The sequence below is a fragment of the Nonomuraea sp. CX421 genome, assembly GCF_059358955.1.
The window spans coordinates 1-55,601 of record NZ_JCADBK010000001.1 but is presented as its reverse complement, the minus strand read 5'-3'; the positions used below and the strand labels follow the sequence as shown (position 1 = coordinate 55,601).

At 70.5% G+C, this 55,601-nt stretch carries 54 protein-coding genes and 1 riboswitch (1 of these 55 running past the window's edge); of the genes, 23 read left to right on the top strand and 31 right to left on the bottom strand.

The window, feature by feature from the left end:
- The 7 genes from AC5L3X_RS00270 to AC5L3X_RS00240 form a co-directional block, all read right to left on the bottom strand.
- On the bottom strand, window positions 1–545 hold the 5' portion of the coding sequence (locus AC5L3X_RS00270; RefSeq protein ID WP_494854234.1) for an ABC transporter ATP-binding protein. The gene continues 106 nt to the left of window position 1, outside the view; only the first 545 of its 651 coding nucleotides appear in the window; its start codon is at window positions 543–545; its stop codon lies off the left edge, out of view.
- Window positions 538–1,569: a peptidoglycan-binding protein gene (locus AC5L3X_RS00265; RefSeq protein ID WP_494854233.1), complete on the bottom strand. Its 1,032-nt coding sequence runs from the start codon at window positions 1,567–1,569 to the stop codon at window positions 538–540. Before AC5L3X_RS00265 ends, AC5L3X_RS00270 begins: the two co-directional genes overlap by 8 nt.
- Window positions 1,566–2,078: a hypothetical protein gene (locus tag AC5L3X_RS00260; RefSeq protein WP_494854231.1), complete on the bottom strand. Its 513-nt coding sequence runs from the start codon at window positions 2,076–2,078 to the stop codon at window positions 1,566–1,568. Before AC5L3X_RS00260 ends, AC5L3X_RS00265 begins: the two co-directional genes overlap by 4 nt.
- 109 nt (window positions 2,079–2,187) lie before the next feature.
- Complete coding sequence (locus tag AC5L3X_RS00255; protein ID WP_494854230.1) at window positions 2,188–3,786, bottom strand: beta-N-acetylhexosaminidase; 1,599 nt, start codon at window positions 3,784–3,786, stop codon at window positions 2,188–2,190.
- Window positions 3,783–4,595, bottom strand: a complete 813-nt coding sequence (locus AC5L3X_RS00250) for an N-acetylmuramoyl-L-alanine amidase (RefSeq protein ID WP_494854229.1) — start codon at window positions 4,593–4,595, stop codon at window positions 3,783–3,785. The genes AC5L3X_RS00255 and AC5L3X_RS00250 overlap by 4 nt, the downstream gene beginning before the upstream one ends.
- A 28-nt stretch (window positions 4,596–4,623) precedes the next feature.
- Entirely contained in the window at window positions 4,624–4,866 is a 243-nt protein-coding gene (locus tag AC5L3X_RS00245) for a hypothetical protein (protein WP_189121885.1), read from the bottom strand.
- Between the two features lie 120 nt (window positions 4,867–4,986).
- Complete coding sequence (locus tag AC5L3X_RS00240) at window positions 4,987–6,036, bottom strand: LacI family DNA-binding transcriptional regulator (protein ID WP_494854228.1); 1,050 nt, start codon at window positions 6,034–6,036, stop codon at window positions 4,987–4,989.
- 146 nt (window positions 6,037–6,182) lie between these two features.
- On the opposite strand from AC5L3X_RS00240, the gene AC5L3X_RS00235 reads away from it, so the two are divergent.
- Window positions 6,183–6,848 (top strand): TetR/AcrR family transcriptional regulator, encoded by a 666-nt coding sequence (locus AC5L3X_RS00235; protein WP_494854227.1) that lies wholly within the window; start codon window positions 6,183–6,185, stop codon window positions 6,846–6,848.
- A 148-nt stretch (window positions 6,849–6,996) separates the two neighbouring features.
- Here AC5L3X_RS00235 and bldC read toward each other — a convergent pair whose 3' ends face one another.
- Entirely contained in the window at window positions 6,997–7,200 is a 204-nt protein-coding gene (gene bldC, locus AC5L3X_RS00230; protein WP_013133571.1) for a developmental transcriptional regulator BldC, read from the bottom strand.
- 322 nt (window positions 7,201–7,522) lie between these two features.
- Window positions 7,523–8,389: a DUF8083 family protein gene (locus AC5L3X_RS00225; protein ID WP_189121884.1), complete on the bottom strand. Its 867-nt coding sequence runs from the start codon at window positions 8,387–8,389 to the stop codon at window positions 7,523–7,525.
- Between the two features lie 106 nt (window positions 8,390–8,495).
- Between AC5L3X_RS00225 and AC5L3X_RS00220 the strand changes: the two genes are divergently transcribed.
- Together AC5L3X_RS00220 and AC5L3X_RS00215 are read left to right on the top strand one after the other, a co-directional pair.
- Complete coding sequence (locus tag AC5L3X_RS00220; protein WP_189121883.1) at window positions 8,496–9,575, top strand: Glu/Leu/Phe/Val family dehydrogenase; 1,080 nt, start codon at window positions 8,496–8,498, stop codon at window positions 9,573–9,575.
- 151 nt (window positions 9,576–9,726) lie between these two features.
- Window positions 9,727–9,960: a DUF3073 domain-containing protein gene (locus AC5L3X_RS00215; RefSeq protein WP_189121882.1), complete on the top strand. Its 234-nt coding sequence runs from the start codon at window positions 9,727–9,729 to the stop codon at window positions 9,958–9,960.
- Window positions 9,961–10,153: 193 nt separating this feature from the next.
- Here AC5L3X_RS00215 and purM read toward each other — a convergent pair whose 3' ends face one another.
- From purM to AC5L3X_RS00195, 4 genes are all read right to left on the bottom strand, one after another.
- Window positions 10,154–11,188: a phosphoribosylformylglycinamidine cyclo-ligase gene (gene purM / locus AC5L3X_RS00210; protein ID WP_494854221.1), complete on the bottom strand. Its 1,035-nt coding sequence runs from the start codon at window positions 11,186–11,188 to the stop codon at window positions 10,154–10,156.
- Entirely contained in the window at window positions 11,185–12,621 is a 1,437-nt protein-coding gene (gene purF, locus AC5L3X_RS00205; RefSeq protein ID WP_494854219.1) for an amidophosphoribosyltransferase, read from the bottom strand. Before purF ends, purM begins: the two co-directional genes overlap by 4 nt.
- Before the next feature lie 49 nt (window positions 12,622–12,670).
- Window positions 12,671–13,417, bottom strand: coding sequence for an SDR family NAD(P)-dependent oxidoreductase (locus AC5L3X_RS00200; protein WP_494854218.1), 747 nt, complete (start codon window positions 13,415–13,417; stop codon window positions 12,671–12,673).
- Window positions 13,418–13,502: 85 nt separating this feature from the next.
- Window positions 13,503–13,910 (bottom strand): MarR family winged helix-turn-helix transcriptional regulator, encoded by a 408-nt coding sequence (locus AC5L3X_RS00195; RefSeq protein WP_189121879.1) that lies wholly within the window; start codon window positions 13,908–13,910, stop codon window positions 13,503–13,505.
- 142 nt (window positions 13,911–14,052) lie between these two features.
- Here AC5L3X_RS00195 and AC5L3X_RS00190 point away from each other — a divergent pair, with 142 nt between their 5' ends.
- A complete protein-coding gene (locus AC5L3X_RS00190) occupies window positions 14,053–15,066 on the top strand; it encodes a DUF4190 domain-containing protein (protein WP_494854216.1) in 1,014 nt (337 codons plus the stop codon).
- Here AC5L3X_RS00190 and AC5L3X_RS00185 read toward each other — a convergent pair.
- On the bottom strand, window positions 15,063–15,500 hold the full coding sequence (locus AC5L3X_RS00185; RefSeq protein WP_494854214.1) for a sterol carrier family protein: 438 nt from the start codon (window positions 15,498–15,500) through the stop codon (window positions 15,063–15,065). The genes AC5L3X_RS00190 and AC5L3X_RS00185 overlap by 4 nt on opposite strands.
- 98 nt (window positions 15,501–15,598) lie before the next feature.
- Here AC5L3X_RS00185 and AC5L3X_RS00180 point away from each other — a divergent pair, with 98 nt between their 5' ends.
- The 6 genes from AC5L3X_RS00180 to AC5L3X_RS00155 all read left to right on the top strand — a co-directional run bounded on the left by AC5L3X_RS00180 (window position 15,599) and on the right by AC5L3X_RS00155 (window position 22,522).
- On the top strand, window positions 15,599–16,087 hold the full coding sequence (locus tag AC5L3X_RS00180) for a MarR family winged helix-turn-helix transcriptional regulator (protein WP_494854212.1): 489 nt from the start codon (window positions 15,599–15,601) through the stop codon (window positions 16,085–16,087).
- 74 nt (window positions 16,088–16,161) lie between these two features.
- Complete coding sequence (locus AC5L3X_RS00175; protein WP_494854211.1) at window positions 16,162–17,598, top strand: MFS transporter; 1,437 nt, start codon at window positions 16,162–16,164, stop codon at window positions 17,596–17,598.
- A gap of 131 nt (window positions 17,599–17,729) precedes the next feature.
- Window positions 17,730–18,248 carry a sigma-70 family RNA polymerase sigma factor gene (locus tag AC5L3X_RS00170; RefSeq protein WP_494854210.1) on the top strand — a complete coding sequence of 173 codons (519 nt, stop codon included), beginning with the start codon at window positions 17,730–17,732 and terminating at the stop codon, window positions 18,246–18,248.
- Complete coding sequence (locus AC5L3X_RS00165; RefSeq protein ID WP_494854209.1) at window positions 18,248–18,445, top strand: anti-sigma factor family protein; 198 nt, start codon at window positions 18,248–18,250, stop codon at window positions 18,443–18,445. Before AC5L3X_RS00170 ends, AC5L3X_RS00165 begins: the two co-directional genes overlap by 1 nt.
- A gap of 170 nt (window positions 18,446–18,615) precedes the next feature.
- Window positions 18,616–20,610: a PhoX family protein gene (locus AC5L3X_RS00160; RefSeq protein ID WP_494854207.1), complete on the top strand. Its 1,995-nt coding sequence runs from the start codon at window positions 18,616–18,618 to the stop codon at window positions 20,608–20,610.
- Between the two features lie 34 nt (window positions 20,611–20,644).
- A complete protein-coding gene (locus tag AC5L3X_RS00155) occupies window positions 20,645–22,522 on the top strand; it encodes an ABC transporter ATP-binding protein (RefSeq protein ID WP_494854206.1) in 1,878 nt (625 codons plus the stop codon).
- On the opposite strand, the gene AC5L3X_RS00150 is transcribed toward AC5L3X_RS00155, so the two are convergent.
- The gene (locus AC5L3X_RS00150) at window positions 22,486–23,904 is read right to left on the bottom strand and encodes an MFS transporter (RefSeq protein WP_494854204.1); all 1,419 of its coding nucleotides are present in this window, start codon (window positions 23,902–23,904) and stop codon (window positions 22,486–22,488) included. The genes AC5L3X_RS00155 and AC5L3X_RS00150 overlap by 37 nt on opposite strands.
- 69 nt (window positions 23,905–23,973) lie before the next feature.
- Here AC5L3X_RS00150 and AC5L3X_RS00145 point away from each other — a divergent pair, with 69 nt between their 5' ends.
- Window positions 23,974–24,627, top strand: coding sequence for a TetR/AcrR family transcriptional regulator (locus AC5L3X_RS00145; protein ID WP_494854944.1), 654 nt, complete (start codon window positions 23,974–23,976; stop codon window positions 24,625–24,627).
- Here AC5L3X_RS00145 and AC5L3X_RS00140 read toward each other — a convergent pair.
- On the bottom strand, window positions 24,624–25,271 hold the full coding sequence (locus AC5L3X_RS00140) for a TetR/AcrR family transcriptional regulator (protein WP_189121870.1): 648 nt from the start codon (window positions 25,269–25,271) through the stop codon (window positions 24,624–24,626). The two genes, AC5L3X_RS00145 and AC5L3X_RS00140, sit on opposite strands and share 4 nt — an antisense overlap.
- A 61-nt stretch (window positions 25,272–25,332) precedes the next feature.
- Between AC5L3X_RS00140 and AC5L3X_RS00135 the strand changes: the two genes are divergently transcribed.
- Window positions 25,333–26,895 (top strand): FAD-dependent monooxygenase, encoded by a 1,563-nt coding sequence (locus AC5L3X_RS00135; RefSeq protein ID WP_494854202.1) that lies wholly within the window; start codon window positions 25,333–25,335, stop codon window positions 26,893–26,895.
- On the opposite strand, the gene AC5L3X_RS00130 is transcribed toward AC5L3X_RS00135, so the two are convergent.
- Genes AC5L3X_RS00130 through AC5L3X_RS00120 form a run of 3 tightly spaced genes read right to left on the bottom strand, consistent with a single transcriptional unit; the run spans window position 26,892 to window position 31,091 of the window.
- Entirely contained in the window at window positions 26,892–28,334 is a 1,443-nt protein-coding gene (locus tag AC5L3X_RS00130; RefSeq protein ID WP_494854201.1) for an MFS transporter, read from the bottom strand. The genes AC5L3X_RS00135 and AC5L3X_RS00130 overlap by 4 nt on opposite strands.
- A 43-nt stretch (window positions 28,335–28,377) precedes the next feature.
- On the bottom strand, window positions 28,378–29,040 hold the full coding sequence (locus AC5L3X_RS00125; RefSeq protein WP_494854199.1) for a Crp/Fnr family transcriptional regulator: 663 nt from the start codon (window positions 29,038–29,040) through the stop codon (window positions 28,378–28,380).
- 32 nt (window positions 29,041–29,072) lie between these two features.
- The gene (locus AC5L3X_RS00120; protein WP_494854198.1) at window positions 29,073–31,091 is read right to left on the bottom strand and encodes an adenylate/guanylate cyclase domain-containing protein; all 2,019 of its coding nucleotides are present in this window, start codon (window positions 31,089–31,091) and stop codon (window positions 29,073–29,075) included.
- Window positions 31,092–31,332: 241 nt separating this feature from the next.
- Between AC5L3X_RS00120 and AC5L3X_RS00115 the strand changes: the two genes are divergently transcribed.
- Complete coding sequence (locus AC5L3X_RS00115) at window positions 31,333–32,142, top strand: hypothetical protein (protein WP_494854196.1); 810 nt, start codon at window positions 31,333–31,335, stop codon at window positions 32,140–32,142.
- A gap of 56 nt (window positions 32,143–32,198) precedes the next feature.
- Here the strand turns inward: AC5L3X_RS00115 and purL are convergent, their stop codons facing one another.
- The 4 genes from purL to purS form a co-directional block, all read right to left on the bottom strand.
- Entirely contained in the window at window positions 32,199–34,403 is a 2,205-nt protein-coding gene (gene purL, locus AC5L3X_RS00110; RefSeq protein ID WP_494854942.1) for a phosphoribosylformylglycinamidine synthase subunit PurL, read from the bottom strand.
- Window positions 34,404–34,465: 62 nt separating this feature from the next.
- Window positions 34,466–35,149 (bottom strand): phosphoribosylformylglycinamidine synthase subunit PurQ, encoded by a 684-nt coding sequence (gene purQ, locus AC5L3X_RS00105; protein ID WP_494854195.1) that lies wholly within the window; start codon window positions 35,147–35,149, stop codon window positions 34,466–34,468.
- Window positions 35,150–35,316: 167 nt separating this feature from the next.
- Entirely contained in the window at window positions 35,317–35,754 is a 438-nt protein-coding gene (locus tag AC5L3X_RS00100; protein WP_225261871.1) for an ATP-binding protein, read from the bottom strand.
- A gap of 170 nt (window positions 35,755–35,924) precedes the next feature.
- Complete coding sequence (gene purS / locus AC5L3X_RS00095; RefSeq protein ID WP_189121864.1) at window positions 35,925–36,170, bottom strand: phosphoribosylformylglycinamidine synthase subunit PurS; 246 nt, start codon at window positions 36,168–36,170, stop codon at window positions 35,925–35,927.
- A 224-nt stretch (window positions 36,171–36,394) separates the two neighbouring features.
- On the opposite strand from purS, the gene pdhA reads away from it, so the two are divergent.
- The 4 genes from pdhA (at window position 36,395) to AC5L3X_RS00075 (ending at window position 40,501) form a co-directional block, all read left to right on the top strand.
- Window positions 36,395–37,486 (top strand): pyruvate dehydrogenase (acetyl-transferring) E1 component subunit alpha, encoded by a 1,092-nt coding sequence (gene pdhA, locus AC5L3X_RS00090; protein WP_189121863.1) that lies wholly within the window; start codon window positions 36,395–36,397, stop codon window positions 37,484–37,486.
- 61 nt (window positions 37,487–37,547) lie between these two features.
- The gene (locus AC5L3X_RS00085; RefSeq protein ID WP_189121862.1) at window positions 37,548–38,528 is read left to right on the top strand and encodes an alpha-ketoacid dehydrogenase subunit beta; all 981 of its coding nucleotides are present in this window, start codon (window positions 37,548–37,550) and stop codon (window positions 38,526–38,528) included.
- A gap of 17 nt (window positions 38,529–38,545) precedes the next feature.
- The gene (locus tag AC5L3X_RS00080) at window positions 38,546–40,009 is read left to right on the top strand and encodes a dihydrolipoamide acetyltransferase family protein (protein WP_494854192.1); all 1,464 of its coding nucleotides are present in this window, start codon (window positions 38,546–38,548) and stop codon (window positions 40,007–40,009) included.
- Window positions 40,010–40,207: 198 nt separating this feature from the next.
- Complete coding sequence (locus tag AC5L3X_RS00075; RefSeq protein WP_189121860.1) at window positions 40,208–40,501, top strand: Dabb family protein; 294 nt, start codon at window positions 40,208–40,210, stop codon at window positions 40,499–40,501.
- 1 nt (window position 40,502) lies between these two features.
- On the opposite strand, the gene AC5L3X_RS00070 is transcribed toward AC5L3X_RS00075, so the two are convergent.
- Window positions 40,503–40,727: a DUF6458 family protein gene (locus tag AC5L3X_RS00070; RefSeq protein ID WP_189121859.1), complete on the bottom strand. Its 225-nt coding sequence runs from the start codon at window positions 40,725–40,727 to the stop codon at window positions 40,503–40,505.
- A 170-nt stretch (window positions 40,728–40,897) separates the two neighbouring features.
- The gene (locus AC5L3X_RS00065) at window positions 40,898–42,703 is read right to left on the bottom strand and encodes an acyl-CoA dehydrogenase (RefSeq protein ID WP_494854190.1); all 1,806 of its coding nucleotides are present in this window, start codon (window positions 42,701–42,703) and stop codon (window positions 40,898–40,900) included.
- Window positions 42,704–42,806: 103 nt separating this feature from the next.
- Between AC5L3X_RS00065 and AC5L3X_RS00060 the strand changes: the two genes are divergently transcribed.
- The 3 genes from AC5L3X_RS00060 (at window position 42,807) to AC5L3X_RS00050 (ending at window position 44,566) form a co-directional block, all read left to right on the top strand.
- Complete coding sequence (locus tag AC5L3X_RS00060; RefSeq protein ID WP_494854189.1) at window positions 42,807–43,604, top strand: class I SAM-dependent methyltransferase; 798 nt, start codon at window positions 42,807–42,809, stop codon at window positions 43,602–43,604.
- 25 nt (window positions 43,605–43,629) lie between these two features.
- A riboswitch (guanidine-III (ykkC-III) riboswitch) is annotated at window positions 43,630–43,686 on the top strand.
- 32 nt (window positions 43,687–43,718) lie between these two features.
- On the top strand, window positions 43,719–44,039 hold the full coding sequence (locus AC5L3X_RS00055) for a DMT family transporter (RefSeq protein WP_494854188.1): 321 nt from the start codon (window positions 43,719–43,721) through the stop codon (window positions 44,037–44,039).
- A 77-nt stretch (window positions 44,040–44,116) separates the two neighbouring features.
- A complete protein-coding gene (locus AC5L3X_RS00050) occupies window positions 44,117–44,566 on the top strand; it encodes a hypothetical protein (protein WP_494854187.1) in 450 nt (149 codons plus the stop codon).
- A 5-nt stretch (window positions 44,567–44,571) separates the two neighbouring features.
- Here the strand turns inward: AC5L3X_RS00050 and AC5L3X_RS00045 are convergent, their stop codons facing one another.
- On the bottom strand, window positions 44,572–45,039 hold the full coding sequence (locus tag AC5L3X_RS00045; RefSeq protein ID WP_189121854.1) for an SRPBCC family protein: 468 nt from the start codon (window positions 45,037–45,039) through the stop codon (window positions 44,572–44,574).
- A gap of 24 nt (window positions 45,040–45,063) precedes the next feature.
- On the bottom strand, window positions 45,064–45,447 hold the full coding sequence (locus tag AC5L3X_RS00040) for a VOC family protein (RefSeq protein ID WP_494854186.1): 384 nt from the start codon (window positions 45,445–45,447) through the stop codon (window positions 45,064–45,066).
- 59 nt (window positions 45,448–45,506) lie between these two features.
- Here AC5L3X_RS00040 and AC5L3X_RS00035 point away from each other — a divergent pair, with 59 nt between their 5' ends.
- Window positions 45,507–45,974 carry a GNAT family N-acetyltransferase gene (locus tag AC5L3X_RS00035; protein ID WP_494854184.1) on the top strand — a complete coding sequence of 156 codons (468 nt, stop codon included), beginning with the start codon at window positions 45,507–45,509 and terminating at the stop codon, window positions 45,972–45,974.
- Here the strand turns inward: AC5L3X_RS00035 and AC5L3X_RS00030 are convergent.
- Window positions 45,953–46,519, bottom strand: a complete 567-nt coding sequence (locus tag AC5L3X_RS00030) for a PadR family transcriptional regulator (RefSeq protein WP_494854183.1) — start codon at window positions 46,517–46,519, stop codon at window positions 45,953–45,955. The genes AC5L3X_RS00035 and AC5L3X_RS00030 overlap by 22 nt on opposite strands.
- A gap of 64 nt (window positions 46,520–46,583) precedes the next feature.
- Between AC5L3X_RS00030 and AC5L3X_RS00025 the strand changes: the two genes are divergently transcribed.
- The gene (locus AC5L3X_RS00025; RefSeq protein ID WP_494854181.1) at window positions 46,584–47,348 is read left to right on the top strand and encodes an alpha/beta hydrolase; all 765 of its coding nucleotides are present in this window, start codon (window positions 46,584–46,586) and stop codon (window positions 47,346–47,348) included.
- Here AC5L3X_RS00025 and AC5L3X_RS00020 read toward each other — a convergent pair.
- Window positions 47,326–49,341: a molybdopterin-containing oxidoreductase family protein gene (locus tag AC5L3X_RS00020; protein ID WP_494854179.1), complete on the bottom strand. Its 2,016-nt coding sequence runs from the start codon at window positions 49,339–49,341 to the stop codon at window positions 47,326–47,328. The genes AC5L3X_RS00025 and AC5L3X_RS00020 overlap by 23 nt on opposite strands.
- A gap of 323 nt (window positions 49,342–49,664) precedes the next feature.
- Here AC5L3X_RS00020 and AC5L3X_RS00015 point away from each other — a divergent pair, with 323 nt between their 5' ends.
- On the top strand, window positions 49,665–52,043 hold the full coding sequence (locus tag AC5L3X_RS00015) for a flippase-like domain-containing protein (RefSeq protein WP_494854178.1): 2,379 nt from the start codon (window positions 49,665–49,667) through the stop codon (window positions 52,041–52,043).
- Window positions 52,044–52,046: 3 nt separating this feature from the next.
- On the opposite strand, the gene mgrA is transcribed toward AC5L3X_RS00015, so the two are convergent.
- Together mgrA and AC5L3X_RS00005 are read right to left on the bottom strand one after the other, a co-directional pair.
- Window positions 52,047–53,033 (bottom strand): L-glyceraldehyde 3-phosphate reductase, encoded by a 987-nt coding sequence (gene mgrA, locus AC5L3X_RS00010; protein ID WP_494854177.1) that lies wholly within the window; start codon window positions 53,031–53,033, stop codon window positions 52,047–52,049.
- Window positions 53,030–55,129, bottom strand: coding sequence for a S9 family peptidase (locus AC5L3X_RS00005; protein WP_494854175.1), 2,100 nt, complete (start codon window positions 55,127–55,129; stop codon window positions 53,030–53,032). Before AC5L3X_RS00005 ends, mgrA begins: the two co-directional genes overlap by 4 nt.
- Window positions 55,130–55,601 lie beyond the last annotated feature (472 nt).

Here is a 55,601-nt window from a genome sequence, read left to right as displayed (position 1 = left end):
CGAAGGATCGACAGCACCTCGGCTCCCGAGACGCTGTCCAGATTTCCGGTGGGCTCGTCGGCGAGCAGCAGCACGGGCTCGCCCACGACCGCTCTGGCCACGGCGACCCGCTGCTTCTCGCCACCGGACAACTGGTTCGGCCGGTGATCCAGCCGGTGACCGAGCCCCACCCGCCGCAGCGCCTCAGCCGCCCGCTCGGTGCGCTCGCTCCGCCGTACTCCCGCGTACAGCAGGCCGTCGGCCACGTTGTCCAGCGCGCTCAGGCCGTCGGACAGGTGAAAGGACTGGAAGACGAAGCCGATGTGCCGGGCGCGCAGCTCCGACAGGCCGTCGTCGTCGAGTTCGGCGACCTCGTGGCCCGCGATGCGCACGGTCCCGGCCGACGGCCGGTCCAGGGTGCCGATGAGGTGCAGCATCGTGGACTTGCCGGAGCCGGAGGGGCCGACGATTGCCACCAGCTCTCCCGCCTCCACCTTCAGATCCACGCCGCACAGCGCGCGAACCCCGCCAGGGTAGGTCTTCTCGGCGCCGATCAGCTCAATCACCGGGCACCTCGACCTTCATCCCGGGCTGCAGCCGGTCGCCGGTGATCTCCACTCGTCCGGAGGTGAACATGCCGGTCCGCACCTTGGCGATGCGCCTGCCCGCGCTCTCGACGACGCGGACGCCGTACCCTCCCTCGCGCAGCGCGAGGAGCGCCTCGACCGGGACGGACAGGACGCCGGGACGCACCTCGCTCCGCATGGACACGGACACCGGCGCCTGGTCGAACCCCTTGAGCTCGTCGTCCAGGCTCACGTCGACGTCGATGGTCGGCTCACCGCCCGGCCGCTCCGGCTGCCGGGCGACGCTGCCGATCGACGTGACACGCCCGGTGGCCTTGTCGCCTGTCGGGCTCTCCAGGTCGACCTTCGCCTCCAGTCTGGCCAGGTGCTGGCTGGTGGCCGCCAGATCGATGTGGACGATCAGCTTCGTGCCGGTCGCCGTGACGGCCGACCGGCCGGCCGGCTCGCCTTTCGCGCCGGTCACCTCGGCGATGCGGATGGGACCCGTTGTTACGATCACCTGGGACCCGTCCACGCGGCCGGTCTTGCCCAGGCCGTTCTTGCCCTGCCAGGCCTTGACCGCCTTCGCCGTCTCCCCGGTGAAGGTGTTGTCGATCTTCCCCGGATCGTGACCGAGGGCCTTGAGGTTGGTTTCGAGCTGCTTGACGTCCTTGCCTGTGGTTCCTTGCGCCATCTGCCGATAAATGGGCGTCTCGCCGTACATGAGCAGTACGGGCTTGCCGGCGACCTCGTAGATCCAGCCGCCCCGGCGGATCACCGCGCCCTCCGGCCTGGTCCCTGTGATCACGCCACGCGCCTGGTTGGGCAGGGCGCGGCGCTCGGCGTAGCGGAGGGTCCCCGGGACGGTTTTGTGGTCCACGAGGTCGGATCGGGTGATGTCGGCTGTCCCGGCGGGCGCGGCGGTCGAGGCGGACACGGGCGCGGCGTCGTCGCGGGTGGCGGCCAGCGCCACGACCGCGCACCCCGCCACGACCGCACCCAGGAGGGCTAGGCGACGCTTCACTGGTCACCGGGTTTGGGAAGCAGCGGCTGGCAGGCCTTGTCGGCGTTCTTCATCACCGGCGACTCGGGGGAGACTCCCGCCTCCGCGGGCACGCCCATCCGGGCGTTGCCGCCGTCGAATTTCGGGTCCGGCATATTGACGCCGTGTTCCCGCATGCATTTCGCGTAGGCGATGAATTTCGCCTGATCCGCGGCGGGGACTTCAGCGGCGCCTTTTCCGGTCATGACCGGGGCGTACTGCTTGCATGTCTCCTGAGCCTCTTTCAGCGCCCCCTCGCCGCCCGAGGGCATCTTTATTTTGATCTTTCCGTCGGTGCCGGGATCGTCCATTTCGACGCCGTGCTCCCGCATGCACTGGGCGTACTTCACCGCGTCCCCCTGCGCTTTCGCGGGGCTCGCGGACGCCGTGCCGCCACCGGCCGACGCAACCCCGGTGGACGACGGCTGCGCGCCGCAGGCCGCCGCGCACACCAGGGGAACAGCGGCAAACAATAACCTGAATTTCGCCATGCCGGCTTTCTAGCGGAACCCGGTTAAGCATGCGATAAGCGAATATGTTTATGTGATGTTTATGCGCTGCGGAAACGGGATCATCCGCCGACGTAAATGGCACGTCCGGCTAAACGCTGGGGCGGGTCGACTCCGCGTCGTGGGTCATCTGGTCGAGGCGCTCCATGAGCTCGGTCATCGTGTACGAGCTGGGCCGGTGTGGCCTGCGCCGCTGCCACGGCCGGGGCCCGTCGAGAGGGCGATACCGCACGCCGAGGGCGTCGAGCCGGCCCAGGTGCGCCTTCAGCCGTTCCGTGAAGCCCTCGCCCGCCGAGCCGCGCCAGGCCACCTCGGCCAGCGCGCACGCCCGGGGCCAGGCGCGATAGTCGAGCGTGCCGGCGTCGGGGATGTACTCGCTCCACAACTGCGCCTGGACCCCGACGACGTGCGAGCGCTCGTCGTCCGTCCAGTGGTCCGGAGCGGGGGCGAAGGCGGCCACGTCGGCCACCGTGATCACGTCGCCGAGGGCCCTGGGCTCGTCCTCGGAGGTCGACTCCGCGTAGTCGAAGTAGAGCGGGAACACCGGCGTCGCCACCACGTCGTGGCCGGCCGAGGCGGCACGCCGGCCGACCTCCATGCCGCGCCACGGCATGACCAGGGTGTCCTGGCGCAGCCCGCCGCTGACGAACGCCTCGTCCCAGACGACCGCGCGCGAGCCCCGCTCGGCCAGCAGGTCGGCGAGCCGCCGCAGGAACCACGACTGCAGCGCGGGCATGGAGCCCAGCCCCAGCGAGTCGCGGTAGGCGGTGATCTCGGACGAGGCCGCCCACTGGTCGAGCACCACCTCGTCGCCGCCGATGTGCACGTAGGGGGTCTCGCCGAGGGCGCCGACCAGCTCGTCGAAGATCGTGGCCAGGAACTCGACCGTGGGCGGCAGCGGCGAGAGGATCGCGGGGGAGATGCCCCAGTGGTCGAGCACCTCGTGGCGCTCGCCGGTGGCTCCCAGCGCGGGGTAGGCGGCCAGGATGGCCGAGGCGTGACCCGGCACGTCGATCTCGGGCACGATCACGACCCCGCGAGCCCGCGCGTACGCGGCCAGCTCGGTCAGGTCGTCGAGCGAGTAGAAGCCGCCGTGCGGCAGGTCGTCGTAGGTCCGCGGGTCGCCGCGCAGGCTGGTCACGGTGCGCGGCCGGTGCGAGGAGACCTCGGTCAGCAGCGGATAGGCCCTGCTCTCCACCCGCCACCCCTGGTCGTCGGCCAGATGCAGGTGCAGCCGGTTGAGCTTGTGCACGGCCATCAGGTCGATCAGCCGCAGAACCTCCCGTTTGGCGAAGAAGTGCCGGGCCACGTCGAGGTGCAGCCCCCGCCAGGCGAACCGGGGGGAGTCCTCGATGCGCACCCCGGGCACAGTCCAGGAGCCGTCCGCCGAGAACCGGTAGGACGCGTCGGGCAGCAGCTGGTGCAGCGACTGCCCGGCGTAGAACGCCCCGGCCCGCCCACCGGCGGTTATATCCACCCCGCGCGACCCCACGACCAGCTTGTACGCCTCGGCCCCGAGCGCCGGGTCGTGCCGCAGGTCGACCGCCCCGGAGTCGCCGGGCAGCAGGTCGAGCCCGGGAAGCGCCACACGTACGGCGTCGGCCAGCTCGACCGGCCCCGACACGGTGGCGCCTCGGGCGTGCTCGTAGGAGGCGGACAGGGACCGGAGCAGGCGTGGCTCGGGGATCACGAGGTGAAGTATCGCTGCAGGCCGTTCGCCAACGCCAGAGCGATCCGCTCCCGGAACTTCGCATCGCCGAACTTCGCCGCCTCGGCGGGGTTCTTCATGTTGCCGGTCTCGATGAAGACCTTCGGCACCGCCGACAGGTTGAGCCCGCCGAGGTCGTTGCGGAAGTCGAGCGCCTTGCTGCCGATGTAGGTCGAGTAGGGCAGACCGGTGCCCTTGCGGTAGGCGTCACGGATGTCGATGCCCAGCCTGCGGGAGTCGGCCACGACCGGGTCGACCGGCCCGTTGATCTTCTTGGGCATGATCACGTGGAACCCGCGGTTGCCCGGGGCGCTCCCGTCGGCGTGGATGGAGATGACGGCGTTGGCCTTGGCCTTGTTGCCGATCGCGGCCCGCTCGGTGATGCACGGCCCCACGCTGTTGTTGCCGGACCTGGTCAGCTTGACCTTGGCGCCCCGGTTCTTGAGGATCTTGGCCGTCCGGTTGGCGACGTCCCAGGTGAAGGCGGCCTCGGTGTAGCCGCCGGTGGTCTGGGTGCCGGTGGTGTCGCAGGCCTTCCACTGGGTCAACACGTTGACCTTGCGGTTGACGGCCGCGGGATCGCGGTAGTTGCCCCCGTTGTGACCGGGATCGAGGACGATCACCTTGCCGTCGAGCGGGTTGGCCACGGCGGCCGCCGCCGGCGCGGGCGCTGCGGTGACCGGGGCCGGCGCGTCGGCCTGACCTGCCGCGGAGCCGCCGGTGGCGGCGGCGCCGCACGCGGAGGCGATCAGGCCGCAGGCGGCGAGGACGCTGGCTGGAAGTGGACGCATACGTCCCAACTTACGCCAGGGCCGGTTCTCACCAGACGTGTTCGCCGACCTCCTGCCGCTGGAGCAGCGCGGCCAGCTCCCGCGCGTCCTCGGCGTCGAGGCCGAGCACGACGCGGGGGCGGCCCCACGGGTGGTCGAGGGAGTGGGCGACGTAGCTGGCCACGGACTCGGCGTCGGCGCCGAGTCCCCTGCCCGCCCGCCAGTAACCCCAGGCCCGCTCGAGCTCGGCCGCCGCTCGTTGGGCGCAGGACACCAGTTCTGGATCACGCATGACCGTTCCCCCGGATCAGATCGTGACCGAACCATATTCGGCCACACTTTGCATGACCCTGGCGAGTAAACCGCCGTACGTGGAGGACGCCAGGCGGGTTGACCGAGCCTTTGGCTGTTCTTAGACGGGTCCCGTGCTGCGCCGTACGATCAGCTCGGGTGTCACCTGACGTAGCCGCGCGACCTTGGCGGGATCTCCGATCCGGTCGCTGAGCAGGGCCGCCGCCGACCGGCCCATGGTGCGGCGCGGCTGGTCGACGGACGTGAGCGAGATGTGGTGCGACGCCGACAGGTGGGTGTTGTCGTAGCCGACCACCGACAGGTCGTCGGGCACCCGCAGGCCAAGGTCACCGGCGGCCGACAGCACGCCGAGCGCCAGCATGTCGTTGGCGGCGAAGATCGCCGAGGGGCGTGGGTCCCGGGTCAGCAGGGCGTGCGCCGCCTCCCTGCCGCCCTCCTCGGACGAGGCCGCGGCCTCGACCATGATGTACGGGGCGAGGGCGTGCCGGCGCATCGCCACGAGGTAGCCCTCACAACGTGAGGGGCGCGGGCCCTCGATGTGCGCGATGCGCTTGTGGCCCAGCTCGACCAGGTGGTCGATGGCCAGGCGGGCGCCCAGTTGGTCGTCGTCGACGACGATGTCGACGCCTTCGAGCTCGATGTCACGTTCCCCTACGACGACCGTCGGCGTGTAGGAGGTCGCCTCGATCAGCGTCTCGCTGGTCGGGGCGATGCCTAACAGCACCAGCCCGTCGACCCTGAGCTCCAGGAAGGCCTCCACGGCCTCGTCCTCGAACGCGGGGTCCCACTGGCTGTTGCCGATCAGCATGCGCAGCCCGTCGCCGTGCAGACTCTCCTGCAGGCCGTCGAGGAACTCGGCGTAGAACGGGTTGTGCAGGTCGGCGACGAGCGCGCCGACGAGGTGGGTGCGGCCCTCGACGAGACTGCGCGCGACCGCGTTGGGCCGGTAGCCGAGCTCGCGGGCCGCCTGGAGCACGGCCTGCCGCCGATGCTCGCTCACATGCGGGGAGCCGCGTAACACGAGCGAGACCAGCGATTTCGAGACGCCGGCACGCTCGGCGACGTTGCGGATGGTGGGTCTTGGACGAGGCAGCGCGTCTACCTCTCGTAGCTCGGCGATAGTTGAAGACTTGACCGGTGGTCCTGACATGTGTCTCCCCCGCGATGCGAAGTTGGGCACCTGTCTCACCAAACGATCGAGTCAGCCGCAGGGTACGGCCTGAGGTAAGGGAAGGCTGATATTGACCGGTTCGCCACACGTCCGCTATTGGGGAAGGCGTCGGATAGTGTGCAAGGGTGACACCCGGTAAGTCGGCCGAGACCGCACGACCCGCGCGGCGCAGGCTGAGCGTCGACCGCCGCCGCGAGGAGCTCATGGCCGCGGCGCTGGAGCTCTTCAGCAAGCGCGACGCGGAGGACGTCTCGATCGACGACGTAGCCTCGGCCGCGGGCGCCTCACGGGCGCTGGTCTACCACTACTTCGGCGGCAAGCAGGAGCTCTACGTGGCGGCGCTGAGGAGCGCGGCCGAGCAGTTGGAGTCGCGGCTGCGCCCGCAGGGGGGCGGCCGCCCGCTCGACGAGCTGTCCGCGGGGCTCACCCGCTACTTCGACTTCGTCGAGGAGCACGCGGCCGGCTTCGCCGCGCTGCTGCGCGGCGGGCCCGCCAACCGCGCGGGGGAGGTCGGCGAGATCGTCGACGGAGTCCGGCAGCGCCTCTTCCGGCTCATCCAGAGGCAGATGCGGGTCGAGCAGCCGAGCCCGGTGCTCCGCACCACGCTGCGATCGTGGATCGCCTCGGTCGAGACCGCGGGTCTCGACTGGCTCGAACATCGCGACATCGAACGCCCGACGCTCGAGAAGATGCTCGTCGACCACATGGTGTCACTGCTCAGCGTGGCCGCCGGCTACGACCCCGACGTCAACCGGCTGCTGATCCTCCTGACGCGGGAGCAGTTGACGTAGCGGCCAGGAGAACGTAGCGGCCAGGAGAAATGGCGCCGGGCGGGCGGCGCCAACTCCCGTTTGCGACGCTTCGTCGTCACAGAGGTGGACCAGGCCGTCCAGCCAGGCCCACCGTTCAACCCCCCTGAGGTTCGTGACGACCTCGGCATTACTCCGAGCGCTGCTGCGGAATCCCCGCCAGCAGTGCCCGAACCTCGGTCTCGCGGTAACGCCGGTGACCTCCGAGGGTACGAATCGACGTCAACTTGCCCGCCTTGGCCCACCGCGTAACGGTCTTGGGGTCGACCCTGAACATGGTCGCGACCTCGGCGGGCGTGAGCAGTGGCTCGGCCTCGGGTGTACGAGCTGACATTTGTGCGGCCTCTCCTCCGTGTGGACCGGCTTAGCGATCCTGTGACTGCTTGTGCGCGGGTCACGGATGTCCCCCTATGTGCCAGAGCGTGCGGCTTTTCTGGCTCATATGCGGCATCACCCGAAGTGACCATACAGCCACGCTGAGCGATTGGCGAGCCCTTCTTTGACCCAACTGCCCGCCCCCGTGGCGATGTCACGCTCGGTGATTCTAGCGACACGGTTCGTGGTATCGCAGTGAAAACGGCAAACTACTCAGTTCGCAGAAGTGAGTGGTCGGGAGTCATGACCGACTCATGCAGGTCAGAGGGTTGTTATGGGGCTCAGTTGGCAGATTCCAGAAGTTGCATTGACTTCCAACGCAGGATGACCCTCTGATACATGGCGAAGGCAAGTTCTTCTTGACCCGTGTCCAGACCTGTGAGGGCCGCCGAGAGCTCGGCCACCGACTGGTCGGCCTGGAGCGCGTCGTCGTCCATGAGGTGCACGAGGCCGCCGTAGTCGAGCTCGACCAGCGAGTGCGGGTGGAACTCCTCCAGCCAGCGGGCGACGTCCTCCACGTCGAAGTTGGCCGACACGTCGTCGCCGAGGTGCCTGCGCAGCACCTGCAGCGCCCGCGCCGACCGCCTGCGGGCCTGGGCCATGGAGGTGACGTAGATGAGGTTGCGTCCCGTCGCCGTCGTCACGTCCTGTCCCGGTGTCGAGGAGCCGAGCACCAGCCAGCGCTCGTTTCCATCAAACGGCACGAACCACGAGGGCGGCACGTGCCACGCCGTGGTGCGGATGTGGGTGCGGAGCGCCGACGAGCCGCCCGTGCGCTTGTAGCGGTCGAAGTCGTCGGCGGTCTGGTCGGCGATGGCCTTGGGGACGAGACGTTCCATCAGCTTCACGGAAGTGCTGCCGCGCAGCCGTGAGAACGCCAGCCACGAACGCAACCGGGTCTGCCAAGGGCAGACGTAGAGGCGGTCCTCCACGCGCCGCAGGTAGGCGTTGGGGCTCTCCTGCGCGGGCACCGGCTGCGGGGGCGTGCCGAGCAGGCGCAGCACGGCCTCGCCGTGCTCGGCGTTGAGCGCGTTGGCGCGGCGGGGGCGGTCACGCGACTCGGCGTAGTCGGCCCACACCTTCCGCTCAGTCTCGGCAAAGGCGCTCAACGGCTCGTAGACACGGAGGTACGCGGCATAGGGCAGCACGGAGGCATCGTGTCATGAAGACCACCGGTCCGCACCGTGGTGGCCATTACGCTGGGAGGCGATCTCCGCCGCGAAGAGGCGGCGGACCGGACCAGGAGTCACTACAGTGACCGACGTCTTCAGTCCGTCCCACAAGGACACGCACGAGCAGGTCGTCTTCTGCGCCGACGCGCACAGCGGCCTGCGAGCCATCATCGCCATCCACAACACCGCGCTCGGCCCCGCCCTCGGCGGCACCAGGTTCTACCCGTACGCGAGCGAGCAGGCGGCACTCACCGACGTGCTCAACCTCGCCAGAGGGATGGCCTACAAGAACGCGCTGGCCGGGCTCGACCTCGGCGGCGGCAAGGCCGTCATCATCGGCGACCCGGCCCGAGACAAGAGCGAGGCGCTGCTGCGCGCCTACGGCAGGTTCGTCGAGTCGCTCGGCGGGCGCTACATCACCGCCTGCGACGTCGGCACCTTCAGCGAGGACATGGACATCGTCGCCCGCGAGTCACGCTTCGTCACCGGCCGCACGACGGCCCATGGCGGCGCCGGCGACTCCTCCATCCTGACCGCCTACGGCGTCTTCCAGGGCATGCGGGCCTCGGCCGAGCAGGTCTACGGCACGCCGTCGCTGCTCGGCCGCCGGGTCGGCGTCGAGGGCGTCGGCAAGGTCGGCCACCGGCTGGTCGAGCTGCTCCGCGAGGACGGCGCCGACGTGGTGATCTGCGACGTCAGCGAGCAGGCCGTCGAGCGGGTGCGCCGGCTGCGTCCCGAGGTGGACGTGGTGGCCGACGCCGAGGCGCTCACCTCGGCCGACCTCGACATCTTCGCGCCCTGCGCGCTGGGCGGAGCGCTCGACGACGACACGGTCGGCCGGCTGCGCGCGAAGATCGTCTGCGGCGCGGCCAACAACCAGCTGGCCCACCCCGGCGTCGAGAAGCAGCTGGCCGAGCGCGGCATCCTCTACGCGCCCGACTACGTGGTCAACTCCGGCGGCGTGATCCAGGTCGCCGACGAGATCGAGGGCTTCAGCATGGAACGGGCCAGGGCCAAGGCGGAGCGGATCTACGACACCACGCTGAAGATCTTCGCTATCGCGGCCGAGGAGGACGTCCCCCCGGCGGTCGCAGCGGATAGGCTGGCTGAGCGCAGAATGTCGGAAGTCGGGCGCGTTAGGGGCATTTGGCTGGGCCGCTGACGCCCCGCGCCCATACGGCGTACCGAGCTGGGCACAAAACAGGTACGGTAATAGGCGAACGATAGGCTGACGCCCATAGTCAGGCGGCGTCAGTGTGTGGTGCGTTAGCGACGAGGGGTCGGGGACGACCCCACACGAGGGGGTCGAGCCAATGGGGCGCGGCCGAGCAAAGGCCAAGCAGGTCAAGGTTGCTCGCCAGCTGAAGTACAACAGCGGTGGCACGGACCTTGACCGTCTTCGCGATGAACTCGGGGTCGGAGACCCCGACCGCAATGACGACACCGACGACCTCAACGACGAGCTGGCGGATCGCTATGCCGATTACGCCGACGACTACGGCACCGGAAACGACGATCGTCCTTCCGGCAACCGGTCTTCTAGTTGACGCATCCGCGCACCCGGCGTGAGATCACGCCGGGTGCGCGTGCGCGTGTCGCCGGTTCGGCCAGTTGTTTCTCACGGCGCATCCTGGAGGCCCGAAGTCGCCCACGCGGCTTCGGGCCTCCAGGCTGACCGCCGACTGCTGCTGACCGACGACCCGACCCGCGCCGCCCGCGCGGCGGGCCGTCGAGGTGGCTTCAGCGGGCCCGGCGGTATCTGGCCTGCCCGGTGCCCAGAGTGATCTCACCGAGCACCCACGCGTCCACGTAGCGCTCCTGGAGCACCCTGAGGGCCTCGTCCACCGCCTCGGCGGCGACGATGGCGGCCATCCCCACGCCGAGGTTGAACGTGCGGTCCATGTCGGCCTGGGCGATGCGGCCGTGCCCGGCCAGCACCGAGAAGATCGCCGGAGGGGTCCACGACGCCCGGTCCAGCACCGCGTCGAGGTGATCGGGCAGCGAGCGTGACAGGTTGCCCTCGATGCCGCCGCCGGTGATGTGCGCGTAGGCGTGCACGTCGACCTCGCGGGCCAGGGCCAGGCAGTCGAGGGAGTAGATGCGCGTGGGCTCCAGCAGCTCCTCGCCCAGCGGGCGGTCGAGCTCCGGCAGGTCGGCGTCGAGCGACAGCGACGCCTCGCGCAGCACGTGGCGCACCAGGGAGTAGCCGTTGGAGTGCACCCCCGACGAGGCCAGGGCCAGCACCACGTCGCCCTCGCGCACCCGGGACGGCCCGAGCATGGCCGAGGCCTCCACGACGCCCGTGCCGGCGCCGGCCAGGTCGTACTCGTCGGGCCCCATGGCGCCCGGGTGCTCGGCCGTCTCGCCGCCCACCAGAGCCGCGCCGGCCAGGCGGCAGCCCTCGGCGACGCCGCCGACGATCTCGGCGATGCGCTCGGGCACCACCTTGCCGCAGGCGATGTAGTCGGTCATGAACAGCGGCTCGGCTCCGCAGACCACCAGGTCGTCGAGGACCATGCCGACGAGGTCGATGCCGATCGTGTCGTGCCGGCCGTACTGCTGGGCGAGCATGACCTTGGTGCCCACGCCGTCGGTGGAGGTCGCCAGCAACGGCCGCTGGTAGCGCAGCAGCGCCGAGGCGTCGAACAGGCCGGCGAACCCGCTGGCGTCGTCGACCACCTCGGGGCGGCGGGAGCGCGCCACCTTGTCGCGCATCAGTGTGACGGCCCGCTCGCCGGCCTCGATGTCGACCCCGGCTGCCTCGTAGCTCGTCACGCCTTGCTCTCCAACACGAACTTGCCGACGTTGTCCTGGTCGATCGGGATCGGATACGAACCGTCGAAGCACGCCCGGCAGAGGCGTCCGGCGGGGATCGTGGTCGCCTTGGTCAGGCCCTCGAGGGAGATGTAGCCGAGGGAGTCGGCGCCGAGGGAGGCCCGGATCTCGTCGACGGTCAGCGAGCCCGCGATGAGCTCGGCCCTGGTCGCGAAGTCGATGCCGTAGAAGCACGGCCACGCGACGGGCGGCGAGGAGATGCGTACGTGCACCTCGCGCGCCCCGGCCTCGCGCAGCATCCTGACGATCGCGCGCTGGGTGTTGCCGCGCACGATCGAGTCGTCGACCACGACCAGCCGCTTGCCCTCGACGACCTCGCGCAGCGGGTTGAGCTTGAGCCGGATGCCGAGCTGGCGGATGGTCTGCGACGGCTCGATGAACGTGCGGCCGACGTAGGAGTTCTTCACCAGGCCCTGGCCGTAGGGGATGCCGCTCTCCTCGGCGTAGCCAACGGCGGCGGGGGTGCCGGACTCGGGGGTGGGGATGACCAGGTCGGCCTCGACGGGGTGCTCGCGGGCCAGCACCCGGCCGACCTCGACCCGGGTGACCTGGACGCCGCGCCCGGCGATCGTGGTGTCGGGACGGGCGAGGTAGACGTACTCGAACAGGCAGCCCTTGGGCTCGGCCAGGGCGAACCGGCGCGACCGGACGCCGCGCTCGTCGATGGTGAGCAGCTCGCCCGGCTCGATCTCGCGGGTGAACGTGGCGCCCACGATGTCGAGGGCGGCCGTCTCGGAGGCGACCACCCAGCCGCGCTCCAGCCGGCCGAGGACCAGCGGGCGGATGCCCTGCGGATCGCGGGCGGCGTAGAGCGTCTTCTCGTCCATGAACACCAGGGAGTAGGCGCCCTTGACCTGCGGCAGCAGCTCGGCCGCGGAGTCCTCGATGGACCGGCTGCGGTCCTGGGCCAGCAGGGTGGTGAGCACCTCGGTGTCGGTGGTCGCCCGGGTCGCCCCCGGAGCCAGCCGCTGGGCCAGCTCGGGGGTGTTGATCAGGTTGCCGTTGTGGGCGAGCGCGAGGCCGCCCACATCGGTGGAGCTCAGCGTGGGCTGCGCGTTCTCCCACACGCTGGAGCCCGTGGTGGAGTAGCGGCAGTGACCGATCGCCAGGTGACCGCGGAGCGTGCCCAGCACCGACTCGTCGAAGACCTGGGCGACGAGGCCCATGTCCTTGTAGACGAGGATGCGGCTGCCCTCGCTGACCGCGATGCCCGCGGACTCCTGGCCGCGGTGCTGCAACGCGTACAGCCCGTAGTAGGTGAGTTTGGAAACTTCCTCGCCTGGAGCCCATACGCCGAAGACCCCGCAGGCGTCTTGGGGTGCGCGGTCTTGGGGGTCCAGGTCATGGCCGAGCCGGCCGTCGCCCTTCAGCACATGCTTCAGTCTAGGTCGGACTCTTCCCTGCTCGCACACCCGGGGCGGATCAGAGAGCGTGAGCCGATCTTCCGGCGTTCGATCCGTCGCGGACGATCTCCCCGGTGAGGTTGCGGTTGGCGGCCGAGCCGAGGAACAGGATGAGCGCCGCGACGTCGTCGGCCGTCGACAGGCGGCGGCTCGGCGTGCGGGCGGCGACCGCCTCCAGGACCTGGGGTGGGAGGGGGCGATCATTCTCGGTGATGGTGAGGCCGGCGGCGGCCACGTTCACCAGGATGCCGTCGCGGCCGGCCTCCCAGGCCAGCGCGCGGGCCATGCCGTGCAGCGCCATCTTCGCGGTGCCGTAGGGGCCGGGGCCGGGCACGCCCTCCTCGCCCACGCCCGAGGAGACGAACACGATCCGGCCGAATCCCGCGCGCCGCATCGCCGGGAGTACGGCCCGCACGAGCAGGGCGTTGGCCACCACGTTGGCGTGCAGGCCGGCCGACCACTCGGCGGCGGGCACGTCCTCGAACGCGACGCCGCCGGGCGGGATCGTGCCCCAGCGGACGGCGTTGAGGATCAGCGCGTCGACCGGCCCGGCCGAGGCGGCGGCGGGCGCGATGGTCGCGTGGTCATCCAGGTTCAGGTGTACGGCCGAGCCCGAGCCGCCCGCCTGCTCGATCCGCTTGACGACCTCGGCGGCCCGGTCGGCGCCGGAGGTGTAGGTGATGGTGACCTTGGCGCCCGTCCTGGCGTAGGCGACGGCGGTGGCCGCTCCGATGCCGGACGACCCGCCGGTGATGAGCACGCGCATGCTGACTCCCCTTGGTGATTAGCTGACTAATTAGCCAGCTAATCCTATTCGCGTGAGAGTCGCAAGCCGATTGCGCCGGAAGGGCTCAGCGGGGCATGGTTCGCACCAGGCGGGCCAGCAACTCGCGCTCGTCGGGGGAGAAGCCGGCCTGCAGCTCCTCGTCGGTCCTGAGCCAGATCTCCTCCACCGGACCCCGCAGCGCGCTGCCGGTCTCGGTCAGGTGGACGCGGATCAGCCGGGACCGGTCGGAATCAGGGCTCCGGCGTACGAAACCGGCGCGCTCCAGGCGCTGGAGCGTCTTGGTGACGGTCGGCGGCTCGACGCCCAGGCGGGTGATGAGCTCGGCCTGGGTCAGGCCGTCCTCGCGCCACAGCTGGTTGAGCAGCAACTCCTGGCCGACGTGCAGGCCCAGCGGGAGCAGCGCCGCCGCCATCTGGTTGCGGTGCGACTTCACGACCTTGATCAGCGCGTAGGTCAGAGTCTCGTCCAGCATGCCCCCATCTTGCCTGCTGCCTGCCGCTTTGGCGCATGGTGACGGAAGGTTGGAGCGATCCTGACCGTGTCGGGCGGTTTCGACGGCGCTCTACGCGCAAGGGTGAAGTATCCGGTATGTAGACACCTCGGGAGACGCAGACGTGAAGACACCTGAGGATCCGAACCACCCTCGCCCGTCCGGGGACGAGCCCGGGCGAGGACCCGGCCCGGACGAGCCGCCGTTCACCTCCAGGTGGGACGAGGACCTGCCCGACGACTATCTGGGCTCCGGCGCGCCCGGGGCGCGCAGCGAGTCCGAGGAGCCCGGTGAGCCGGGCGAGCCCATCGAACCCCTGCCGCCGGTGGTGCCGCACCCCGACGAGCCGCCGCGGGAGGGCGAGCCGACGCCGAGGCGGCTGCATCCGCCCGCCAGGGAGCCCGGCGAGGAGCCGCCCGTCCCCCCGAGCCCCGACCTGCCCACCTCGCCCGAGGTGCCGGAGCCGACCGAGGTGCCCGAGGGCGGTGGGGCCGACGCCGAGCGCACGGTCGCCTTCGGCACGCCTGGCCGGCCCCGCCCCGAGGCACAGCCGTACCAGGGGCCCGGCGGCACGCCGACCTATCCGGGCTGGGAGGGCGCTCAGGGACACGAGGAGGGGCCGCCGCCCACGTCGGCGCCCTCCAGGTACGAGCCGTCGCCCGGTGTGCCCGGCCGGCCCGGTGAGACGGCCGGGTACGGCACAGCAGAGCCCGCGGTGCCGGGCACCACGCCCTCCAGCCCGTACGGTGGCCCGCCCGGTGGCGGGCCGCCCGGTTACGCCCAGCCGGGCGGCGGCTACGCGCCGGGCCCCTACGGCTACCAGCCGAGCGGGCCGGGCAGCGGCCTGGCCACGGCGTCGCTGGTGCTCGGCGTGGCCAGCCCGTTTCTCGTCTTCGTCTGTTTCACCGGCCTGCTCACCGCCATTCTGTCGATCGTGTTCGGGACCGTGGCGCTCACGAAGGGGGTCGGCAAGGGCCGGGCGATCACCGGCATCGTGCTGAGCGTGCTGGCGCTGATCCTCTTCACCGTCGTGGCCGTCTGGTTCTACAGCGTGGTGCAGGAGTGCGCGCAACTGCCCGGCGAGCTCGCCGACCAGTGCTTCCGGAACAAGTTTCCGTGGATGACGCCGCCGAGCTAGAGCGGCAGGTGCTCGGACAGGTCGGCGCGGGCGCCGCTCGCCGAGACGGCCCCGTTGGCCATGGCGTCGGCCCAGCTGAGGCGGCCCATGGCGAGCTCGATCCAGGTGCGGCCGTCCATCTCGACCACGTTGGGGGGAGTGCCGCGCGTGTGGCGGGGACCCGCGATGGCCTGCACGGCGGCGTAGGGCGGCACCCGCACCTCGACGGTGCGGCCGGGAGCGGCCGCCACGAGCCGGTCGAGCAGGTGGCGCACGGCATGCCGGGCGGCGTCGCGTTCGGGCGTGCGGCCCCGGTCGTAGGCGGCGAGCACGGCCGCGACGAGCGCGCCGGGCAGCGCGGCGGCGGGCCCGTCGTAGGGCGGCTCGTCGAGCGCGACCAGCTGGGCGTCGAGGGCGGCCCGCAGCTTCTCGGGGTCGGGTCTGCGTGGTGGCACCCCGCCATTGTCCTCCCGGCCGGGCGTGCCCTCCGCATCTCCGCGAATGCGTCGATGCCTAGATAATCCAGAACGGAACCAATCGGTAGACTGGCGGCATGATCGCCTTGGCACCCACTCGCGCGGAGCCCGACCTGTCGTTCCTGCTGGACCACGCCGGTCATGTCCTGCGCACCCGGATAGCGGCGGCGCTCGCCGAGATCGGCCTGACCGCGCGGATGCACTGCGTCCTGGTCCACGCGCTGGAGGAGGAGCGCACCCAGATCCAGCTCGCCGAGCTCGGCGACATGGACAAGACCACCATGGTGGTCACGGTCGACGCCCTGGAGAAGGCCGGGCTGGCCGAGCGCCGCCCGTCCAGCACCGACCGCAGGGCGCGGATCGTCGCGGTCACCGAGAAGGGCGGGCAGGTCGCGAGACGGAGCCAGGAGGTCGTCGACGGCGTCCACCGGGAGGCTCTGGCCGCGCTGCCGGCGGACGAGGCCGAGGTGCTCGTACGAGCGATGAACCGCCTGGTCACGGGCCATCTGGCCACTCCGGTCGAGGCGCCGCCGGGAGCCCGCCGGGCACGGCAGCGCACAAAGTAGGTCCGCAAGGGATCGTCTATAACAAAACTATCTGTTACGGTCTCTTCTGTTCCTCTCGGATACAGGAGACGGCTTTGTCGCATACCGAAATTTCCTCCCGGCGCCCCCGCACCGCCTCGCGGTGGACCGCGCTCGGCGTGCTGTCCACCGCATCGCTGATGACGATCCTCGACGGGAGCATCGTGACCGTCGCGCTGCCCGCCATGCAGAGAGACCTGGGCTTCTCGCCGGCCGGCCTGAGCTGGACCGTCAACGCCTATCTGATCGCCTTCGGCGGGCTGCTGCTCCTCGCCGGGCGGCTCGGCGACCTCCTCGGCCGCAAGATCATGTTCCTGGCCGGCAACGCGGTCTTCACCGCCGCGTCGCTGCTCGCCGGCCTGTCCACCGGCCCCGGCCTGCTGATCGCCGCCCGGTTCGCGCAAGGTGTCGGCAGCGCCATGGCCGCCGCCGTCGTGCTCGGCATCCTGGTGACCCTGTTCGCCGAGCCCGGTGAGCGGGCCAAGGCGATCGGCGTCTTCAGCTTCACCGGGGCCGCCGGCGCCTCAATCGGTCAGGTCCTGGGCGGTGTCCTCACCGACGCGTTCAGCTGGAACTGGATCTTCTTCATCAACCTGCCGATCGGCCTGGCGACGATCGCGCTGGCGATCCGGGTGCTGCCGGACGAGCGCGGGGCCGGGCTCGCCGCCGGGGCGGACGTCGTCGGCGCCGTCCTGGTCACCAGCGGTCTGATGCTGGGCATCTACACCGTGGTCAAGATCGAGGAGTACGGCTGGCTCGCGGCGCACACCCTCGGCCTGGGCGCGGTGTCACTCGCCCTGCTGGCCGGATTCGTCGCCCGCCAGATGACCGCCCGAACCCCGCTGATGCCGCTGCGGATCCTCCGCTCGCGCAACGTGTCAGGCGCCAACCTGGTCCAGATGCTGACGGTGTCGGCCATGTTCGCCTTCCAGATCATCGTCGCGATCTTCATGCAGAAGGTGCTCGGTTACGGCGCGCTCGGCGCCGGCCTGGCCATGCTGCCCGCGGCGGTCGCCATCGGCGGCGTGTCCCTGTTCGTCTCGGCCCGGCTCAACACCCGCTTCGGCGAGCGAGCCGTCCTGCTGGCCGGACTGTTGCTCCTGCTCGGTGCGATGAGCTGGCTCAGCCGGGTCCCGGTGAACGCCGACTACGTCACCGACCTGCTGCCGGTGATGGTGCTCATCGCGGGCGGCGGTCTGGTGCTCCCGGCGCTGGCCGCGCTCGGCATGTCCGGCGCCAGGGCCGACGACGCGGGCCTGGCCTCCGGGCTGTTCAACACGACCCAGCAGATCGGGATGGCCGTGGGCGTGGCGGTGCTGTCCACGCTGGCCGCCTCGCGCACCTCGGACCTGCTGTCCGCCGGCACCGCCGAGGCCGCCGCGCTGACCGGCGGTTATCGCCTGGCGTTCGGTTGCGCCACGGCGCTGCTCGCGGCCGCCTTCGTCGTCGCCCTCGTGGTGCTGAGGCAGCCTCGGCCGGAACGCCAGGACTGATCGGGAATTCGCGTCGGAGGAGGAGACGTGATGTCGGCCGGATCGGTTCCCTCTTCGGCGGAAATAGTCAGAAATGACTGGAGTTATCCGAGTACCTATCGGACTGATAACGAAGATGTAAAGATACGCCCGTGCTGACACATGTCGACGACAGGTTCGAGAGTGCGGATGCCGAGGCCGAGCACCGCACCGCGTCCCTCCACCGGGAGTTCGGCGGTCCCCTCCGGCGGCATGTGCGCGGCCTGACCGGAAACGACCTCCGGTGGACCGAGGACGTCGTACGGGAGGCGATCGGCAAGGCCGGGCGCGACCCGGCGAGGCGGCACTGGGAGCCGGGGCTGTTGTGGGCCTGGCTCGTCACCGAGGCCCGCCGCCTGGTGAGAGACGGGCGCCGGCGCGACGGGGTCCATTCTCACGAGACGGCTGCGGATGGCGCAGACCGCGCGTCATCCGCCATCGTCGTTTTAGCCGCTCTTCGTGATCTTTCGGAAGAACACCGTGAAGTCATTGAGCAGACGTACCTACGGGACCGTACGATAAGTGAGGCGGCGGAGATTCTGGGGATCCCGCCGGGCACGGTGAAGTCCAGGCTCTACTACGGGATCAAGGCTCTCCGTGCGCTGCTGGCGGACAAGGGGGTAGCCGGGTAATGCACGAAGAGGTGGCCGCCTACGTTCTCGGCGTCCTCGACGAAGACGAACACGAGGCGTTCGAGCGCCACCTCGACACGTGCGCGTCGTGCCAGGCCGAGCTCAAGGAGCTGGCCCAGACTCCCGACCTGCTCGACGAGCTGAAGTTCCTCCCCGCCGCCTCGGAGGACGACCCACCGATGCCCATGCCGCGCTGACGCGCGCGGCGCCCCGCCGGGAGAGCGTTCATCGCACCGGGGGTCGCCGTTCACCCGGGGTTTCGCCGGTGACCGTAACGTCCCAGCCGGACTATCGCGCACCCTTAATTGGAGTTCCTGTGGCGAACCGGCTTCTTCCGTTGCTCTCACACAAATCCGGCCGATCGGCGATGACCTGCCAGTTCCGCTGCGGCAACGCCTGCGCGCACGCGGACGGCAACGACAGCGGCAACGCCTACTTCGGCGACGTCGTCGAGCAGGCATTGTCCCGGCGGGGCGTCATCCGAGCCGGCGCCCTGGGCGCCCTCGTGGCCGGGACCGGGGCCGCCCTCGCCACCCCCGCCTTCGCCACCCCCGGGCACGGCACCCCGACCCCGAGGGGGGCCGGTGCCCAGGGCGGGCCGCTCCGCTTCACGCCGGTGCCGCCGAACCGGGAGGACGCGCTGCGGGTGCCGGCCGGCTACACCTCGTCCGTGGTGGCGCGGTGGGGCGACCCCGTGCTGCCGGACGCGCCGGCGTTCGACTACGAGCACCAGACCGCCGAGGCCCAGGCCAGGCAGTTCGGCTACAACTGCGACTTCGTGACGCTGTTCCCGATGGGTCGCGACCGCGGCCTGATGTGGGTCAACCACGAATACACCAACGAGGCGATGATGTTCCGCGGCTACACCGGTGGAGCGGCGGCGACCGAGGAGCAGATCAGGATCGCGATGGCCGCCCACGGCGGCTCGGTGGTCGAGGTCGAGCGGGTGCGCGGCACCGGCCAGTGGAAGCTGGTGACCAGCGGCCGCAGGCGCTACAACCGGCGCGTCACCGTGGGCACCGCGATGCGGTTCAGCGGCCCCGCGGCGGGCAGCGAGTTGCTCAGGACGGCCGCCGACCCCGCCGGCACCACCCCGGTCGGCATGCTGAACAACTGCGCGGGCGGCACCACCCCGTGGAACACCGTGCTGACCGCCGAGGAGAACTTCGACCAGTACTTCGTCAACGCCGACCAGGTGCCCGAGGCGCAGCGGCCGTACACCGCCCGCTACACGCTGCCGTCCGGCGTCTCGTCGAGCAGCCGCCGCTTCGACCGGGTGGAGGAGCGCTTCGACCTGGCCAAGCACCCGAACGAGGCCAACCGGTTCGGATGGATCGTGGAGATCGACCCGTTCGACCCCGGCTCGACGCCGGTCAAGCGCACCGCGCTCGGCCGCTTCAAGCACGAGGCCGCCACCACCACGCTGGCCCGCGACGGCCGCCTCGTCGTCTACATGGGCGACGACTCCCGCTTCGAGTACATCTACAAGTTCGTGTCCAAGAACCGCTACCGGCACGGCCACGACCGCCACAACCGCGGGCTGCTCGACGAGGGCACGTTGTACGTGGCGAGATTCACCGGCGACAGCCCCGCGGCCGAGTTCGACGGCACCGGCAAGCCGCCCTCCGACGGCGCGTTCGACGGCTCGGGCGAATGGATCCCGCTGGTCAGCGGCGACACCTCCCATGTGGCGGGCATGACCGCCGCCGAGGTGCTGGTCTACACGCGTACGGCGGCCGACAAGGTGGGCGCGACCAAGATGGACCGCCCGGAGGACGTCGAGCGCAACCCGGTCACCGGCGCCGTCTACGTCGCGCTGACCAACAACTCCAACCGCACCCCGGCTCAGGCGGACGAGGCCAACCCGCGCGCCTCGAACAAGCACGGCCACGTCCTGGAGATCGTCGAGCGGCGCGACGACGCGGCCGAGAGGACGTTCGCCTGGTCGCTGCCGCTGGTCTGCGGCGACCCCGGCGACGCCGCGACCTACTTCGCCGGCTACGACAAGGCCAAGGTCTCGCCGATCTCGTGCCCGGACAACGTCGCCTTCGACGGCGACGGCAACCTGTGGATCTCCACCGACGGCAACGCGCTCGGCACCAACGACGGCCTGTTCGTGATGCCCGTACGCGGCAGGGAACGCGGCCACCTCCGTCAGTTCCTCACGGTGCCGATCGGGGCCGAGACCTGCGGCCCGCTGATCAGCGAGGACCAGCGCAGCGTCTTCGTCGCGGTGCAGCACCCGGGCGAGGTGGACGGCTCTACCCCGGACAATCCCGGCAGCCGGTGGCCCGACGGCGGCCAGCCGCTGCCGTCGGTCGCGGTCGTGTGGCACGCCCAGGGCAAGCGGATCGGGAGTTGACCTCAAGTAAAGTTCAGGTCTTAGTCTCCATGCCATGAGCATGGAGATGACCGCGTGGCACCAGTTGTATTCGATGAACGACCAGCGGGAGCGTCGTCCTGTCTCCAGGGCGACGCTCCGCCGCGTCTGGGGATTCGCCTACCCGCATCGCCGGAAGGTGGCCTTGTTCCTGCTGCTCAGCGTGGTGATGGCGGCCCTGGCGATCGCCCCTCCGGTTCTGGCGGGGCGGGTGATCGACGCGATCGGCCGCGGTGAGGCGGCCGGCGTGGTGGTCGGCCTCGCCGCCCTGATCGCGGGCCTGGCGATCCTGGAGGCGGGGCTCGGGCTGCTGACCCGCTGGCTGTCGGCCGGCCTCGGCGAAGGACTGATCGTCGACCTGCGCACCGCGGTCTTCGACCACGTACAGCGGATGCCGATCGCGTTCTTCACCAGGACCCGCACCGGAGCCCTGGTCAGCCGGCTGAACAACGACGTGATCGGCGCCCAGCGCGCCTTCACCGACACGCTGTCCAGCGTGGCCGGCAACCTCGTGACCCTCCTTCTCGCGGTCACCGTGATGATCGGCATCTCCTGGCAGATCACGCTGCTGGCGCTGGTGCTGCTGCCGGTGTTCGTGCTGCCCGCCCGCCGGATGGGCGTCCGGATCGCCCGGCTGCGCCGCGAGGCGGCCGACCACAACGCGGCCATGGGCACCCAGATGACCGAGCGGTTCTCCGCGCCCGGCGCGACCCTGGTCAAGCTGTTCGGCCGGCCTTCGTACGAGTCGTCCGAGTTCGCCCGCCGGGCCGGCCGGGTGCGCGACATCGGCGTCCGCACGGCCATGACGCAGTCGGTCTTCGTCACCGCCCTGACGCTGGTCTCCGCGCTCGCCCTGGCGCTCGTCTACGGGCTCGGCGGCTTCTACGCGCTGCGCCAGCAGCTCGAACCGGGCTCGGTGGTGGCGATGGCGCTGCTGCTGACCCGCCTCTACTCGCCGCTGACCGCGCTCGCCAGCGCCCGCGTGGACGTGATGAGCGCGTTGGTCAGCTTCGAGCGGGTCTTCGAGGTGCTCGACCTCAAGCCGCTCATCCAGGACCGGCCCGACGCGGTCGAGGTGCCCGACGGGCCCGTCTCCGTCGAGTTCGACGACGTGCGCTTCGCCTACCCCTCGGCCGACAAGGTCTCGCTCGCCTCGCTGGAGGAGGTGGCCGTGCTCGACAGCCGCGGCGGTGCCGAGGTGCTGCACGGCGTGTCGTTCCGGGCCGAGCCGGGGCAGATGGTCGCCCTGGTGGGCTCCTCCGGCGCGGGCAAGTCCACGATCGCGCAGCTCCTGCCCCGCCTGTACGACGTCGACTCCGGCGCCGTCCGGCTCGGCGGGGTGGACGTGCGTGACCTGACCGCCGACTCGATCCGGGCGACCCTGGGCATGGTCACGCAGGACGGTCACCTCTTCCACGAGTCGATCCGGGCCAACCTGCTGTTCGCCCGGCCCGAGGCGAGCGAGGACGACCTCTGGGACGCGTTGCGCAGGGCCAGGCTCGGCACGCTGATCGAGTCGCTGCCCGACGGGCTCGACACCGTGGTGGGCGAGCGAGGCTACCGGCTGTCCGGCGGCGAGCGCCAGCGGCTCACGATCGCCCGGCTGCTGCTGGCCCGGCCCCGGGTGGTCATCCTGGACGAGGCCACGGCCGCGCTCGACTCCACCTCCGAGGCGGCCGTGCAGGCGGCGCTGGCCGAGGCGCTGGAGGGGCGCACCGCCGTGGTGATCGCGCACCGGCTGTCCACCGTACGGGCCGCCGACGTCATCCTGGTGATCGAGGACGGCCGGGTGGCGGAGCGCGGCACGCACGCCGAGCTGCTCGCCCTCGGTGGCCGCTACGAGGAGCTCTACCGCACTCAGTTCGCCGATCCCACGGTGGTGGGCGCGGCCTGAGCGGGCGCCACGGGCCCGCGCCGGGCGCGCAGCGTGTAGAGGCTCACCGGGATGCCGGCCAGCACGACCACCGCGGCGATCACGAGGGTGAACTGGTAGGCGTCGAGGAAGGCGGCCAGCGGGGGCTGGTCGCTCGCGCCCTGCCGGGAGGTGAGCAGCGCGCCGAGCACGGTGATGCCGAGCAGTCCGAACACCTCACGCGAGACGTTCAGCACGCCGGAGGCCACTCCCGCCCGGCCCTCGGGCATCCCGGACAGCATCGCCGCGGTCAACGGCACCAGCAGGCCGCCGCCCAGGCCGTACATCAGGAACCAGGGCAGCACGTCGCCGTAGGTGCCGTCGGCGCCGATGCCGGAGATCATGAAGATGGCGACGGCCATCAGCGCCATCCCGAGCGCCACGGTCCTGGCGATGCCGAGCAGCGCGGTGATCCGCTGCGACAGGATCGCGACCACGGCCATGACCAGGGCCATCGGCACGAACGCGCCGCCGGCCTCGGTGGGGGAGAAGCCGAGCACGTTCTGCAGCCAGAGGGCGCTGAAGAAGTAGATGCCGAACACGCCGAACGACCAGATGCCGTTGGTGATCGTGCCACCGGTGAAGACGCGTGACCTGAAGAGGGTCAGGTCGATCATCGGCTCGGCGGCCCGGGTCTCGACGAGCACGAAGGCCAGGGCGGCGGCCAGGCTGATCGCGAAGGCGGCCAGGATCTCGGGCGAGGTCCAGCCGGCGACCCCGCCCTCGATGAGCGCGTACGTCAGGGCGAACAGGGCCACGGTCGAGGTGGCCAGGCCGGGCAGGTCGAGGCCGCGCCGGATCCGGGTGTGGACGGGCCGGATCGCCCACAGCGCCAGCCCGAGGGTCACGGCGCCGACCGGCACGTTGATCAGATAGATCCAGCCCCAGTGCAGGTTCTCGCTGATGAAGCCGCCGGTCGCGGGTCCCAGGGCCATGGACAGGGCGCCGGTCGCGCCCCAGAGGCCGACGGCCCTGCCGCGTTCGGCCGGGTCGGGGAAGAGCTGGGTGATCAGCGCGAGCGCCGTCGGGGTGAGCAGGGCCGCGCCGACGCCCTGCACCGCGCGGGCAGCGATCAGCGCCGGGCCGCTGGTCGCCAGCCCGGCGGCCAGTGAGGCGGCGGTGAAGATCAGCAGGCCGGTGACGAACACCCGCCTGGTGCCGAGCACGTCGGCCAGCCTGCCCCCGGCCAGCATCAACCCGGCGAACACCAGGATGTAGGCGCTCACGATCCACTCCAGCCCGGAGATCGTCAGCCCGAGCTCCCGCTGGATCGTCGGCAGGGCGACGTTGCCCACGTTGTTGTCGAGATACGTCATGAAGGTTCCGAGCGCCACCGCGCCCAGCGCCCACCATCTCCGGTCCACAATTCCTCCTATACGCCGTACTTGTACGCCGTATAGTGGAACGTGTACGCCGTATAGTTGTCAACCGTGATGGGAAAACTGACGGCCCAGGCGATCGTCGAGCGGGCTCTGCGGGTCGGCGACACCGAAGGGCTCGACGCGGTGACCATCAGGCGGCTGGCCGCCGATCTGGGGGTGACGCCGATGGCCCTCTACTGGCATTTCAAGAACAAGGAGCAGCTGCTCGTCGGCATGGCCGACCACCTGATCGCCGGTTTCGTGCCGGAGCCCGCCGACGACCGGCCGTGGCAGCGCCGGCTCCGCGACCTGGCCGAGGGGCTGATCAGGACCCTCCGCGCCCACCCGTGCGCCAAGGGCGTGCTGGAGCAGGTCGGCCAGACCGAGGTGCCCAACTTCCTGGCGGTCTGGGACCACGCGCTCGGGCTGGCCCGTACGGCGGGGTTCAACAGGGAGGAGAGCTGCCTGATCTCCAAGTACCTGCTGCAGGGCGCCATCTCCATCGCCGACGCGCCCGTGCACTTCGACCGGTCGCGCACCCCGGAGGAGGTCGCCGAGATCCACCGGGTCAAGCGGCTGGCCCTGGAGTCCCTGCCCGCCGACAGATATCCGCACCTCGTGGAGATGGCCGGGCCCATGTCCGGCGGCGGTGACACCGGTCTCTACGACACCTTCGGCGTCGACCTGCTGCTCAGCGGCATCGAGGCGCTCGCCGCCCGCCGCTAGCGACTCCCGTCGGCCCGGTAGGCGCGCAGCCAGAAGTCCACGCCGTCGTCCACGATCCGGCCGATCTCGGCCTCGGTCAGGATGCGCAGGCCGTACCTGGACTGGTTGATCGCCTCGTTGAGGATCAGCGTGATGAGCTGGCGGGCCGCCAGGGCGGAGTCGGGCACGTCGAGGGCGCCGCAGGCGGTCTGACGCCGGATCTCCGCCGCGACGAAGCTCTCGAAGGCGGGCCTGGGCTGGGTCCATTCGCGCATCAGCTCGGGATGGCGGAGCTGCTCGATGGTGACCAGGCGGCGGAAGGCGGCCACGTCGCCACTCAGGTTCAGCTCCGTCATCAGTCTGAAGGCGGCGCGGAGGTCCTGCTCGACGTCGCCCGTCTCGGTGAACCGCGCCGCGAACAGCGTCTCGGAGTCGGTCATCACGCTCTGCTGGACCGCCCTGACGACGGCGGCGAAGAGCTGCTCCTTGCCCTCGAAGTGGTTGTAGATCGTCTGCTTCGACGCCTCCGCCTCGGCGGCGATCATCTCGATGCTCGTGTCGGTGTAGCCGTGGCGGAGGAAGACCCGCCGGGCGGCGTCGACGATCAGCTGCCGCTTCGCCGGGCGGCCGCGCCGGCGGGCGGCCGGTTGACTTTCTGGACTCACGAGTCCAACAATACAGAAGACTTAGTTGGAACGATGAGTCCAAAAAATCGGAGGAGTCTCCATGGACGTCGTGATCGTCGGCGGTGGCCCCAGCGGGCTGCTGATGGGATGCGAGCTGGCCCTGGCGGGAGTGCGGGCCGTGGTGCTGGAGCGGCTGCCGGAGCGCTCCTCGACGCCCAAGGCCAATGGCCTGGTCGGCCGCGTGGTGCAGGCGCTGGACTACCGGGGCCTGTACGAGCGGTTCGGCGGCGTCGCCAGCCCACCGGTGCCCGTGCCGTCATTCCAGTTCGGGGCGCTGCCGCTGGACCTGGCCGGCTGGGCGGAGAACGCCCTCTACACGCTGCCCGTCACCCAGTGGCGGATGGAGGAGTCGCTGGAGGAGCGCGCCCGCGAGCTGGGCGTGGAGATCCGGCGCGGACACGAGGTGACGGCGATCGAGCAGGACGACGACGCCGTGACGATCGAGGCGCTCGGGCCGGACGGCGGCTACCGGCTGAGCGCCGCCTTCCTGGTCGGCGCCGACGGCGGGCACAGCACGGTGCGCAAGCAGAGCGGCATCGGCTTTCCGGGATTCACCGACGACGGCTTCGTGGCGCGCTCGGGGCAGGTCGTCATCCATCCGCCCGTGGCGGTTCCGGGCACCGGCGATCTGGAGGTGCCGGGAAAGGTCGGGCGGCTCCGGTCGGCGAGCTTCACGCGGACCGAGACCGGGGTCTTCGCCTTCGGGATGTTCCAGCCGGGGATCTACCGGGTCGGCGTCCAGGAGTGGGGCCGGCCCCGGGATAGCGCTCGAACGGACAGCTCGATCGAGGACCTGCGCGCCGCCGTCCGCAGGGTGCTCGGCGCGGACGTGCCGATGAGCGAGCCGCCGGCCGATCGGGCGCCGTCGCTGGCGACCGTCACGCGGGGCGTCAACTCCCGGCTGGCCGATCGTTACCGGCAGGGGCGGGTGTTCCTGGTCGGTGACGCCGCGCACGTCCAGTCGGGCGTAGGAGGGCCGGGGCTGAACCTGGGTTTGCAGGACGTGCTCAACCTGGGCTGGAAGCTCGCGGCGGCGGTCAAGGGCTGGGCGCCCGACGGGTTGCTCGACAGCTACCAGAACGAGCGGCGTCCGGCGGGGGAGCGGGTGATCATGCACAGCAGGGCGCAGACCGCCCTGCTGTCGCCGGGGCCGAACATCACCGCGCTGCGCGAGGTGCTCGGTGAGCTGATGGACGACAGGGCCAACGCGCGGCGGCTGTCCGATCTGCTGTCGGGGGCGGATCTCCGCTACGACATGGGGGTGGCAGGTCCCGGGCACCCGCTCGTCGGCGGATGGATGCCGGATCTGGTGCTGGGCACCGAGGCAGGGCGGGTCAGGGTGGCCGAGCTCCTGCGGACGGGCAGGCCGGTCCTGCTGGATCTGGCGGGCCGGACCGACCTGGTGGCGGCGGCGGAGGACTGGGCCGGCCGAGTGGACGTGATCGCCGCGACCGGCGCGGCCGGTCCCGCGCAGGCGGTGCTGATCAGGCCCGACGGGTACGTCGCCTGGGCGGCACAGGCCGGCGGCGGCGCGGACGAGCTGCGCGAGGCGCTGCGCACCTGGTTCGGCGCCCCTGTCCCGGCAGGGGTCGTGGGGCGCTAACCGCGGCGGGCGCGGGCCAGGGCGGCCATGAGCGCGCCGGTGAGGGCGACGCCGAACAACACCCCGTACGTCCGCCGGAAGCCGTCCATCAGCAGGTCCACGGCCACCGGGGACAGCTCCGACAGGGTGGCCGCGTAGACCTGCGCCCCCAGTTCGGGCCCCACCGATCCGGCCAGCACGCTGAGTGAGAGCCCGACGCTGAGCACGATGCCCACGTTCATGATCATCAGCCGGAACCCGTTCACCACGCCCAGGCTCCCGGCCGGCAGCGCCGCCATGACCTGCGTGGTGTTGCCGGTGAGGAACGTGCCGCTGCCGCAGCCCGCCACGAAGAGCCCGATGCCGATGATCCAGTACGGCGTCGCGGGATCGGTCGTCAGCATCAGCGTGCCGAGCCCCGCGGCGCTCATCAGCGAGCCCCCGATCGCCAGCGCGTACGGCGAGACCCGGCGGCCGACCGAGCCCGCGACGGGCGAGGCCAGGGCCATGCCGACCGGCACCGGCAACACGCTCAGCCCGGCCGCGAAGGCGTCCACGCCACGCGCCGCCTGGAAGTACAGGGCCACCACCAGGATCAGTGAGGCCCGGGCGATGGCGTTGCAGAACGACGCCAGGTTCGCGCAGGCCAGCATCCGCCCGCCGAACAGCCGCGGGTCGAGCACCGGATGCGAGGCCCGGCGTTCGACCAGCAAGATGAGCGGCGCCAGCACCACGAACACCGCGACGCCGACCGGCACGATCGGGCTGGACAGGCCGCGCGAGCCCGCCTCCGACAGCGCCAGCAGCACCGCCGACAGCGCGGCGAAGACCAGCGCGTTGCCCAGCGCGTCGACCGGTTGCTTCGGGCCCCTGGGCATCCTGCGCAGGGTGATCGCGCCCCAGGTGAGCGCGATCAGCCCGGCGGGCACGTTCACCCAGAAGATCCACTGCCAGCCCGCGGTCTCCGCGATCAGGCCGCCGAGCGTGGGGCCGGTGAGCTGCGCGACCGACATGGTGCCGATGTAGACCCCCATGCCCTGGCTGAGCCGCTCGGGCGGGAACGCGTCGGTGATGATCACTGTGCCGTTGGCCAGGATCATCGCCGCCCCTACCGCCTGGAGCATCCGCATCGCGACCAGGAACCACACGTTCGGCGACAGCCCGGCGAGCAGCGAGGCCACGGTGAACAGCGCGAAGCCCAGCAGGTAGACCTCCCGCCGGCCCAGCAGATCGGCGATCCGGCCGAAGAACACCAGGCTCGCGGTGTTGACCAGCAGGAACGACAGCAGGATCCAGTTCGACTGGAACGGGTCGGCCGAGAAGTGCCGCACGACCGTGGGCAGGGCGACGTTCAGCGTGCTGCCCGCGACCCCGATGAGGATGAGCCCGAGGCTGGTGACCGAGCAGACCTTCCAGGCGTAGCGCATCCGGGCGGCGTGATCGGGGGGGACCTCGAGCATGCCCTCCACTATGACGTACAACGTACGCCCGTTTTGGTCGGGGTCAGCGGGCCCGCTTGCGCAGCCCTTCGAGATCGTGGATCACCACGCGCCGCCTGCCGGTCTCGATCAGCCCGCGGTCGCGGAGCGTGCGCAGCGCCTTGCTCACCGCCTCGCGCGAGGCGCCGGTCCATCCGGCCAGCTCGTCCTGGGAGAGCGGCAGCGCCACGCGCACGCCGCTGGCGGTCTGCTCGCCGTAGCGCTCGGCCAGCTCCAGCAGCCGCGTCGCCACCCTGCCGGTCGTGTCGAACGCGCCGTACTCGATCCGCTTGCGGTCCGCGTCGCGCAGCCGTCCCGTCACGAGCCGGATGAGGAGTACGGCGATGTGCCCGTGAGTCTGCAGGAAGGCCGGGAAGTCGCGCACCACGAAGCCCGCGATCGGCTCCAGCGCGGTGACCGTGGCCGAACGCGGTGAGCCGTCGATGGCCGACATTTCGCCCAGCAGCCCGCCGGGCCCGCGTACCGCGAGCACCACCTCGGTGCCGCTGCTGGTGTGGGAGGACACCTTGACCCGGCCCTCGGTCAGCACGAGCACCCAGTCGGAGGTGTCGCCCTCGGTCATCACGGTCGCCCCACGCTCCCAGCGCCGAGGCCGCCCGACGGCGCGGAACGCCTCGATCTCCTCGGGGGTCAGCAGGGAGAGGAACTCGCCGGGCTCTGGATTCATGCGCTGATTATGGCCGCGGAATCCCTGACCTTCTATGACAACGCCGCCAGAACATACGCGGCCACCCGTTCTTCCTTGCCCTTGAGGCTCAGCTTGCCCAGCGGGCTCACCTTGGCGCCGCGGCCCAGCTGCTTGAGCGTGGTCTCGCCGATCACCACCGTGCCCGGCTCGGCCAGCCCCTGCAACCTGGCGGCCACGTTCACGCAGTCGCCCATGGCGTTGAAACCGCGCAGCTCGGGGCTGCCGATGTTGCCCACGAGAGCCGGCCCGGTGTTGACCCCCACCCGGAACGTCGGCCACTCGACGTCGTCCACGCGGCTCCAGGCGACCTCCTCCGCCACCTCGGCGGCCGCCTGCTGCATGGCCAGCGCCGCCCGGCAGGCCGCCCTGGCGTGGTCGTCCTGCGCGGCCGGCGCGTTGAACAGGGCCAGCAGCGCGTCACCGACGAACTGCACGATCGTGCCGCCGTTGTCGAGGATGCACGGCACGGCGGCCGTGTGGTAGCGGTTGAGCATCTCCACGATCTCGCCCGGCGTGACCTGCTCGGAGAACGTGGTGAACCCCTTCAGGTCGGCGAAGAGCGCGGTCAGCTCCTTCAGCTGGCCGCCCAGCGCCGCCTGGGCCGGGTCGGCCAGCAGGGCGTTGGCCACGTCGGGCGACATGTACTGCCGGAAGAGCGTGTCGAGCTCCTGGTAGAGGCGGGCGTTCTCGAGCGAGAGCGACAGCTGCCCGGCCAGGGTCGCGGCCAGCGCCTCGTCCTGAGCGGTGCGCCCGACCGGCACCTCCAGCGCGCCCGCCAGCCGCCCCTTGACGGTCAGCGGGAACGCCAGCAGGTTGTCGCGCCTGATCGGCTGGTCGCCGGTGAAGTCGTACTCGCGGGAGCCGATGTGGGTCCTGCCCTCGGCGATCAGGCCGATCCGCACGTCTCCGTACGCCTGCCGCACGTGCTCCAGGACGTCCGCGAGCAGCTGGGTCTCGGGCAGGCCGACGCGGGTCCGGGCGCTCACCGCGACGAGGGCCGACAGCCGCTCCGACAGCTCGCGCTCGTTGGCCAGCGCCTCACCGGCCCGGTCGAGGACCGCGACCTGGCCCTCGTTCAGCCGGAACTTCCCCGACAGCCGGGTGGCGGCCAGCGGCTCGCCCCGGCGGACGTGCTCGACCAGCTCCTCCAGCGCCTTGTCGTACTGCTGCTGGATGCGCGCCAGCGTGGCCGCCAGCGTCACCGAGTCGAACAGTCCCGCGCTGGAGCCCTCGCGCCTGAACTGCAGGTAGGCGCTGTAGGCCACGAACACGAAGGCGAACGTCAGCAGGATGTGCCACTCCCACCAGGACAGATGCCAGTTGAGCTGCGACATCCCGGCGACCATCGACTCGGCGAGCAGGGCGTAGGCGGTGATCAGGCTGATCAGCATGGCCGACGGCCGGCGCCGGTGCAGCCTGAACATCATCACGCTGGCGGCGGCGTACAGGACGAGGCCGGGGATCGCGCCCCAGGACAGCCAGAGGACCGGCGCGGTCAGCGGCGGCCGGCTGAGCGGGGTCAGCCCGTCGATCAGCGAGGCCAGCCCCCAAAGGATCATGAAGCCGAACAGCACGCCGCGCACGAGATGCTGGTGGGCGAGCACGGTCCGCGCCTGGCGCTCACCCAGCGGCAGGGCCGAGGCGAACGCGAACCCGGCCGCGATGGTGAGCCCGACCTGCTGGCCGAGGTCGAACCCCAGCGAGCCGGTGGGCAGGATGACCTGCGGCGTGGCCAGGCCGTGCAGGAAGAAGAAGCCCGCGCTGGCCAGGAACACCATCGACACCAGGAACAACCGGGCGTCCTGCCGCCTGCGGGACGCCTCGCTGATCAGCGTGCCGAGCACCACGTTGACGCCGGCCACCGTGATGATCATCCAGAAGTGGCTGGGGTTGTGCTGCCAGCGGATGTTCAGCTGCGGCTGGGCCAGCAGCAGCCAGAGCCCCGCTAACGGCAGGATCAGGTGGATGGCCCAGACAACCCCTCGCACCGGCTGCGTCGCGGGTGGGAGGTAGGGACTGTCGGTCGCCAAGGTCGTCCTCCATCGGATGGTGCCCCCCCGGACAGTCCCGATTATCCATGCCGTACGGGCCTGCCAGTGCGTCCTTTTACGGGTAGTCGATCATTTTGACCAGTCAAGAAGCGTCAGGAGCGAAAGTAACGCTTTGCAATGTAATAAACACGTTATGTAGTTTCTGTACTCCCCTGGAACGTTTGAAACGTGAACCTCATGCTCAACCTGAGCAACACCTGTGTCCGGAAGGAAACTGATCATGAAGGTTCGCGGGGGGCGCACGCTCACTCTCGCCGCCGTTGGCGCACTGGCGGCATCACTTCTCACCGTCGGTGGCGCCGCCACGGCCTCGGCGACGAGCCAGGCGTCCGCGGCGGGCGAGGTGCACGCCTGCGTGCACAAGAAGAGCCGGTACGCGCGCATCGTCAACCCGACCACCAAGTGCCGGACGACCGAGATCCGGGTACTGATCGGCGGGGGATCGTCCACCACCACGGTCGTCGAGGGCAGCAAGGGCGACACCGGCCCGCAGGGCCCCAAGGGCGACACGGGCGCTCAGGGCCCGCAGGGCCGCCAGGGCATCCCGGGCAAGCAGGGCGCCCAGGGCCCCAAGGGTGAGACCGGCCCCGCCGGTCCCCAGGGCCCCAAGGGCGAGACCGGCCCTGCGGGTCCGCAGGGCCCGAAGGGCGCCGACGGCAAGGACGGCAAGCCCGGCCTCCCCGGTAAGGACGGCAAGCCCGGCCTGCCCGGCAAGGACGGTAAGGACGGCCGGAACGGCCAGGACGGCAAGCAGGGCCCGCAGGGCCCCAAGGGCGAGCCGGGCAAGGACGGCAAGGACGGCAAGGGCACGACCTACACGAGCTACACGAAGACCGCTCAGTTCTCCAAGAACGGTGGCACCGCCTCCTGCGACGCGGGTGACATCGCGACCGGCGGCGGATTCTCCGTCTCCAACGGCGGTCAGGTCATCGCCAGCATGCCCTCCGGCTCGTCCGCCTGGACGGTCAACATGCAGGGACAGGGCCACACGAGTGGCACGGTGTACGTCGTCTGCCTGAAGGCCGCCTGACACACCGCCTGACACCGCGAGGGGCCGGTACGGAGTTTCGTACCGGCCCCTCGCGCTCAGCCGAACAGCGCGGGCAGCGCGGCGGAGTGCCGGTCGCGCAGCTCCGAGACGGGCACCTCCAGCACACCCTCCACGACCAGCGAGGTGCCGCCGGTGACGCCGAGCCCGTGACAGGGCACCTCGTGGTCGCCGCACAGCGCGGCGAACTCCTCGAACCGCTCCGGCGCGACCGCGACCAGCGCCCGCGCGGCCGACTCGCTGAACAGCTCGACGAACGGGTCCTCGCCCAGCGTCACGGTGGCGCCGACGCCCCGCGCCAGGCACGACTCGGCCAGCGCGATCGCCAGACCGCCGTCGGACAGGTCATGAGAGCCTTCGAGCAGCCCCCGCCGGGCCGCCTCGACGAGCACGGTGGCCAGAGCCTGCTCGGCCTCCAGGTCGGCCACGGGCGGCAGGCCACCAAGGTGACCGTGGGCGACGTGCGCCCACTCCGAGCCGCCGAGCTCCTCAAGCGTCTCGCCGAGCAGCGCGACGCGCAGCCCCTCGGCGACGAAGCCGGTGCGGACCCGCTTGGCCACGTCGTCGATCACGCCGAGCACGCCCACGACCGGGGTCGGGTGGATGGCGGTCGTGCCGGTCTGGTTGTAGAAGGAGACGTTGCCGCCGGTGACCGGCACGCCCAGGATCTTGCAGGCGTCGGCCAGGCCGCGCACCGCCTCGGCGAACTGCCACATCACCTCGGGGTCCTCGGGCGAGCCGAAGTTGAGGCAGTTGGTGACGGCCAGCGGCTTGGCGCCGGTCACGGCGACGTTGCGGTAGGCCTCGGCCAGCGCCAGCTGCGCACCCGCGTAGGGGTCGAGCCTGGCGTAGCGGCCGTTGCCGTCGGTGGCCAGCGCGATGCCCCTGGTCGTCGGCTCCGCCCCGTCGATGGCCTCGGAGATGCGCAGCATCCCGGCGTCCGCCGGCTGCGCCAGCACGGTGTTGGAACGGACGTAGCGGTCGTACTGGGAGGTCACCCAATCCTTGGACGCCAGGTTGGGCGAGCCGAGCAGTTGGAGCAGCGTGGCCCGCAGGTCGGTGGGCCGGTCGAGCCGGTCGGGGGAGTCGGTGTTGAGGGCGGCCTGCCCGGCGGGTTCGTGGAAGGGCCGCTCGTAGACCGGTCCCTCGTCGGCCGCGGTGCCCGGCGGGATGTCGACGATCGTCTCGCCGTCCCAGGTCATCACCAGCCGGCCGGTGTCGGTGACCTCGCCGATGACGGTGGCCGGGACGTCCCACTTCTCGCAGATCGCCATGAACGCGGGAACGTCGGCGGGCCGGACGACGGCCATCATCCGCTCCTGCGACTCGCTCATCAGGATCTCCTCGGGCCTGAGCGAGGGATCGCGGAGCGGGACCAGGTTGAGGTCGACGCGCATGCCGCCGGTGCCCTTGGCGGCCAGCTCGGTGGTGGCGCACGAGACGCCCGCCGCGCCGAGGTCCTGGATGCCGACGACCACGTCGGCGGCGTAGAGCTCCAGGCAGCACTCGATCAGCAGCTTCTCCATGAACGGGTCGCCGACCTGCACGGCGGGCCGCTTGGCGTGCGACTCGTCCTCGAAGGTCGCGCTCGCCAGGACGCTCGCGCCGCCGATGCCGTCGGGGCCGGTCGAGGCGCCGAACAGCACGACCTGGTTGCCGGGGCCGGGCGCGGTGGCCAGCTTGATCTGGTCCTTGCGCAGCAGGCCCACGCAGAGCGCGTTGACCAGCGGGTTGCCGATGTAGCAGGGGTCGAAGACGACCTCGCCGCCGATGTTGGGCAGGCCCAGGCAGTTGCCGTAGTGGCTGATGCCCTCGACCACGCCGGGCAGCACCCGCCGGGTGTCGACGGCGTCGGCGCCGCCGAACCTCAGGGAGTCCATGACCGCGATCGGGCGGGCGCCCATCGACATGATGTCGCGCACGATGCCGCCGACGCCGGTGGCCGCGCCCTGGTGCGGCTCCACGTAGGACGGGTGGTTGTGCGATTCGATCTTGAAGGTGGCGGCCCAGCCGTCGCCGATGTCGACGACTCCGGCGTTCTCGCCCATGCCGACGAGCAGCGCCTCAGACTTGGGCGCCTTGGTGGCGAACTGCTTGAGATGCACCTTCGACGACTTGTACGAGCAGTGCTCGGACCACATGACGCTGTAGATGGCCAGCTCGGAGCCGGTGGGACGGCGGCCCAGGATCTCCTTGACCCGGTCGTACTCGTCCTGCTTCATGCCCAGCTCGGCGAACGGCATCTGCTCGTCGGGCGTCTCGGCGGCCCGCTGGACGCTGTCGGCCGCGATGCTGTGTCGCTCGCTCACGTGTTCACCAGCTTCTTGAGGATGGAGGTGAAGAAGCCGAGGCCATCGGTGCTCGGGGCGCCGACCAGCTCCTCGACCGCGTGCTCCGGGTGCGGCATGAGGCCGACCACGTTGCCCGCCTCGTTGCTGATGCCGGCGATGTCGTTGAGCGAGCCGTTGGGGTTGCCGCCGAGGTAGCGCACGACGACCTGGCCGCCGGCCTCGAGTGCGGCGAGCGTGTCGGCGGAGGCCACGTAGCGGCCCTCGCCGTGCTTGATCGGCAGCACGATCTCCTGACCGGGCGCGAACGCGCCGGTCCACGGGGTGTCGGCCTGCTCGACGCGGAGCCGCTGGTCACGGCATACGTAGTGGAGCGAGGCGTTGCGGGTCAGCGCGCCCGGCAGCAGGTGCGCCTCGCACAGGATCTGGAACCCGTTGCAGGTGCCGAGCACGGGCAGCCCCGCGCGGGCGGCCGGGATGAGCTCGTCCATCAGCGGCGCGAACCGGGAGATGGCACCGCAGCGAAGGTAGTCGCCGTAGGAGAAGCCGCCCGGCAGGAACACCGCGTCGACCCCCTTCAGGTCGTGGTCGGCGTGCCACAGCGGAACCGCCTCCGCGCCGACGAGATGCACGGCTCTGGCGGCGTCCTGGTCGTCGAGAGTTCCTGGAAACGTGACTACGCCCACACGGGCAGCGCTCATGACAGTCGTCCCCTTCGAGGATTGCGCACGCACGCGCCGCCGTCGCTTCGGGGTGGACGGGGCGGTGCTCCCAGGTTATCGGGTACGGAGGGTTGTTCCTCGCCAGGTGGGCCAGGTCACCCGGGCCGGCGGGCCGCTTGGAGCGGAAGGCGGCCGGCGGGGGTCTTTCAGACGGCGGCGAGCTGACGGGGGCGGGCGGTGGCCTCGTCGTCCCAGGAGAGCAGCTTGCGCAGGTGGACCGTGGTGCCGTTGCCGGGCGTGACGCCGAAGGAGATCTCGTCCACGACGGATCGCATGATCAGCAGGCCGCGGCCGTTCTCGGTGTCGGGAGGCGGGAAGTGCGGCGGCATTGACGGCAGGCCGCGCCCGCTGTCGGCCACGCGCACGTCGCAGCGGCCGTAGCCGATCGACGCCGTCACCTCGTAGCGATTGGCGGGACCTCCGTGCCGCACCGCGTTGGAGCACGCCTCGGAGACCGCGAGCAGCATGTCGGCGATGCAGGTCTCGCTCACGTTGAGCGAACGCAGCGCATCGCCCAGCACTCGCCTGACCATCGGGATGCCTATCGCATCCCGCGGCAGTGCCAACGAGAACTCAATGTCCACCGGACTCCTCCGGGCTCCGGAATGTCACCTGGAGTAGGTTTCCCCGTGAAATCGGGGCTAACCGCAAAATCACGTTGTTGTTATTTAGTGTTGGCACGCCCGTGGCATTGTGGCACGCCAAAATCTGGCTTTAAGCCATCAGGGGGAAATCCGGTGTCAAATGTGCTGTTCTACCCCTCAACCCGGACGCTGTAGTCCTCGATCACCGTGTTGGCCAGGAGAGTCTCGGCCATCTTTCGGACGTCCGCAATGGCCGCCTCGTCGGCGGGGCCGTCGAGCTCGATCTCGAACCGCTTGCCCTGGCGCACCTCCGCGACGCCGGAGAAGCCCAGCCGGGGCAGCGCTCGGGCGATCGCCTGACCCTGCGGATCGAGAATCTCGGGCTTCAGCATGACGTCTACGATGACGCGCGCCACTGCGTTCCTCCTGGCTATGGCAGTGATGGGAAAGCCCAGCCTACCGGCGCGTGTGGCCACCGGCACAACGGGAACGGGGAGGGCATGGGGCTTGCGCGAAGGGCTGTGACGTCTGCCACCATGTCCCCAAAGCGTACGAACCACCACCAGTTGGTCAGACGCTCAGCAGGCCGGCCCAGGTGGCGACCCCACCGAGACAGGCCCCGAACGCACAGGAGTGGCACGTGACAGCCGACGCCTCTCGTGGTGCTCAAGCACCCCCAGAGCTCGTCCAACTGCTCACCCCGGAGGGAGAGCGGGTCGAGCATCCCGACTACGACATCGACCTGACGCCGGAAGAGGTCAGGTCCCTCTACCGCGACCTGGCACTCGTCAGGCGCGTCGACCTCGAGGCCGTGGCCCTGCAGCGGCAGGGCGAGCTCGGCATCTGGGCCTCGCTGCTCGGTCAGGAGGCCGCCCAGATCGGCTCCGGCCGCGCGCTGACCGACGCCGACATGGCCTTCCCCACCTACCGCGAGCACGGCGTGGCCTGGTGCCGCGACGTCGACCCGCTCAAGCTCCTCGGCCTGTTCCGCGGCGTCAACCACGGCGGCTGGGACCCCAAGGAGCACAACTTCCACCTCTACACGATCGTCATCGGCAGCCAGACCCTGCACGCGGTCGGCTACGCCATGGGCATCCAGCGTGACGACGCGACCGCGGCCACCATCGCCTACTTCGGCGACGGCGCCACCTCCCAGGGCGACGTCAACGAGGCGTTCATCTGGGCCAGCGTGTTCAACGCGCCGATCGTGTTCTTCTGCCAGAACAACCAGTGGGCCATCTCCGAGCCCCTGGAGCGGCAGACCCGCATCCCCCTCTACCGCAGGGCCTCCGGCTTCGGCTTCCCCGGCGTCCGGGTCGACGGCAACGACGTGTTCGCCTGCCTCGCCGTCACCCGGCAGGCGCTCAAGAACGCCCGCGAGGGCCAGGGCCCCACGCTCGTCGAGGCCTACACCTACCGGATGGGCGCCCACACCACCACCGACGACCCGACGCGCTACCGGGTGGCCAGCGAGCTGGAGGCCTGGAAGCTCAAGGACCCGATCGAGCGGGTCAAGGCCTACCTGTTCAAGAACGAGCACGCCGACCAGGCGTTCTTCGACTCCATCGACGCCGAGGCCGACCAGCTCGGCGCCGACCTGCGCAGGCGCTGCCTCGCCATGCCCGATCCCCGGCCGCTCGACATCTTCGACCACGTCTACTCCGAGCCGCACCCGCTGATCGACGAGGAACGTGCCCAGTTCGCCGCCTACCTGGAGGGCTTCGAGTCATGAGCGACCGGAGTGAGTTCAGTGAGCACAGCACTTTGGTCGTGACGTCGGCGAAGGAGGGCTCATGACCGTGATGAGCCTGTCCAAGGCGCTCAACGAGGGCATGCGCAAGGCCATGGAGGACGACCCCAAGGTCCTCATCATGGGCGAGGACGTCGGCAAGCTGGGCGGCGTCTTCCGGGTCACCGACGGCCTGCAGAAGGACTTCGGCGAAGACCGCGTCATCGACACCCCGCTGGCCGAGTCGGGCATCATCGGCACCGCGATCGGGCTGGCGCTGCGCGGCTACCGGCCGGTGTGCGAGATCCAGTTCGACGGCTTCGTCTTCCCCGCGGCCGACCAGATCATCACCCAGCTGGCCAAGATGCCGATGCGCTCGCTGGGCGCGATCAAGCTGCCGGTGGTCGTACGCATCCCGTGCGGCGGCGGCATCGGCGCGGTCGAGCACCACAGCGAGTCGCCCGAGGCCTACTTCACCCACACCGCCGGGCTGCGCGTCGTGGCCTGCTCCAACCCGGCCGACGCCTACTCGATGATCCAGCAGGCCATCCGCAGCGACGACCCGGTCGTCTTCTTCGAGCCCAAGCGCCGCTACTGGGAGAAGGCCGACATCGACACGTCGACCGGCGACTGGTGGACCCCGTTCGACAAGGGCCGGGTGGTCCGGCCCGGCACCGACGCCACGCTGATCGCCTACGGGCCCATGGTCAAGACCTGCCTGGAGGCCGCGACGGCCGCCGAGGACGACGGGCGCTCGCTGGAAGTCATCGACCTGCGCTCGCTCAACCCGCTCGACCAGCCGCTGGTGATGGAGTCCGCGAGCCGTACGGGCCGGGTCGTGGTCGTCCACGAGGCGCCGGTCAACAACGGGTTCGGGGCCGAGCTGGCGGCCCGGATCACCGAGCGGTGCTTCTACCGCCTGGAGGCTCCGGTGCTGCGGGTCGGCGGCTTCTCCACGCCGTACCCCCCGTCGAAGCTCGAGGAGCACTACCTGCCCGACCTGGACAGGGTGCTCGACGCCGTCGACCGTGCCTTCGGCTACTGAGAGGGGGACCTGGTCTCATGCGACGTGACTTCAAGCTCCCCGACGTGGGCGAAGGGCTGACCGAGGCGGAGATCGTCCGCTGGCATGTCAAGCAGGGCGAAGCGGTCAAGGTCAACCAGATCGTGGTCGAGATCGAGACGGCCAAGTCCATCGTCGAGCTGCCCATCCCGTGGGACGGGCTGGTGGCCGAGTTGCTGGCCGACGAGGGCCAGACGGTCGACGTGGGCGTGGCCATCATCTCCGTCGAGACGGAGGAGGCGCCCGGCGGCACCGGCGAGGGCGGCCGGCCCGAGACGGGCCGGACCGAGGGGCGGGCAGGCCGGGGCGAGGCCCAGACCGGCCAGACCGAGGGACAGGCCGGCCGGCTCGAGGCCCTGGCCGACGACATGGTGCCGCATCCGCCCCTGGAGGGCGCGGTGGAGCCGGGCACCCACGGCGGCCCGGCGCCCAAGGAGCAGCGCCAGGCGGTCCTGGTCGGCTACGGCGTCAAGACCGGCGCCACCCGACGCCGCCCCCGCAGACCGGCCGCCCAGGCGCCCCCGGTCGCCAGCCCGGCCCGGGCCGAGGTGGCGAGCCCGGCGAAGCCCGTGGCCGCGAACGGCGCGACGGGTCCGGCCGCCGGTCGTGGCGCCGTGCTGGCCAAGCCGCCGGTACGCAAACTGGCCAAGGACCTGGGCGTCGACCTCGCCACCATCGCGGGCACCGGCCCCGAGGGCTCCATCACCCGAGACGACGTCCACGCCGCGAGCCGGCCGGTGGCCGCGGCGGCGCCCGCCAGGCAGGGTGAGGAACGCATCCCCGTCAAGGGCGTGCGCAGGATGACCGCGCAGGCCATGGTGGCCAGTGCCTTCACCGCTCCGCACGTCACCGAGTTCCTCCAGGTGGACGTCACCGAGACCATGGACGCGGTCCGTCGGCTGCGCGCGCTGCCCGACTTCGCCGAGGTCAAGGTCTCACCGCTGCTCCTGGTGGCCAAGGCGGTGCTGACGGCGGCCGGCCGCCACCCGATGATCAACTCCTCCTGGGACGAGGAGGCCCAGGAGATCGTGGTCAAGCACTACGTGCATCTCGGCATCGCGGCCGCGACCCCGCGCGGGCTCGTGGTGCCCAACGTCAAGAACGCCCACGAGCTGTCGCTCCCCGAGCTGGCCAGGCGGCTGGGCGAGCTGGCCGAGACGGCCAGGGCGGGCCGCACCCAGCCCGCCGAGATGGCCGGGGGCACGATCACGATCACCAACGTGGGCGTGTTCGGCGTCGACGCCGGCACTCCCCTCCTCAACCCGGGCGAGGCGGCCATCCTCGCCTTCGGCCAGGTCCGGGACATGCCGTGGGTGGTCGACGGCGAGCTGGCGGTCCGCAAGGTCACGACGCTGGCGCTCTCGTTCGACCACCGGATCGTCGACGGCGAGCTGGGCTCGATGTTCCTGCGCGACGTGGGCGCGATGCTGGAGGATCCGCTGCGGATGCTGGCCTGGAGCTGATCGGGCCGCCTGACCGCGACCGGATCCGCCCGAGGTGACGGCCCGGACGCGGGCGCCCTGGCGCGCTCGCGTCCGGCCTGGCCCGTGACAGCGTCCGGCCTGGCCGTGACAGCGTCCGGCCCGCGCGGGTGGCCCTGGTGGGCCCGTGGCGACGACCTGGCTGGGCGGCTTCCTGGGGCGCGGCGATAGGGTGAGCGCATGATCCGCCACGTCGTGCTCTTCACCTGGTCCGAGGACGCCACCGACGAGCAGAAGGCCAGGGTCGCGGCCGAGCTGCGCGAGCTGCCCGGCCTCATCCCGCAGATCCGCGCCTACACGTTCGGCGGCGACCTCGGCGTCAACCAGGGCAACCACGAGTTCGCGGTCGTCGCCGACTTCGACACCGTCGACGACTACCTGGTCTACCGCGACCACCCCCGCCACCTGGCGGTCGTCACCGACCACATCAGGCCCATCCTGGCGGCCCGGGCCGCCGTGCAGATCGAGGCGTAGGTCAGATCTCCGGCGGCCGGTTCTCGCGGTGCATCAGCCGGTCCTCGGAGGTGTGCCCGCGCCGCGGGGCGAGCACGAGGCTCAGCACGATGCCCGCTCCGCCGACGATCATGAAGATCAAACCGATCACGTCCATGTGGACGCTGTCTCCGAACACGTCGGGCTCGATGGCGAATCTCAGGATGGCGCCGAGCGTGAGGAAGAAGATACTGACCCCGACACCCATGACGACCTCCGAAGGCAAACGGCGAGTATGCCCACGGTCATACCCGGCTATGGGTGATCACACGCTCAGGTGAGGCAGGAGAGTGGCCGCCCGCCGTACACCTCGGCCGGAGACGCGCAACGCCCGCTCCGGAGCCGGAGCGGGCGTCGGCGATCCTCCGGGAGGGAGGGTCAGAAGGCTTCCTCCGGCAGCTCCATGAGGTCCAGGCCGGTGGCGGCGGCCACGCGGCGCTCGGCGGCCAGGCGCGGCAGCACGGTCGTCGCGAAGAACGAGGCGGCGGCCACCTTGCCCTGGTAGAAGGCGTCCTCGCCGTCGACCAGCTTGGCCAGGGCCACCTCGGCCTGGCGCAGCAGCAGCCAGCCGATCACCAGGTCGCCCAGTGCCAGCAGGAAGCGGGTGGTGTTGAGGCCGACCTTGTAGACCTCCTTCGGCGCCTCCAGCGAGCCGATCGCCCACCCGGCCATCGTGTCGCCCATGGCCTTGACGTCGGCGACGGCCTCGGCGAGCAGCTTGCGCTCCTCCTTGAGCCGGCCGTTGCCCGCCTCGGAGGAGGCGAACGCGTCGATCTCGGTCAGCAGCGACCCGAGCGCGGCGCCCTGGTTCCTCAGGATCTTGCGGAAGAACAGGTCGAGACCCTGGATGGCGGTGGTGCCCTCGTAGAGCGAGTCGATCTTGGCGTCGCGGATGTACTGCTCGATCGGGTATTCCTGCAGGTAACCCGAGCCGCCGAGGGTCTGCAGTGACCGGGCCAGCAGTTCGTACGACCGCTCCGAGCCGACGCCCTTGACCAGCGGCAGCAGCAGGTCGTTCATGGCCTGCGCGTGCTGGTCGCCGGGGTTGAGCTGGATGGTGTCCTGGAAGGTGGCCGTGTAGAGGACGAGGGCCCGCATGCCCTCGGCGTACGACTTCTGCAGCATGAGCTCGCGGCGCACGTCGGGGTGGCGGGTGATGGGCACCCGCGGCGCGGTCTTGTCGGACATCTGGGTCAGGTCGGCGCCCTGCAGGCGGGCCTTGGCGTACTCCAGGGCGTTGAGGTAGCCGGTGGAGAGCGTGGCGATGGCCTTGGTGCCGACCATCATCCGGGCGTGCTCGATGACCATGAACATCTGCTTGATGCCCTCGTGCACCTCGCCGACCAGCCAGCCGATCGCCGGGTGCTTGTCGCCGAAGGTCAGCTCGCAGGTCGTGGAGACCTTGAGGCCCATCTTCTTCTCGACGTTGGTGACGTAGACGCCGTTGCGCTCGCCCAGCTCGCCGTTCTCCAGGTTCACGTGGAACTTGGGCACCAGGAACATCGACAGGCCCTTGGTGCCGGGGCCGTGTCCTTCGGGGCGGGCCAGCACGAGGTGGAAGATGTTCTCGGTCAGGTCGTGCTCGGCGCTGGTGATGAAGCGCTTGACGCCCTCGATGTGCCAGGTGCCGTCGGGCTGCTGGATCGCCTTGGCCCGGCCGGCGCCGACGTCGGAACCGGCGTCGGGCTCGGTGAGCACCATGGTGGCGCCCCAGTTGCGCTCGATGGCCAGCTCGGCGAAGCGCTTCTGGTCGTCGGTGCCGACCTTCCACAGGGTATAGGCGAAGCTGGGACCGGCCGCGTACATGTACAGGGCGGGGTTGGCGCCCAGGGTCATCTCGGCGGTGGCCCAGGCCAGACTCCGGGGGATGCCGGGGCCGCCCAGGTCGGTCGGCAGGTCCAGGTGGGCCCAGCCGCCGTCGACGAGCGCCTTGTACGACTTCTTGAAGCCGGCCGGCATCGTGACGCTGCTGGTCTCCGGGTCGAAGACGGGCGGGTGGCGGTCGCCTTCCTCGAACGAGTCGGCGAACACGCCCGAAGCCAGTCGGCTGACCTCGTTCAGAAGGCTACGGGCGACATCTTCGTCCACATCCGCGTACGGCCCGGTGCCGAGGATCTCGCCGCGCCCGAACACCTCGAAGAGGTTGAACTCCAGGTCACGCAGGTTGCTCTTGAAGTGGCCCATGGCTGCTGATCTCCTTGAACCGGGGGCGTTATCTACTGGCTAGTAACCTTACTAGCAATGCTACCCGCGAGTAACCAGCGATATGCGTGGCATGCTCGTCTTCATGGATGCCGAAGAACTCGCCACGCGCTGGCGAGAGCGGCTGGAATCCTGGGCCATTCCAGAGGAGATCATGGCCAAGGCCCCGGTCGATCCCTGGGGCCACTCGCCCGGCCGCTTCGCCACGCGCACCGACTGGGCGCTCGCCGCCCCGGATGACGGGCCCACGATGGCCCGGCTCACCGAAGCGCTGCCACCGGGCGGCACGCTGCTCGACGTGGGCGTGGGCACCGGCGCCGCCTCGCTCCCGCTGCACGAGCGCCTCGGCGAGCTCTACGCCGTCGACACCTCGCCCGCGATGCTGGCCGAGCTCGCCACCCGGGCCGACAAGCTGGGCGTCGCCCTGACGGCGGTCGAGGGCCGCTGGCCCGACGTGTCCGACCAGGTGCCCATGGTCGACGCGACGATCGCGGCGCACGTCGTCTACAACGTGCCCGACCTGGCCGCCTTCCTGCGCGCGCTCGACGACCGCACCCGGGGCCGGGTGGTGATCGAGCTCCCGCAGCGCCATCCGATGAGCTGGATGGCGCCGCTCTGGCAGCACTTCCACGGCATCGAGCGCCCGGTCAGGCCCATCGCCGAAGACTGCGTGGCGCTGGCGGCGGCGCTCGGCTACGCCGTGCAGGTCGAGGAGCGGGAGGCGCCGCTCGAACGCTTCTCCTCCCTCGAGGAGCTCGCGGCCAGCGCCTGCCAGCGCATCTGCCTCGACCCGTCGCTCGCGACGGAGGTGGCGGAGACCGCGCTCTCCCTCGGCATGTGGCCCGTCCCGAAAGACCGCTGGGTCACCCTCTGGTGGGAATGAGCGGGCCTGCTCCGCCGTTGCCTCAATAGAGCCCTGCTCCCGGACGAGACGCGCCGTACCCGGAAAGCCAAGACGACGCACGACCTGTCGTCTCGCTCGCCGGAGGTTTCACTCATGGCTTGGATCCTGCTTGTCGTCGCCGGTCTCTTCGAGGTCGTCATGGCCCTGTCGCTCAAGCTGAGCGACGGGTTCTCCCACGTGTGGTGGTCGGTCTCGTTCTTCGTCACGGCCGTGCTGAGTTTCGGTCTGCTCTCGTACGCGCTCAAATCCCTCGACGTCGGCACCGCGTACGCGGTGTGGACCGGCATCGGCGCGGTGGGCACGGCGGTGGTCGGCATGCTGGCCATGGGGGACAACGCGTCGTTCGTGCGGATCGCCTCGATCGCGCTCATCGTCGTGGGAATCGTCGGCCTCAACCTGGCCGGCGCGCACTGACCCGCGCGATCCGGTAAGGGAAGTCTCAGGGTCCGTCCCCGATGCGAACCGGGGGACCCAAAAGGCACCCTGAGGATATGAACGAACTCAGTCGAAGCGACGAAGTCTCACTGTCCGGAGCCGCGCTGCGCGGCGCTCCCTGGAGGACCGCGGCCATCGGCGGTGGCGCGATCACCGCGGCCAGCTGGGGCATGGGCGTGCTGCTGCCCGGCCCCGCCGACCTGGTCTGGGCGCTGGGTCTCGGCATCAGCCTGTTCGCGCTGATCGCCACCATCGGCGCGGTGTCCAAGCCGAACGAGGGCGACCGGGTGACCCGGCAGGCCCGCCGCTGGTCGCTGCGGCATCCGTGGAAGTTCGCGCTGCTCCCCGCCGGGATCACCGCGGTGCTGGACTACCCGGTGCAGCTGGTGCTCGACGGCGAGGGAGTCTTCGGCTCGGCCTTCCAGTCGCTCTGGCACGGCCTGCTGGTGTACATCATCGCCGGCATCCTCACCCTCACCATGCGGGGACGCGCGGGGAGCGAGTGACGCCGTCAGGCGCGCTCGGCCTCGCGCTTGAGCCCCTGCAGGGTCCGGTTCATGTTCGCGGTGTTGTGGCTCGCCCGGTCGGGCACGTTGGTGGCCCAGCCGCCGACGATGTTCATGAACCTGCCCCGGGTGTCCCAGGTCTTCTGCTCGACCCGGCAGCCCGTCTCGGTCGGGGTGATGTCGAAGCGCCAGATGGCGACGTCGAGCACCCCCGCCGCGCGCACGTGATAGGCGAAGGTGCGGCCCGGCTCCGCGGCGGTGACCGTGCAGCTGGTGGACCAGCGCCGGTTCCCGTTGCGGTTGCCGCCGACGAACCTGGCTCCCGGCCTGGCCTCCTTGACAGGGCCGATCCACCGCGCGCGCAGGCACTCGGCGTTCCAGCTGCCGATCTCGGACAGATCGGTGACCAGGGCGTAGACCCGCTCGGGAGAAGCGTTGATCTCGATGCTCGCGGACGCGCTCGGCTCGCTCATGCGGTCAGCATCGCCGACAGAACCTTATTCGGACAACCCCCGCTCCGCCTGGCTCCGGCAGACGCAGAACTCGTTGCCCTCGGGGTCCCGCATGGTCACCCAGCCGGTGCCGTCGGCCTCGCGACGGTCCCACAGCACCGTCGCGCCGAGACCCAGGAGTCGCTCGACCTCCTGGTCGCGGGTGCGGCCCTCGGTGCCGTTGACGTCGAGGTGGATGCGGTTCTTCCCGGTCTTGCCGTCGGGGACCCGGATGAACAGCAGGAACGGCTCGCGCTCGGTGCGGAGCATGACCTCGTCGTCGCCCGGCTCGTCGTCGTCGCCGAGCGGCAGCCCGGTCGCCTCGCTCCACCAGGAAGCCAGCTCGTACGGCTCCGCGCAGTCGATGGTCACGGCATGGATCTCGATCATCCCGCCACCCAAGTGCCCCCCACGGCCCCCGTCAAACGAATTACGCCATGATGGACGCCATGTCGCGAACCTCCTCAAACCCGCTCTTCCGTACGGCCACGGCCGAGGATGTGCCCGCGATCGTCGCGATGCTGGCGGACGACCCGCTCGGCGCGCGACGCGAGGGCGACCCGGGCGACGAGCGTTACCTGAGCGCCTTCGCCCGCATCGACGCCGACCCCCACGACGAGCTGATCGTGGCCGAGCGTGACGGCGAGGTGGTGGGCACCATGCAGCTCACCTACCTGGCCGGCCTGTCGCGGCTCGGCGCCGAGCGCTGCCAGATCGAGGCGGTCAGGGTCGCCGCCTCCAGCAGGGGAGAGGGTCTCGGCCGCCGGATGATCCAGTGGGGCATCGACCGGGCCCGGGCACGCGGCTGCGCGATGGTGCAGCTCACCTCCGACAAGTCGCGCACCGGCGCGCACCGGTTCTACGACTCGCTCGGCTTCGCCGCCTCCCACGAGGGTTACAAGCTGTCGCTGAGCTGAGCGACCATCCACCTGCACCACTCGGCGCGGTGCCGTTCGTAGCCGAGGCCGCAGCGTAGCGTCGCGTAGTTGCCGAATTTGGGATCGCCCGGCCTGGGCGGCTCGCCGAACAGCTCCTCCTCGCGCTCGTACTCGGCCAGCCGCGCCTCGTGAAGCGCGAGCTGGTCGGCGAACAGCCGCTTGAGCAGCGGCGGGTCGGCCAGCCACGACGCGTACGTCTTCAGCACCAGCTCGTCGCGCTCGGGCCGCTCGCGCGGCGGCGTGGTCACCCATTCCCGCAGCGCCCCCGAGCCCTCGGGCGTCAGACGGTAGACCTTCTTGTCCTGCGGGCCCGGCCCGTGCCGGGTCTCGTAGACGACCAGCCCACCGGCCAGCAGCTTCTGCAGCTCGGGGTGGATCTGACTGTGACCGGCCGTCCAGAAGTAGGAGACGGGCCGTCGCATGGCCGCGGCGATGTCGTAGCCGGTGCGTTCGCCGCGGGCCAGCACGGCGAGTATCGCGAATCCCAGCGTCGAGGTCGTCGTCCTCGAAGTCCTTGAGGTCATGGTGCCTCCAAGGGTATTCTGCGGTCGCGCTATGTCAGTTTAGACATAGTAGGAGAGGGGCGTCATGCGAAAGACCATCGGCCTGCTCGGACTCGTAGTGGTGTTGACCGCCTGTGGGGGCGCGGTCAACACCACTACCGGCACCACCGCGGACGGCCCGGCCCCGTCACCCACGCGGACACCCAGCCCGACCCCGACCCCGTCACCTGTGATCACCGGTCCCAACGTGAGCGGCTGCTTCAGCGAGGACGACGGCGAGATCTTCACCCACGGCGACGACCTGCCCGGTGTGATCACGGGCAAGGGCGAGGTCGGCGTGGTGATCACCTACGAGCGCCTCGGCAACGTCTGCAACTGGCGCCCGCTCTCCGACCGCCTGGTCCAGGCCGGCTACCGCGTCCTGCTCTACGCCCGCGACAGCAGCGTCACACCGGAGGACATGGCCGTCAGAATGGGCAAGCGGCTGGCCGGGAAGAAGGGCGTCGAGCGGCTGTTCTTCGTCGGCGGCTCCATCGGCGGCACCGCCTCGGCCCCCGCCGCGACACGGACGGGTGACAAGGCGGCGGGCATCGTCGCCCTGTCAGGCGCGATCGAGGCCGAGGACGCGGCCGAGGTCACCGTGCCGCTGCTTCAGATCGGCACCGAGCACGACGGCTACGGCGGCGCTGAGGACCTCCAGGCGGCCCACGACGCCGCCACCAAGGCCCCCGCCAACGAGATGCACGTCATCAAGGGGGAGCGCATTCACGCCACGGACCTGTTCCGCAGCTCCTACGGCCCCGAGGTGCTCGACCGGATCGTCACCTTCATGGACCGGCACAAGGGCTGACCTCGACCAGGTTGTCGTGGTAGACGGCGCCCCGGCCCAGGTCGGCGTCACGTTCCTCGACGACCGCGTTCGCGTTCGCGCCGCCGGGGCTGTGCTTCGGCCAGCGCCCCTTGGGCGAGGCCACCACGCCCCGCGCCACCCGGTCGCTCACCTCGACGTCGGCCAGGAACTCGCCGCGGTCGTTGTGCACCCGCGCCCGCTGCCCGCTCACCAGCCCGCGCTCGGCCGCGTCGGCCGGGTTGACCAGCACGACCGGCTCCTTGGCCCGGCGCCGCAGCTCCGGATTGTTGCCGAACACCGTGTTGAGGAACGTGTGCGCCGCGGGCGTGATCAGAGTCAGCCCGTACGGCGAGCCGCCGGCCGTACGGACCGACAGGGGCGGCACGTACGCCTCGCCCGCGGGCGGGAAGCGCAACCGGCCCGACGGCGTCGGGAAGCCGTCGGCGAACGGAAGGAACGGCTTGGGATGGTTCAGCCGTACCCAGCCCTCCTTGCGCAGCCGGTCCAGCGTGATGCCCTCCAGCGACGGGTGGTCGCCGGCCAGTAGTTGCCCCGCCAGCTCCAGGTCCGAGTCGTACAACGAGGGCTCGGTCAGACCCATGTGCCTGGCCAGCCGCCGGAACGTCTCCGTCGTCGACAGGCACTCGCCCGGCGGCTCCACGGCGGGCTCGTTCCACTGCAGGTACAGGTGGCCGTACCCGGCGTGCAGGTCGAGGTGCTCGGTCTGCATGGTCGCCGGCAGCACGATGTCGGCGTAGTCGACCGTGTCGGTGGGAAACTGCTCCATCACCACGGTGAACAGGTCGTCGCGCCGGAGCTCACGCCTGATCGCGTTGGTGTCGGAGGTCGAGCCGACCGGGTTGGCCCCGTACACCCACAGGCACTTCACCGAGCCGAGCTCGGAGGCCAGCCGGGTCATGGTCAGCGTGCGCACCGGCGCGGCCAGCAGGTCCTCCCGGGTGTCGACACCGAGACGCAGGTGCCCGCTGGTGGAGTAGGAGACGCCGCCGCCCGGGTGCCGCCAGTCGCCGGTGACGCCCGGGATCGCGGCGATGGTGCGCATCGCGGTGCCGCCGCCCGCGTGACGCTGGATGCCCATCGTGGCGCGGATCGCCGTGGGCCGGGTGCGCGCGAGCCGTATCCCCAGGCTGTGGATGTCCTCGGCCGGGATGCCGGTGATCTCCGCCACTTTCGCGACCGGATGGCTCAGGATCTCCTCGCGGAAGGCCGCCCAGCCCTCCGTGTGCTCGGCCAGGAACTCCTCGTCCTGCGCGCCCTCCGCGAGCACCACGTTGAGCAGCCCGAGCGCCAGCGCCGCGTCCGTGCCCGGCCTGATCGCCAGGTGCTGGTCGGCCTGGTCGGCGGTCCTCGTGCGGATCGGGTCGATCGCCACCACGTGGGCACCGTCCGCCCGCGCGTCCTGGACGAACTTCCACAGGTGGTGGCCGCTGGTCAGCGTGTTGGTGCCCCAGAGCAGGATCAGCCTGGACAGCGCGAAGTCCTCGGGGTCCATCCCGCCGGGCGTGCCGTTGGTCAGGGTCAGCCCGGTGTTGCCGGCGGTGGAGCAGATGTTCAGCCAGTGCCTGGAGGCGCCCAGCACGTTCCAGAACCGGCGCCCGGCCGCCCCCTCGCAGCCCTGGACGAAGCCGAGCGACCCGGTGCCCTGGTAGGGCCAGATCGCCTCGCCGCCGTGCTCCTGGATGATGCCGCGCAGCCGTACCGAGATCTCCTCCAGCGCCTCGTCCCAGCTGATCCGCTCGAAGCGCCCCGACCCCTTCGGTCCCGTACGGCGCAGCGGGTGCAGGATGCGGTCGTCCGCCCTGGTGTGCTCCAGATAGCGGTTGACCTTCACGCAGAGGGAGCCCCGCGTGTAGGGGTGGTCCGGGTTGCCGCGCATCTTCACCGCCCGGCCCTCGTCGACGGTCACGATCCACGAGCAGCCATCGGGGCAGTCCAGCGGACAAGCTCCCCAAACCCTCAGTTCACCCGACATAGCGCAGAGCTTACTTCCCACTCCGGAACCGCCCGGGGGAGCCGTGTTACGGATGGGACACCTGGGGCGTGTACTCTGCCTCGCGCGCCTCGTCTACCGCCTGACGTGCGATGACGAAGCGTGCGAGAGCCGGACGCATCGAAACCTCGGGGCTGGGCACGTCACTGCCGACCGAGTCGTTGTTCGGTGCAGACGGAGGTGACGATCAGGGACACTAACGGCTAAAGATCGTACGGTCGGGCCGGGAAGGTGCAGAATCGCTGTCGGTGGCCGAAATCAGCGAACGCGCGAAGGCGGAGGACCTCTCGAAGGAGGATCCAGCCGTGGCTGAGGCACGTCCAGACCCCGAGGTCTACGTGGTGGAGCCGCTGCTGCCGCAACGCCTCCGGCGCCCCTCCGACCTGCTGCGCTTCCTCGCCACGCTGCTCGTGCTCGGCGCGGTCGTCCTGCTCGCTTTGATCGCCAAGCAGACCCTCAACGGCCTTGAGGCCGACGTCACCGAGGGCACCACTCTCGTCCCCGACCTGCTCAGCCGCGTGGCCACGTTCCTCGGCGGCGCGGCCGTGCTGACCGTGCCCGTGGCGTTCGCCGTCGAACGCGTCTTCCACCGCGACGGGCTGCGCGTCGCGGAAGGCCTGATCGCCGCGATCATCGGCATGGTCGGGTCCTTCCTGTTCGGCCAGTGGCTCCTCGCGGGCAACGCCGAGGACCTGAGCCAGCTGCTCACCGGCGGCCGCTCGATCGAGCCGCTCAACACGCTGCTCACCTCCGTGATCGCCTACACCACCGCCGTGCGCATCTCCCGCCGCCCCACCTGGCGCGCGCTCACCTGGACCGTGATCGCGCTCTACATCTTCGCGCTGTTCTCCGGCAGGCAGATCACACTGCCGGGCGCCGTCGTCACCGTCCTGGTCGGCATGGCGATGGGCTACGCCACCCTCTACGGCGTCGGCAGCCCCAACACCCGGCCGGCCGGCAACGCCGTGGTCGCCGCCCTCCGCAAGCTCTCCTTCGCCCCGGTCTCGGCTCGCCGGATCGACGACGACCACCAGGGCAGCCGCCGCTACCACATGGGGCTCCGGGACGGCAGCAGCCTCGACGTCACCGTGCTCGACCGCGACCGTCAGGTGGCCGGCCTGCCGTACCGGCTGTGGCGGCGGATCCGGCTCAACTCCGAGACCAGGCGCCGGGCGATCAGGTCGCTCCGCGCCGAGCTGGAGCGCGAGGCGCTGATGGCGTACGCCACGCAGGCGGCGGGCGCCAGCACGCCGCGGCTCCTCGGCACCAGCGAGATCGGCACCGAGGCCGCCCTGCTCGCCTACGAGCACCTCGACACGCGCACGCTCGACGAGGTGCCCGACGACGAGATCGACGACGGCGTCGTCGCGCAGATCTGGGAGCAGGTTGCGCTGCTGCAGATCCAGCGGCTGGCACACCGGCGGCTCACCGGCGACGGCATCCACCTCGACGGGGCGGGCCGCATCGTGCTGACCGACGCCCGCAGCGGCGAGATCGCCGCCGGCGACCTGCTGTTGCGGCTCGACGTCGCGCAGCTGCTGACCTACCTCGCGCTGCGCGTCGGGCCCGAGCGCTCGGTCCGCGCCGCCGCCGCCGTCATGGGCCCCGACGCGCTGGGTCACGCGATGCCGCTGCTCCAGCGCATCGCGCTGACCCGCGAGACCCGCTCGGCCCTGTCCAAGGACAAGGGCCTGCTGGCCGCCATCCGCGAGCAGATCGTCGCGCTCAAGCCCCAGAGCACGGTCGAGGAGGTACGCCTCGAACGCTTCAGGCCGCGCACCCTGGTGACCATCATCGCCAGCACGCTGGCCGCCTACTTCCTGCTCTCCCAGCTCAGCCAGGTCAACCTGGGCCAGGTGATCTCCACGGCCAACTGGGGCTGGTCGGGCCTGGCGCTCGTCGCCTCGTTCATCAGCTTCGTGGCGGCCGCGTTGATGCTGCGCGGGTTCGTGCCCGAGCCGCTGCCGCTGTGGCGCACCGTGCTCGTGCAGTTCGCGGCCTCGTTCGTGAAGCTCGTGGCGCCGGCCGCGGTCGGCGGCGTCGCCATCAACACCCGCTACCTGCAGAAGCGCGGCATCTCCCCGGCGCTCGCGGTGGCCAGCGTGGGCGCCTCGCAGCTGATCATGATGGTCTTCCACATCGCGCTGCTGCTGCTGTTCGCCTACATCACCGGCTCCAACACCGCCACCTCGTTCAGCCCGTCGCGTGAGCTCGTCCTCGCCCTGCTGGCGCTGGCCGTGCTGGTCGTCGTGCTGCTGGGGGTGCCGCGGCTGCGCCGGATCATCACCGAGCGGATGCGGCGGCTGTTCTCCAACGTGCTGCCCCGGCTCCTCGACGTGCTCCAGTCGCCACGCAAGCTGATCGAGGGCTCCGCCGGGACACTGATGATCACCCTGGCGTTCGTGGTCTGCCTCGACGCCTGCGTCGCGGCCTTCGGTGGCGAGCTCGACTTCACCGCCGTCGCCGTCGTCTATCTCACGGCCAACGCCATCGGCTCGGCCGCGCCCACGCCTGGCGGCCTGGGCGCCGTCGAAGCCTCGCTCATCGTCGGACTGACCGTGGCCGGCCTGCCCAGGGAGCTGGCCACCTCGGCCGTCCTGTTGTTCCGGCTGCTCACGTTCTGGCTGCCGGTGCTGCCCGGCTGGGCCTCCTTCACCTACCTCCAGCGGCACGAGGCCTTGTGACGGTCACGAGACCGGTCGGGTGATCTTGTCGATCGCCTCCAGCTCGTCCTCGGTGAAGGCGGGGCCATCCAGGCAGGCGACGTTGTCCTCCAACTGCCGCACACTGCTCGCGCCGATCAGGACGCTGGTCACCCGAGGGTCCCGCAGGGTCCACAGCAGCGCCATCTGCGCCAGCGTCTGCCCCCTGCTCCTGGCGATCTCGTCGAGGTCGCGGGCCAGCTCGCGGTCGATCTGGTCGGCGCTCAGAAACCTGCTGGTCGCGGCCCGGGAGTCGGCGGGCACCCCGTCCAGGTAGCGGTCGGTCAGCAACCCCTGCGCGAGCGGCGAGTAGACGACGCAGCCCATGCCCGCCTCCTCCAGCACGTCGAGCAGCCCGCCCTCGATCCACCGGTTGATCATCGAGTAGGACGGCTGGTGGACGAGCAGAGGCGTGCCCAGCTCACGCATGATCCGGGCCGCCTGCGCGGTCTGCTCGGCCGAGTAGTTGGAGATGCCCGCGTACAACGCCTTGCCCGAGCGCACCGCCCGGTCCAGCGCGCCCATCGTCTCCTCCAGCGGCGTGTCGGGATCGGGACGGTGGCTGTAGAAGACGTCGACGTACTCCAGCCCCATCCGCGCCAGCGACTGGTCGAGGCTGGCCAGCACGTACTTGCGCGACCCCCATTCCCCGTAGGGCCCGGGCCACATGTCGTACCCGGCCTTGCTGGAGATGACCAGCTCGTCCCGGTACGCGGCGAAATCCTGCCGAAGCACCCGCCCGAAGTTGGATTCCGCCGACCCGTACGGCACGCCGTAGTTGTTGGCCAGGTCGAAGTGCGTGATGCCCAGATCGAACGCCCGGCGCAGGATCGCGCGCGAGGTGGAGAGCGGGCGGTCGTCGCCGAAGTTGTGCCACAGTCCCAGCGACACGGCCGGCAGCCTGAGCCCGCTCCTCCCACTGCGGTTGTACGGCTGGCGCTCGTAGCGGCCCTCGTCGGCCTGATAGGTCACGAGGTGCCTCTCTCGATGATCCAGGCGAGGGCGAAAGCCTCCTCGCGCCAGGCGTCGTACCGCCCGCTGCGCCCGCCGTGGCCCGCCCCCATCTCGGTCTTGAGCAGGAACGGCCCTCCCTGCGCCGTCGCCCGCAACCTGGCGATCCACTTCGCGGGCTCGTGGTAGAGCACCCGGGTGTCGTTCAGGCTGGTGATCGCCAGAATCGGCGGGTACGACCGGCCGTCCACGTTCTCGTACGGCGTGTAGCTCTTCATGTAGGCGTACACATCGGCGTTGTGCAGCGGGTCGCCCCACTCGTCCCACTCGATCACGGTCAGCGGCAGCGACGGGTCGAGGATCGTGTTGAGCGCGTCGACGAACGGCACCTCGGCCACCACGCCCGCGAACTCCTCCGGCGCCAGGTTGGCGACCGCGCCCATCAGCAGGCCGCCCGCCGAGCCGCCTCTCGCGATCACCCGATCGCTCCAGCCCGCCTGCTTGAGGTGCCTGGCCGCGGCCACGAAGTCGGTGAACGTGTTGCGCTTCCTGGTCAGCTTGCCGTCCTCGTACCAACGCCTGCCCATCTCGCCACCACCCCGGACGTGGGCCACGGCGAAGATGAAGCCGCGGTCGAGCAGCGACAGCCTCGGCACGGAGAACCCCGGGTCGATGGAGGTCTCGTAGCTGCCGTAGCCGTACAGGACGGTGGGGGCGGGGGCGCTGGTGTCCTTGCGCTTGACGATGGAGATCGGGACCCGCGTGCCGTCGCCGGCCGTGGCCCAGTCGCGGAACTGTTCGTAGTCGTCGGGGGTGTAGCCGCCGAGCACCGGCCGCTGCTTGAGCAGGATCAGCTCGCGGGTGGCGAGTTCGTAGTCGTAGACACTGGGCGGCGTGATCATGCTGGTGTAGGCCAGCCGGAGCCTGCGGGTGCTGAACTCGGGGTTGCCCGCCGGGCTGACGTCGTAGAGCGGCTCGGGGAACTCGATCTCGTACGCGGCCCCGGCGTAGGCGGCCTCCACCCGGTCGCGCCAGCCGTTGTGCGGGGCTTCGTCACCGTACGGGAGCACTCGGATGCCGGTCAGCCCGTCGCGGCGGAAGTGAATCACGGCGTGGTCGGAGAACGCCTCGATGTCGAGCAGCCGGGTGCCCTCGCTGTGCGCGATCAGCGGCGTCCAGTCGCCGGGAGCGTCGAGCGGGGCGGTGGCCAGCTCGAAGTTCTCGGCGTGCTCGTTGTGGAGCACGTAGAAGAAGTCTCCGGCGTGCTCGACGCTGTATTCGACGCCGACCGTCCGCGGCCGGACGATCCGGAACTCACCCGTGGGGTCGTTGGCGTCGAGGACGCGGGCCTCACTTGTGATCTTGCTGCCGGCGCCGAGGACGAGGTAGCGCTCGCTCCGGGTGAGCCCGATGCCGATCCAGTAGCGCTCGTCGGGCTCCTCGTAGACCAGGACGTCCTCAGGCGTGCCGAGGGTGTGCCGGTAGACCTGGAAGGGGCGCCAGGCGTCGTCGACGCGGGTGTAGAAGAACGTCGAACCGTCGGCCGACCAGCAGCCGCCGTAGAAGACGTCCTCGATCTGGTCGTCCAGCAGTTCGCCGGTCTCCAGGTTCTTGAACCTCAACGTGAAGCGCTCGGCGCCCTTGTAGTCGGTGGAGTAGGCCAGCATCGTGCCGCCGGGGGCGATGGTGCTGGTGCCGATGGAGAAGAAGGGGCTGTCGCCGGCCAGCTCGTTGCCGTCGAGCACGACCTCCTCCTGGTCGAGGCGCTCGCCGGGCTTGACCTCGGGCGGCGTGTCGCCGTCGGCGGGGACCCGGCAGGAGACGGCGTACTGCTTGCCCTCCTCGGTGCGCGTGTAGTACCACCACGCGCCCTTGCGGCTCGGCACCGAGAGGTCGGTCTCCTGGGTGCGGCCCTTGATCTCCTGGAACACCTGCTCCTGCAGGTCGGCCAGGTGAGCGGTCTCCTCCTTGAGGAACGCGTTCTCCGCTTCGAGATAGGCGATCGTGTCGGGATCGTTCTTGTCTGCGAGCCACGCGTACTCGTCGACCACGGTGTCGCCATGGTGCGTGCGCTCAGTCGGAACCGTCTTCGCCAGTGGCGGTGTTTTGCTGCTCACGTGGGGAGTCTATGGTCGCCTGTGATCGTTCTGTGGCCATGAACGGTGGTGAATGCGTCTCGGGCGGTCGGGGGCGCTGCTAATCTTGGGGAGTCGACGCGGTGCGGCAACCAACCTCCTTCACTTAGGTGACATCGGCATGGTTGCGCAGCATTGGTCGGTAATCTCTCAGACCCACCCTGCTTGAAGATCGGTTCGCGGATCGCTCTGAAGGCTGGTAAGTTAGAGGGGTTGCCCTGGGAACGGGGTGGTGTTCGATTTCTGCTGGTCAGACTGGTTCGGGTCAATTTGACACGGGTCTGGGGGGCTGGGAGGATTTGAACACAACGGAACGAAATGTGAAGCGAAAGTGAACGCCTCTGAGCGGGCCTGAATGGTTTCGGGTTTGTGAGGGTGTACGCGTCCGTTTCTTGAGAACTCAACAGTGTGTTAAAAGCCAGTGCATGATGCACAACCCCGTCATTTATGTGAC

Excerpts from the sequence above, each read along its gene's own strand:
- AC5L3X_RS00260 (WP_494854231.1), bottom strand. The coding sequence starts at position 2,078 with ATGGCGAAATTCAGGTTATTGTTTGCCGCTGTTCCCCTGGTGTGCGCG.
- AC5L3X_RS00250 (WP_494854229.1), bottom strand. The coding sequence starts at position 4,595 with ATGCGTCCACTTCCAGCCAGCGTCCTCGCCGCCTGCGGCCTGATCGCC.
- AC5L3X_RS00245 (WP_189121885.1), bottom strand. The coding sequence starts at position 4,866 with ATGCGTGATCCAGAACTGGTGTCCTGCGCCCAACGAGCGGCGGCCGAG.
- AC5L3X_RS00240 (WP_494854228.1), bottom strand. The coding sequence starts at position 6,036 with ATGTCAGGACCACCGGTCAAGTCTTCAACTATCGCCGAGCTACGAGAG.
- bldC (WP_013133571.1), bottom strand. The coding sequence starts at position 7,200 with ATGTCAGCTCGTACACCCGAGGCCGAGCCACTGCTCACGCCCGCCGAG.
- AC5L3X_RS00215 (WP_189121882.1), top strand. The coding sequence starts at position 9,727 with ATGGGGCGCGGCCGAGCAAAGGCCAAGCAGGTCAAGGTTGCTCGCCAG.
- AC5L3X_RS00200 (WP_494854218.1), bottom strand. The coding sequence starts at position 13,417 with ATGCGCGTGCTCATCACCGGCGGGTCGTCCGGCATCGGAGCGGCCACC.
- AC5L3X_RS00195 (WP_189121879.1), bottom strand. The coding sequence starts at position 13,910 with ATGCTGGACGAGACTCTGACCTACGCGCTGATCAAGGTCGTGAAGTCG.
- AC5L3X_RS00180 (WP_494854212.1), top strand. The coding sequence starts at position 15,599 with ATGATCGCCTTGGCACCCACTCGCGCGGAGCCCGACCTGTCGTTCCTG.
- AC5L3X_RS00165 (WP_494854209.1), top strand. The coding sequence starts at position 18,248 with ATGCACGAAGAGGTGGCCGCCTACGTTCTCGGCGTCCTCGACGAAGAC.
- AC5L3X_RS00160 (WP_494854207.1), top strand. The coding sequence starts at position 18,616 with ATGACCTGCCAGTTCCGCTGCGGCAACGCCTGCGCGCACGCGGACGGC.
- AC5L3X_RS00155 (WP_494854206.1), top strand. The coding sequence starts at position 20,645 with ATGAGCATGGAGATGACCGCGTGGCACCAGTTGTATTCGATGAACGAC.
- AC5L3X_RS00145 (WP_494854944.1), top strand. The coding sequence starts at position 23,974 with ATGGGAAAACTGACGGCCCAGGCGATCGTCGAGCGGGCTCTGCGGGTC.
- AC5L3X_RS00135 (WP_494854202.1), top strand. The coding sequence starts at position 25,333 with ATGGACGTCGTGATCGTCGGCGGTGGCCCCAGCGGGCTGCTGATGGGA.
- AC5L3X_RS00130 (WP_494854201.1), bottom strand. The coding sequence starts at position 28,334 with ATGCTCGAGGTCCCCCCCGATCACGCCGCCCGGATGCGCTACGCCTGG.
- AC5L3X_RS00125 (WP_494854199.1), bottom strand. The coding sequence starts at position 29,040 with ATGAATCCAGAGCCCGGCGAGTTCCTCTCCCTGCTGACCCCCGAGGAG.
- AC5L3X_RS00115 (WP_494854196.1), top strand. The coding sequence starts at position 31,333 with ATGAAGGTTCGCGGGGGGCGCACGCTCACTCTCGCCGCCGTTGGCGCA.
- purL (WP_494854942.1), bottom strand. The coding sequence starts at position 34,403 with ATGCCGTTCGCCGAGCTGGGCATGAAGCAGGACGAGTACGACCGGGTC.
- purQ (WP_494854195.1), bottom strand. The coding sequence starts at position 35,149 with ATGAGCGCTGCCCGTGTGGGCGTAGTCACGTTTCCAGGAACTCTCGAC.
- AC5L3X_RS00085 (WP_189121862.1), top strand. The coding sequence starts at position 37,548 with ATGACCGTGATGAGCCTGTCCAAGGCGCTCAACGAGGGCATGCGCAAG.
- AC5L3X_RS00080 (WP_494854192.1), top strand. The coding sequence starts at position 38,546 with ATGCGACGTGACTTCAAGCTCCCCGACGTGGGCGAAGGGCTGACCGAG.
- AC5L3X_RS00075 (WP_189121860.1), top strand. The coding sequence starts at position 40,208 with ATGATCCGCCACGTCGTGCTCTTCACCTGGTCCGAGGACGCCACCGAC.
- AC5L3X_RS00070 (WP_189121859.1), bottom strand. The coding sequence starts at position 40,727 with ATGGGTGTCGGGGTCAGTATCTTCTTCCTCACGCTCGGCGCCATCCTG.
- AC5L3X_RS00065 (WP_494854190.1), bottom strand. The coding sequence starts at position 42,703 with ATGGGCCACTTCAAGAGCAACCTGCGTGACCTGGAGTTCAACCTCTTC.
- AC5L3X_RS00060 (WP_494854189.1), top strand. The coding sequence starts at position 42,807 with ATGGATGCCGAAGAACTCGCCACGCGCTGGCGAGAGCGGCTGGAATCC.
- AC5L3X_RS00055 (WP_494854188.1), top strand. The coding sequence starts at position 43,719 with ATGGCTTGGATCCTGCTTGTCGTCGCCGGTCTCTTCGAGGTCGTCATG.
- AC5L3X_RS00050 (WP_494854187.1), top strand. The coding sequence starts at position 44,117 with ATGAACGAACTCAGTCGAAGCGACGAAGTCTCACTGTCCGGAGCCGCG.
- AC5L3X_RS00045 (WP_189121854.1), bottom strand. The coding sequence starts at position 45,039 with ATGAGCGAGCCGAGCGCGTCCGCGAGCATCGAGATCAACGCTTCTCCC.
- AC5L3X_RS00040 (WP_494854186.1), bottom strand. The coding sequence starts at position 45,447 with ATGATCGAGATCCATGCCGTGACCATCGACTGCGCGGAGCCGTACGAG.
- AC5L3X_RS00035 (WP_494854184.1), top strand. The coding sequence starts at position 45,507 with ATGTCGCGAACCTCCTCAAACCCGCTCTTCCGTACGGCCACGGCCGAG.
- AC5L3X_RS00030 (WP_494854183.1), bottom strand. The coding sequence starts at position 46,519 with ATGACCTCAAGGACTTCGAGGACGACGACCTCGACGCTGGGATTCGCG.
- AC5L3X_RS00025 (WP_494854181.1), top strand. The coding sequence starts at position 46,584 with ATGCGAAAGACCATCGGCCTGCTCGGACTCGTAGTGGTGTTGACCGCC.
- AC5L3X_RS00020 (WP_494854179.1), bottom strand. The coding sequence starts at position 49,341 with ATGTCGGGTGAACTGAGGGTTTGGGGAGCTTGTCCGCTGGACTGCCCC.